Genomic DNA, 44,093 nt, shown 5'->3' with positions numbered 1-44,093 from the left:
GGATTCGTTTGGCCCTGAACTCATTGCTGAATTAAAGCAGGGCAAAACTATTGTCGTAGATGATGTCGATCGCGATCCTCGGACTGCCGGATCGGGGGCTGCTACCTTTGACGCAATTCAAACCAAATCTCTCCTCTGTGTTCCCTTAGTGAAAGAAGGGCGATTTGTGGCATTGTTGGTGTTGCACCATGTCTCTGTTCGCCAATGGACCGAGGAAGATGTGGTGCTGATGGAGCGAATTGCTCAAAAAACCTGGCTAGCCGTGGAGCGATCGCGGGCAGAAGAAGAATTGCGCGAAAGTGAAGCTCATCTGCAACTGGCAGTAAAAATCGGACGAATGGGAACTTGGGACTGGGAGATGCAGACAGGTGCAATGCTTTGGTCAGAAGGACACTTCACCGTCCTGGGTCTACAACCAAACGAATACGAACCGGGCTATGAAGTTTGGGCAAGTCGGGTTCATCCTGATGACCTAGCAGAAGCTGAGGCAACACTTCAGCAAGCCATAGCTGACAAGAAGGATTATCACCATGAATATCGCCTGCGTTGGTTAGATGGCTCCATTCACTGGGTGGAAGCGAGAGGACACTTTACTTATGATGCACAGGAACATCCCAAGCACTCGATCGGAGTTGTCATTGATATCACACAGCGCAAGCAAGCCGAACAGGAACGGGAACAACTACTAGAGCGCGAACGCATTGCCCGTTCACAGGCAGAAGCGGCACAGCACCAATTGGCCACTATTTTTAATACATCTCCGATTGGACTTGCCCTGTTAGATGCACAGCAGCGATTTATTGCCATCAACGAAGCATTAGCAGAAATTAATGGATTAACCCGCGAGCAACACTTAGGACATTCCATTTCAGAACTTTTCGGTCAATCCGATCCAAAATTAGTTGAAGTCTTTCATCAGATATACACCACAGGAAATCCCTTTATTTCACCAAACTTTGCGGTGAATTTTCCCGGACGCGGCGATCGCCGTCCCGGTTACTACAACGTTTACTATCTTCCGACTCTGAACTCAAATAGTCAGGTTGAAGGCGTTCTAGTCTATGTGGTAGATGTGACTGAGCGCGTCAGACTAGAGCTTGCCCAACGTTTTCTGTCTGAGGCAAGTGCAGTGCTGGCATCCTCACTCGATTATCAAACGACTCTAGAGCGAGTCGCGCAGCTTACGGTGCCCCAATTAGCGGACTGGTGTACGGTTCACATGATAGAAGAGGATGGTGCGATCGAGCAGATTGCAGTGGCTCACGTTGACCCTGCCAAACTCGAATGGGCATATCAGATTAGAGACAAGTATCCACTAAACCCGGATGACCCTCGCGCTGCTGCATACACATTGCGAACTGGACAATCTGACTTGCTGCCGGAGATTCCCGATGAGTTGCTGGTACTCTCAGCGCGTGACGCAGAACATTTAGAGATTCTGCGGCAGGTTGGATTGAGATCTGTAATGACGGTGCCACTACGAACTCAGGCACGAATTCTAGGGGTCATCTCCTTTATCGGTGCCGAATCTGAACGACAGTACACCCTGGCAGATTTGCAACAGGCAGAGGAACTGGCTCGTCGTGCTTCCTTGGCGATCGACAATGCTCGCTTGTACCGGGTGGCTCAACGCGATCGCGCCAAAGCAGAAGCCGCTAACCGGATTAAAGACGAATTCTTGGCGGTGTTGTCTCACGAGTTGCGATCGCCCCTCAATCCGATTCTGGGCTGGACAAAATTGCTGCGAACTGGGCGATTAGATGGTACAAAAACGCAGCAAGCGCTGGAAACGATCGAACGCAACGCCAAGCTGCAAGCGCAACTCATTGAGGACTTGTTGGATGTCTCGCGCATTCTGCAAGGAAAAATGACGTTAAACGTCGCTCCTGTGAATCTAGCGGCAACGATTGAAGCTGCCCTAGAAACGGTACGACTAGCAGCCGAAGCCAAACACATTCAAATCCAGACCACATTTAATCCGATTTCAAGAACGGTTTCAGGTGATACAAATCGCCTCCAACAAATCGTCTGGAACCTGCTTTCCAATGCGGTAAAGTTCACCCCAAGCGGAGGACGCATCGAGGTGCAACTAGCGCAAGTTGGCACCTATGCTCAGATTCAAGTCAAAGATTCTGGAAAAGGCATCAGTCCAGACTTCTTACCCTACGTGTTTGACTACTTCCGTCAAGAAGATGGCACAACAACCCGACAATTTGGCGGATTGGGATTGGGACTGGCGATCGTCCGTCATTTTACCGAACTGCATGGAGGAACCGTTCAAGCAGACAGCTTAGGACAGAACTTAGGGGCTACATTTACCATCCGGCTGCCGTTAAACATTGTCGAGCCAGAACCCTCTTCTGATGACACACATTCAGAAAGTGCGACAGATTTAACAGGGGTTTATGTGTTGGTGGTGGATGACGATGCAGATATGCGGGAGTTGGCAGCATTCACCCTGATGCAATCTGGCGCACAAGTTAGGACAGCCGCTTCGGGGGCACAGGCGTTGACTCTCCTGAATCAATCTGTCCCCGATTTGCTGTTATGTGACATAGGGATGCCAGAGATGGATGGTTATTCCCTGATTCGGCAAATTAGAAAGTGGTCACCCCAACAGGGAGGCACGATTCCAGCGATCGCACTTACTGCCTATGCCGGAGAGATGAATCAGCAGCAAGCCTTAGCTGCCGGATTTCAGATCCATGTATCCAAGCCTGTTGAACCTGAGGAATTGGTAAAAGCGATCGCGCGTTTGCTGAGATCGGCCAGTTAAATACAGGTGACAACTCCTACACCAACTGAGTACAGTATGGTGTAGGCTTCTGGGCGACTCCTGCTATTGCATAGGACATTGACTGAGCTTTAAAAGCGGGTTGCCCCACCGCTCTATTTTTAATAACAATTGCTGCATTATGATCGCGGTCAAGACTGCACCCGCAATGAGGACAGTCATGCCAGCGAATATGCAGCTTTTTTGGTACTTTCTCACCGCAATTAGAGCAATCTTGTGAAGTATTATGGGGGGTTACTGGGACAACCAACAAACCAGCATTTGAGGCTTTGTTTGTTAATATCGACAGAAAGCTTGACCACCCAGCGTCCAACACAGATTTAGCTAATCTTGTACGAGCTAGACCTTTAATATTTAAATCCTCGTGCGCGATTACGTCATATTTTGATAGCAGCCAATTAGCTGTCTTGAAGTGAAAATCTTTGCGCTTATCAGCTACTTTTTTGTGACACTTTCCTAACTCCTTAACTGCCTTCTGCCTCCGGCTACTGCCTTTCTTGCGACGTGACACTCGCTTTTGAATTACCCGTAAGCGTTTTTGTTCTTTACGGTAATATTGGGGAATAGCGACTGTTTCGCCCTCAGAGGTTGTCAAAAACTCCTTCAGTCCTACATCAATACCTGTTATCGAACGAGGATTAAAGTCTGGCTTAATCTCTGGAACTGTCTTGTTTTCTAGGGAGAGCGTAAGGTAGTAACCATCAGCTTTCTTGGTGACAGATGCGGTTTTGATTTTGAACCCATCAGGGATAGGGCGATGCAAGACAATTTTAACTTTCCCAAACATCGGCAAGTTAATCAAGTTGCCACGTAAGAATCCCTCTTTCACCTGTGGATACGTAAAGGTGCGATAGCGATTGCGAGCCTTGAAACGAGGTTTTCCGCTACGTTTCCCGCTGCTGTCACCTTTCAAGAAACGGTCAAATGTTATCTTAACTCGCTTAACTACATCTTGCAGGACTTGCGAATATATCTCGCCATACCAAGGATGCGTTTTCTTGAGTTGAGGTAACGTTTTCTTTTGCGAATAATAATCAGGATTGTCTCGCAGTTCAGGTAGGTGGCAGACGAGAGGGCAGGCGTTAACAGGAGAACGGTTTTGTTCGTACCAATTAAATCTGTCAGCCCACAGAAAATTGTACTGAGCTCCTAGCATGGATAGCCATCTGTCTAGCTCAATGACCTGTTGTTTTGTTGGACGTAGTTTGTACTGGTAAGCCGTTCTCATGATTGCACTCCTTGAATGTCAAGTTAGCATTATTGTGTTCGCATCGACAACACAGCATGAAGAACAAGAACCTGCACATCCGATTGTCTGAGAAACGACTCCATAAACTGAGAACGATCGCGGAGGCAAGAGAAAAAACCATCACCCAGATGGTAGAGGCATGGATTGATCGAGTGTCCCTGACATTTACTGACTGACTCGCTTTCCCTACGTCAGTCGCGCATTCATCCCACACTGATTTATTGGGGGTACTCCGCTACGCCTCGATAAATCCCCCTCTAAATTCAGTGTGGGATGAATGCTGTTTAAGCTAACCATGTTCTCCATCTCTTGAACCAGTGTTTCTGGGGCTACAGGTTTGGCGATGTGCCGTTGAAAACCTGCAGCAAGTGCCTGCTGCTGATTCATCTCTCCAGCATAGGCAGTTAGTGCGATCGCTGGAATCTTATTTTCTTGTTCTGATTCCAACAGGCGCACCTGATGCATCAGCATATAGCCGTCCATCTCCGGCATCCCGATGTCACTAAGTAGAATGTCTGGCTTCGATTGCGTCAGTGCTTGTAAGGCTTCGCTAGCGGATGCTGCTGCCGTCACTTCTGCACCTGCTTGTTCCAAGACAAAAGCGAGGAAATTACGCGAGTCTGCTTCATCATCCACAACCAAAACCCGGATGTTTGTAAGAGGTAAAGTCTCAGGAACAGTCGCGAACGAGTTAGTCGTAGCGGTTTCATCGTTCGGCGCGACACTTTCCCTTCTCAACGGCAGTCTGACTGTAAAAGTCGCCCCTTGTCCCTCTCCTAGACTGTCTACTGTAACAGTTCCTCCGTGCAACTCGACGAGGTGACGCACGATCGCCAACCCTAACCCTAATCCCCCAAACTTACGGGTTGTAGTGCTATCCGCTTGTCGGAAATACTCAAACACATGGGGCAAAAAGTCTGGAGAAATTCCCTTGCCGGTGTCACTCACCTGAATTTGTGCCTCAGACCCGATTTGCTCTAATGTGATTTCTATCTGTCCCCCAGTTGGGGTGAACTTAACCGCGTTGGATAGCAGATTCCACACCACTTGTTGTAAGCGGGTTGAATCACCGGAAACTTGGCAAATACCCGGTTTAAATCGCATTTGAATTTCAATTGACTTTGCCTCTGCTGCCAGACGGACTGTTTCCATTGCCGCTTTAATGATGGATGGCAAATTAACGGGACAGACATTGAGGCTCAGCTTTCCTTGAAGAATTCGAGAGACATCGAGCAAGTCTTCAATCAGTTGCGCTTGCAATTTAGCGTTGCGCTCGATCGTTGCTAGCGCACGAGCTGTGGCTGTTTCATCCAGCTTGCGACTGCGAAGGAGCTTTGTCCAGCCCAGAATCGGATTAAGGGGCGATCGCAACTCATGGGACAACACGGCTAAAAACTCATCCTTAATCCGGTTCGCTGACTCTGCTTGTGTGCGGGCACGCTGTTCGGCTTCATACAGCCGAGTGTTTTCAACAGCCACCGATGCCATTTGTGCCAGTTGCACCAGAATCGCTTCGTCTTCTTCTGTAAACTCACCTTCGTACTTATCGGATAGCTGGATTAACCCAATGTTGCGTCCGTCTCGTCCCACGAGAGGAGCAACCAACCAACCGCGCATGGGGGGATGCCTGTCTGCTGCATCGCCAAACCCTTTCCACCTGGGGTCAGCTTCCAGTTCTGCCTGGGTCATTCGCATGGATCGGTTCAAATGACAAGCACAGGCATAGATTCCAGATCCATCCGTCTGGTCGTTATAATCTTGCCACTGGGCATACTTGTCGGACAAGTAAACAGCATTAATTGCCTGTGTCCAGTTTTGATCGATTGTCAGGCTTGTCACCGACTGGTGAGTGCCAATGATTTGATATGCCTGCTGGGTAATGACTTGCAGCACTTCTTCAACAGAAAGGGTTGCGTTGATTGCTAAGGCTGCCTGCGTCAATCCATGCAGTTGGCGGCTATACTGCTGCTCTTTGATCAGCGTTTGTATTCGCATCTCTTCGGCCTGCTGCCGCTCCAGTTCAGTGGCAACCCGTATGGCAAAAATTGTCAGCAGGGATTCTGCAAGCTGAACATTTTCCAACGGCTTGCCGTCCATCACGCCCAGCAACCCTAACGGTTTGCCTGCCAAGTCAAAGAACGGAATTGCCACATAACTTTCCACCTTCAAGGGTTCTAGAAGGGGAGCTTTGGGAAATAACGCTTGCACACCACGGGGGTAGCAACACATTTTTTGTTGTCGAATAACTTCTCGGCAAGGTGTGTCCTGCAACAGATATTCAAAGTTGTCGATAATTTGACCTTGGGCACAAGCCGCGATTGTTGTAATCGCTTCTTTGTCGTCTCCAGTGACCAAACCAATATAGGTATAATCGCTTCCCAGTGCCTTCGTGAAGTGTTGTACCAGAGCCGAAAAAAATGCCTCACCCGTCACGGCAGAAACGCCCTGTGTCACCTCTAGCAGAGCCGCATCCAGTAGAGCAATTTTACGCGCTGCTAGCCGTAGCTCTAATTCATCCACAACCATTGCCGCCAAATCTGCTAAAGTTGCTGTTTGCTCATCGGTTAAGGCATCGCGCGGTTTCATATCTAACAAACAAAGGGTACCCAGGTTAAAGCCATCCTGAGTGAGCAACGGCGCACCCGCATAGAAACGCAGACCGGGTTCATTTTGTACGAATGGATTACAGGTGAGGCGCTTGTCTTGCCTGGTGTCGGGAATGACTAGAACATCGTTAGATAACAGCGCCAAGCTGCAAATGGTAGCATCCCGTTGCACTTCCCGTAGATCAAAGCCGTAGCAGGACTTGAACCAGGCTCTCGATTCGTCTACCAGAGAGACTAGGGCGATTGGCATATCAAACATACGAGCCGCTAGTGACGTAATGCGATCGAATGCCGCTTCAGTTGGAGTATCCAGAATCTTGTATCGCCGCAGTGCCTCTAATCGTTCCGCCTCATTTGCTGGCAAAAGAGCGGTTAGGGCAATGGGTTTAGAAGAAGTTTCAGTCATGGGTTTTGAGTCAACGGGCGAGTGGAGAATGGGAAATGCAAGGGGAATGAGGTTGCGTTATTCAGAGGTGCCTGACCAAGGCAGCGTTAGCAGCGCTTAACGAAGTTATCGCCTGAATCAGGTCTTCTGGCTCTACAGGTTTAGAAATATGCTGTTGAAAGCCGGAGGCGAAAGCAATGGCGACCGGACAGGCATCAATCAAGGTTTGTAACGTCTGGTTGCTTAAGCACGATCGCCTGTTGAAGCACGAGAGTTCGAGGAGGAATTAGACAAATTCAGGAATATATAACATTTGCTATATCTGATTGTCTGCCACTAGGGGGATATATTTATCTACCTTGCAGGAGAAGTGGGCCCACAATGCCGGAGGTGTTGCTAAGCTGATGTGCATCTAAGGAGTTAGATGCACATCAGCTTAGCAACGCCCATTGAACCAAAGGGGTTGATACGGGCGATATCCATTTTATTTTAACGTCCTGAGCAGCGAACAATCTCGCCAAAGCACCTGCCTTAAGGGAGATCTTCCTTAGGAAGCAACTCAGCTTGAATTGAGAAAATCCTCTTAGTACCTATGCTGGAGAGATTCCACTTAATCCCTAATTTCTAGGACAATTCGGTACTTTTCGGTATTTTCCGCTCCAACCCTCTTACCAATTCCCGCAGCACGTCAGTTTTATGTAGCAGATCGATCGGCAGCAAGCCCATGCTGCCGGATTTGGGATACATATCTCGAAGCCTGTCGAACCTGAAAAATTGGTGAAAGCGATCGCACATTTGCTAAGACACTGAAGGACTTGAGTTTTGGGTACGTTGGATCTTGATTCCCTAACAATAACTGGCATAATAGGTAAATAGGCAGAACTAACCGCAATGAATGTAGAACGTACAAACTCCTTGAATCATCGAAAAGAGTTTACTGTAAATTTTCCTCAAAAGCTATGTACAGACTGTCAGGCGATCGAAGCTCGATTTGGGGCGATCGTAGACCATATGACTGAGGCATTCATTTGCATTAATTTAGAGTGGTACTGCACCTATGTCAACCGTAAAGCAGAGCAGCTTTTAAATAGGAAGTGGCAAGACATAATTGGCAAAACGATATGGACAGTATTTGCGGTCGAGCCTACCTCTGAGCTATATAAGTATTGTCATCGAGCGAGCGTAAAGCAAACTGCAATCGAGTTTGAAGAACACTATCCCTCACTCAACAAGTGGTTGAGAATTCGCGCAATCAAGAGTGAAGATAGCTTACTCTTTTACTTCCAAGAAACCGCCGAAACATCTCAAGCCGATCGACAATTGAAAGCCGAAATCATAAAGTGCCAGCAGGTGGAAGCCACCCTTCAGAAAGAACAGGAGTTTTTGAAGGCAATCCTAAACAACGTTCAAGCTGGCATTGTCGCTTGCGATGCAGATGGCATATTGACGGTATTTAACCAAGCAGCTAAAGATTTTCATGGATTACCTCAGCAGCCAGTTCCACCGGAGCAATGGGCTCAGTATTATAACTTGTATTTGCCCGACGGCAAAACAGGTATGAATACAGAGGATATTCCCCTGTTCCAGGCCTTGCAAGGACACAACGTTCGTGATGTGGAAATGATGATTGTTCCGCAGCAGGGAACGCCGCGAATGCTGTTAGCAACTGGACAGGCGATTATTGCCGCCAACGGCGAAAAACAAGGTGCTGTTGTCGTGATGCACGACATTACACAACGCAAGCAGGCAGAAACTGCTCTGCGTGAGGGTGAAGCGCAATTATCCAGCATCTTCCAAACTATTCCTGATGGCATCACTATTTTAGATTCTACCGGACAGATTATTACCGCAAATAGGGCAGCAGAGAGGATTTTAAGATTAACTAGCAGCGACATTGTGGAGCGAGGCTATAAAGATCCATCCTGGTTCATTACAACCGTGGAGGGTCATCCTTTCCCAGAAGATGAACTGCCGTTTGCGAGGGTTATGCAAACAGGTCAGGCTATTTATGGCATTGAACATGCCATTAACCATGCCGATGGCACCCGCACGATTCTTTCGATCAATGCTTCCCCTTTGTTTGACGCAGAAGAAAAAATTATCAATATCATTGCTGCTTTCAGCGACATTACTGAACGCAAGCAAACCGAAGACGAACGAGTACAGCTTGTTAAAGAACAGGCAGCCCGTGCTTTAGCAGAGGTTTCTCAGGAAAAATCAGCATTTTTAGCGGAAGTGAGTGCTATCCTTTCCTCTTCGCTAGAGTATGAACAAACTCTCCAAAGCGTTGCAAAGCTGGCAGTTCCTTATTTTGCAGATTGGTGTAGTGTCGATCTGCTGAATGAAGATCGCACAATCAGTCGTGTTGCAGTTGCTCATTCAGATCCCGAAAAAGTGAAGTTGGGCTGGGAGTTGGCTCAACGCTTTCCCAGACATCTCGATGATGGGTATGGCATTACTAAAGTCATGCAAACACGACAGGTTGAAATTGGGATTGAGATTACAGATGAACAGTTAGTTGCCACAGTGCCGAATGCTGAATACCTGGAAATCTTACGTGGAGTTGGGTTAAAGTCCTGCATCATTGCACCGCTACAGGCACGCGGGCGCGTGTTGGGTAGCATTACCTTTGTGTTTACTGAATCCGATCGCCGCTATCGCCTGGAAGACATTGGCCTGGCTGAAGATTTGGCTCAGCGAGCAGCGATCGCCATTGATAACGCTCGTCTCTATAATGAAACACAACAAGCGCAATTAGCTGCCGAACTCGCGGCTAACCGGACGGCTCGACTGCTGGCGGTGATGACGGCTTTGTCTGAATCGCTAACCGCGGCTCAAGTGGCTCATGTGATTATTGAACAGGGAATGTCGGCACTGGGAGCGAGTTCTGGTTTGGTTGCCGTATTAAACCAGGATAAAAGCGAACTGGAGATTATTCAAGCTATCGGGTATGAACACGTAGGAAAATTTCAGCGCAGTTTTTCACTTCATGCACCCTATCCTCTGGCAGAAGCTGTGCGAAGTGGGCAACCTGTTTGGGTAGAAACTATTGAAAACCGAATTGCCCGTTATCCTCATTTAGCCGAAGCGTATGCCAAGGCGGGTTTAGAAGCCTGGATTTCAGTGCCATTGTTGATTGAAGGACAAGCCGTTGGTGGACTGTCGCTCAGTTTTTCAACTCTTCCCCAGCTTTGTGAGAGCGATCGCGCTTTTGTTTTGGCACTGGCACAGCAGTCGGCGCAGTCGATCGACCGAGCACGGCTCTACGAGTCTGAATCGCAAGCACGGACACAAGCAGAAGCAGCTAACCGAATTAAAGATGAGTTCTTAGCTGTCTTGTCGCACGAATTGCGAACTCCGTTGAATCCGATTCTGGGTTGGACTCGACTGCTGCGAAGGGGAACCCTGGATTCTGGCAAGACGGCGGTAGCTCTCGAAACGATTGAACGCAATACCCAGTTGCAAGTTCAACTGATTGAGGATTTACTGGATATTTCTCGCATTCTACAAGGCAAGCTGAGTTTGAACTCTACTCCTATTAATTTGAAAACAACTCTTAAAGCTGCGCTCGAAACAGTTAGTTTAGCCGCCGAAGCGAAAAACATTCAAATTCAAACTCACCTCGAACCCCATGTCGGCGATGTGTTAGGAGATGCTACCCGATTGCAACAGGTTGTCTGGAATTTGCTCACCAATGCCATTAAGTTCACTCCAACTGGAGGTCGAGTTGAAGTTGAGCTAAAAAGGATTGATTCCTATGCTCAAATTCAAGTCAGGGATACAGGGAAAGGGATTAAGCCCGAATTTATTCCCTATGTATTTGACACATTTCGACAAGCCGATAGCAGTATTACGAGAACATTTGGTGGGTTAGGGCTGGGATTAGCGATCGTGCGTCACGTCGTTGAGCTACACGGTGGAATTGTCAAAGCCGAAAGTTTTGGAGAAGGACAGGGAGCAACATTTACTGTCACACTTCCCTTATTAGCCAGAAGCAATGATGAAAACAGTGACCACAACGATAATCTATCACTCAAAGCTCACACTTCACCCTTGGCTAGATTATGTATCCTGGCCGTCGATGACGAAGTAGACAATTTAGAGTTAGTTCAATGTATTTTGGAGCAAGCGGGAGCCACAGTGATCTCTGTATCTTCAGCAAAAGATGCGCTACAAAAGCTCAATGAATCTAAGCCAGATGTTTTGATTGCTGATATTGGAATGCCACAAATTGATGGCTATATGTTGATTCGTCAAGTCAGACAACTATCTACACAGGAGGGAGGAGAGATTCCCGCGATCGCCCTCACAGCGTATGCAGGTGAGGCAAATCAACAGCAAGCACTAGCAGCCGGATTTCACAGGCATCTTCCCAAGCCTGTTGAGCCTGAAACGTTAGTGGAGACAATTGAGAAATTGCTTCATCCAATAGAGTAATCTTAATTCCGGTTGTACTCGTGATGATTGTTGAGTGTTGGCTGTTAACTGTCAGTCGAAAAACTGAATGAGATAAATTCCGGTTGCAGCGGAATAGTCAAATCCAGTCAACAGTCAACAATCACGGATGGTGCAACCGGAATTGATAGAATTCATCTGCGTTAATCTGTGTTAATCTGCCCTCATCTGCGCTGAAAAAAAGATAATTTCTCCGGCCGCAGATGACAAGGGATTGACGCTGATTAACGCAGAGGTCGAGAAGAGAGATAGGAATAATTCCGATGCTAACAGATTTGATATGATAGTTGAGTGTTGATTGTTGACTCGATTTTACGCCCGACGATGAAGCGCGGATTTAATATAAGGCAGAGTATTAGACAGAGTGGAAATTAAGATTTAGCTACCTCGGTACAAGGATTTCAAGTTGATTATTGGAGAGGTCTTTTGAGTATAGTCTGGGAAGAAAATGTCACGAATTGAGGGCTAGCCTAATGCTGCTTGGCTTAGATGTATGAATAGGCTCTGCTAAGGCATTGCTCCCCAAACCCCATAATATATCGTTGACACCAGCCCTGGGCCCACAACGCGGGAAATTTTAACTTTGACCTACAGTTGGGAAATTCCGATCGCAATCGCAACTAATGTCGATCGCCCCCAGCATCTCCAAATCATCTCAAATTCAGTTCACCACTCCACCAGCCCACCAGTCCCTTCCGGGACACGGCTGTCATGCCGTGTCCTCACCCGCAGCACTACTTGAGACGCCAAGGGGAACAACCCCCTGATAACTTACCTGCGACAGCCTTGGGCGATCGCCCTTAACACCGCTAGCCGCACTTCTGGATGAGATTTCTCAAGCCCGTTAGCCCGAAAAATCCAGTGTCCGCCGCCCGCGTGCTCGATCGCAATCTTTTGTCCGTCAGGCAAAACTATTTGCCACCAATTCAACACTGTGGCTTTAATAAGGTGGCACTGAATTTCGTTCAGTTGAACCTCCATTAATTTCAGTTGACGCATGATTGGATTTTGGGCAGATGACTTCATGATTTTTCTCATTAAATGAATTCGACTGTTTCTCGGCTTTGATTTCACTTTGCCGATTTTTGAACTTAACTTCACCTTCCGAAGTTTTCGCCTTAACTTCCCCTTCCGAAGTTTTCGCCTTAACTTCCCTTTTACCACCTTTAGGGCCAACTTTGACTCCAAAACCTTTAGACTTAACTTTTCCTGGGGCAGAAGTTGAAGTCTGTTCCGTTGCGGGCTTCTTAAACTCCGCGTCTAATTGGTCTAAAATCTCCTCTTGTTCCGGGGTATGTTCCGCTGGCTGCTCTAAATTGCTGGGATTGTATTCGCCAACCAACCTTGCCAAAAATTCCGAAATTGACAGTCCGGCTGCGGCTGCTTTTTTGGTTAAAAGGGCGTAGGTGTCGGTTTTAATGCGAATTTGTTTGAGCCGGAGGTTGGGATTGTTGTCAACTGTTTCGGCAATAGTTACTGCGGTAATCCTTTCTTTGGGGATGACATCGACAACTTCTTGCCACTTTTCCTGTAAACGACAGTCGCCATATTGGTCGGTAATTGCGTGTTTGAACAAAGGAACAACTTGAGCGACGCAGCTAGGCAAAATCTCAAATCCGGCTTTAATTAAGCGCAGGCAAATGCCAGCAGCTTTGATAATTTGCGTGCAGTAAAAATACTGCCTGCCTAATGCTTGTTCGCAGTAAGTTTTAAAAGTTTTGAACTTGTCTTTGTACAATCGCAGTTTTCGGATCGCGTCCAGCATGATTCCTTGACGCACGTAGTCTAGGAATCCCCTTTTAATTTCGCCTGTCAGGTAGTCTAAATCGTGAAAGGGAGATTGATTCTGGATTTCTTCTTCAAAGTCTAGCAGCGGGCCTGCAAAGTGAAAGTTGGAGGCGACATCGCCTAGGTAGAAGTTGTCAATTGATGTGGACATGATCTGGAATGGTTCGAGAAAGGGCACGATAGCACGGAAGTTGTGCGATCGCAAAGGAGAAGTTTTGGTCTGGATCTTTGATATAATTTTGAGCTGGGTTGTCCTGTGAGGTCGATCGACCTTTTACATGGCATCACCTCCTCGGCGTTGAGAAAAAAGGGGCTTGAGGTATGCGCCCAACCCGAAAAAACGCTTGGGTATGCAAGCACAATTGATAGACACGAAAAATCCGGCGGTTCTTCAAACCTGCATTTTGACGAAAGGAGGCTCGCCCTGTTGCCTTTGTTTTGCCTATCTACTAGCAGTTTAGTGCCAGGTTGTGAATGTGTCAAGCACTATTTTGCTAGCAATTAACTGCTATAATTGATGGAAGCTAAAGATCAAGAAACCATAACCTTGAAAAACCTTAGAGAAAGTGCAAATTTGACCCAACCCGAACTTAGTCGTCGAATGGGGGTAGGAATTCGCATTATTGGCGATTGGGAACGAGGAGAATCCATTCCTCGCTTCGATAGGGCCATTGCTCTGGCGCGCGAGCTAGGCGTACCACTAAAAACACTTGCTAGATGTATGGGACTAGATGTAACCAAAATTCCCGACGACCTACCAACTTTCGCGCCAGAGCGATCGGACAACTAACAAGTACAGCGAAGTCATGGTCTTGATATTTGATACAATTTTGAGCTGGGCCGTCTCTGTGAGGTTGATCGACCTTTTACATGGCATCACCTCCTCGGCGTTGAGAAAAAAGGGGCTTGAGGTATGCGCCCAACCCGAAAAAACGCTTGGGTATGCGAGCACAATTGATAGACACGAAAAATCAGGCGGTTCTTCAAACCTGCATTTTGACCAAAGGAGGCTCGCCCAACCGCTTTACTATCTCCTTCTTCGTAGTTTAGTCAGACTTATTGTTTTGGTTCAGGGTAAACTACGAAATATTCTGCACCATGAATCAAGAAGTACGGGATTTATACGAAATGAGCCTTGCAGAAATTAGAGAATACAGGGGCTTGAGTCGCCGAGAGCTTAGCCAGCAACTGACGGGGAAAGTCTCTGAAGATACTTTGTATTCAATAGAAAAAAGAAAACAAAAACCCAGAGTTGATACTGCAATAGCCATCTGTACAGCGCTAAATATTAGCTTGAAACAGTTCTGTCACTCGATCGGGCTAGATGTTTCAGGACTTGTTGATGATTACGTTCCGCCGAGGAACAGCTAACAAACAGAGCTAAATCATGGTCTTGATATTTGATACAATTTTAAACTGGGCTGTGAGGTCGATCGACCTTTTACATGGCATTACCTCCTCGGCGTTGAGAAAAAAGGGGCTTGAGGTATGCGCCCAAGCCGAAAAAACGCTTGGCTATGCAGGCATAATGGGTAGACACTACAAATAAGGCGGTTCTTCAAACCTGCATTTTGACGAAAGGAGGCTCGTTGAGCTGCCTTTATTGTTCCTACCAACATGAAGTTTACGTCTTATCCGAGTTTTTGTCAAGACGTTTGCATCATGAATATTTCGTCCTATGATAGAAGAAGATTTACAAGAAAAGGAGAAGTCTCGATTGAGACTACTCAGAGAACAAGCTGGACTAACACGCCCTCAAGTCAAAGAAAAAATCGGAATTTCCGAGCGAAGACAAGCTGACTGGGAATTAGGCAAGGCTCTACCTAACGCTGAAAACATACTTGCTATGGCTAACCTGTACCAGGTTTCTCTAAAAACTATGTTTGAGGTTTTAGGATTAGACGTAACCAAAATTCCCGATGACTTACCAAGTCGAGCGCCCTCACCGAACGACAACTAACAAGCACAGCTAAATCATGGTGTTGACATTTGATACAATTTTGAGTCAGGCTGTGAGGTCGATCGACCTTTTACATGGCATCACCTCCTCGGCGTTGAGGAAAAGAGGCTTGAGGTATGCGCCCTTCCCCGGAACATACGCTTGGGTATGCAGGCACAATTGATAGACACGAAAAATCAGGCGGTTCTTCAAACCTGCATTTTGACGAAACGAGACTCGCGCTCGCCGCCCTTTGTCATGTCACCTTTGTCTCATTATGAGATGTCAATTTAATTTTGTCAAGTATGACATCTCAATATGAGATTTTACGATCCAATGTCATCAAGAAAAGAACGAAGACAGGAGGGCAATTCACCATTGGAAGCCCTAAGAATCCACAAAACCGACTTATCACAAGATGAGTTCGCTTTTAAATGTGGGATTCCCCGCGCCACCTATCACAGATGGATATCTGGAGCAACAGAGCCCAAATTTTCTCTCGAACAGTTGAAAGCAATTTGCCGCGAACTACAAATAGAAAAAATAGATGAACTTCCAGAGAGCTTTGGCCCGAAGAAGCAATCAAACCAAACCAACAGTTAAAAAATTACTGCTGATACAATTTTGAGTCAGGCTGCAAGGTCGATCGACCTTAACCCGACCAGGATCGAACCTACCCTTGGAAGGGGGGGAGAGGTAGATTGTAATAATGATTAATCTTTAATTGGGCAGGAACTTCAATGCTAGTAAAGCTCTTTTGATGCCTGTTGAAATGTGGCGCGATCGTTGAGATGTGGAAAAGGCTTGTCAGGAGGAACAGATACGCCAAGGAAGTGACACAAGGGTTCCCAACCCTCCTTCACTTGGTAAACTAACAGGCGCTCTGGTGGAACCAAACGTTTGACTTCTTCAATGTGTTGATTGAAAATTCCGATCGCGTAGGGTTTATCCTCAAATTTCCCTTGAAAATCCTTCACCCAAACATCTTTATCTGCCATGCGGAAGATGCGAACTAGATTCCGCAGCTTTGGAGAAAATGGGAGCGATAAAGCCATCTTTAGCTTCTTCCAGCCTTTTGGCCCTGCTTGGTAGATTGTTTTCAAGGTACTCTCATACCAACTATCTGCATCTCGAATACTCAACAGAACTTTAGCATCAGGATAGTGCTGCATAAGTTGACTATAGTAACGATAACCTGGGTAATCTACTATTGCTTGGTAGCCATCAAACAAAGCATCCCAATTGACAGGTTTTCCCTGACTGGCATCCTCCCAGAACTTTACATCAGAAGGGTGTGTTAGAAGTTCTACCATGTGGTAGCATTTACTAAAACCGAGTTCTTCTAAAGCAGCTTTGATAGATAGCGTTCCCGTTCGTCCAAAACCTGCACCAATCACCTTAATTGCCATAAATTCCTCAATATTCTGCTTCCATTAAAAGTCGAAGCCCACTGCCTCAATTGTAGATCAGGCGATCGCGCAACAGTTCTGGTACTAGGGTATAGATTTTCCCCCCTAGGTGTAGCGACCTGCAATACTAAACGCTCTGTCCCTGCAATGCTGCGATTTTTGAGGATGGATTAATTGCAACTGAAATTACTGTTCAGCCAGGATTAACTGCAACACAAACCCAGGGCTAACTGCAAATGAGCCTGCAATCATCCATTTCGACCGGAATTAACTGCAACTGATCGATGTCTAGAGGGTGACAAGGATCTTTCATCGCTCAATCCGTGACTTTCCCTCTCAAAGCTTTAATCTGCCCTCGCTTGGTTTTGCTGTCGAGACGCTTGCGCTGGGAACTGCGAGTTGCTTTGCTGGGTTTGCGCCTTTTCGGTATGACGATCGCACTTTTAATCAGTTCTTGCAGCCGTCTCAAAGCCTCCTCCCGGTTTTGTTCTTGGCTGCGGTGTTCCTGCGCCTTGATGACAATCACACCTTCGGAGGTGATGCGCTGGTCGTTGATTTGCAACAAACGCTCCTTGTAGCGATCGGGCAATGAGGAAGCTGGGATATCAAAGCGCAAGTGAATAGCACTCGCCACCTTATTTACATTTTGCCCCCCCGCGCCTTGAGAGCGAATCGCACTAATCTCGATTTCGCGATCGTCTATGAACACAGTGTTAGAAATTTGTAGCATGATTCAACAGTGAGATTAATGATATAGGTCGATCTCGCACAGTCTGCGGAGGCGGACGAAAGTTTGACTCTATGCAGCGATTTCAAGATCCGAATGATGCACTTAGTTTAGTATAGAAGTTATTTACAATTCTTAGCTAGCAGGATGAATTCGATTAGTTTTTTTCGATCCCATAACTCTACGTCGTTAGATTTAGCAAGATTGTAAGCGTTTTCTGTAAATCGGTTGTTGGTGATTACTCGGCCTTTATTTCCTTTGTAATGTCTGACGGCTCCTGCTACTTCTTGAACTGCTTTAATCCCAACTAGATTTTTGCTTCTTTTCGCTTGAACCACGATTGTGGAGCCATCTTTGTATAAAATTAAATCCGCCCCATAATCTTGACTCTCTTGAGTTAAAGTCACAGTATAAGCAAAGTTTATAAAATGAACCTCTAGAAATTTTTCAAACTCTTTTCCCGTCATTTCATCCACTTCCAGAATACCACTGTCTAATAAACGCTTGTTTTCCTCTTCTTCTTTCAGTGTATCCAATACCGATGTCGCAATCACACCAAAAACGGCAGCGGCTCTTCCAATAAAAGATTTCATATAATTACATTTTTTTTAATGAGTAGTTATGATGTTAGCAGATTTGCTCAGTATAGTTATCTACTAAGATCGCAAGTAAGATCACAAGCACATTGTGATCTTACTTACTGATTCTTTTAGATTCCCGATATTGGACTGGGGCTTTTTGTCTGCAGTCAAGTTCAAGTATGGTTCAAAGAGTCAGGCGAAAGTCAAGGGATGTTATAGTTGAGAACTGTAACACAACTTTAATCACACCCAAACCGTAGGTTTAGCAAAAATTACGGCGGATACAGTGACAATGGGCAAGGCTGTAGCCTAAGATCGGTTTAAATTGTCAGTATCATCTCAAGGCAAGGGTGCAAAATGGCAGATATCAACGGCACGATGATGCAATATTTCCACTGGTACATTCCCGATCGAGGAACCCTGTGGGATGAGGTGAAAAACCAAGCAAAAGAATTGGCTGATGCGGGTTTTACGGCACTGTGGCTGCCGCCAGCTTACAAAGGAAGTGGCGGGCAAAGCGACGTTGGATATGGGGTTTACGACTTATTTGATTTGGGAGAATTCGACCAAAAAGGTTCAATTCGCACCAAATATGGTACTAAGCAGCAATATTTGGATGCGATCGCAGCCTTGCACAAATCTCAGATTCAAGTCTATGCCGATGTAGTTATCAACCACAAAATGGGTGCAGATGCAGCAGAGATATTTAAGGCAACTCCTTATCCTCAAAACAATCGGCTAAATCCCAAAGGTGGATTGCAAGAAATCAAAAGCTACACTCATTTTAACTTTCCCGGACGCCAAGGTAAATATTCCCAATTTGAATGGCACTGGTGGCATCTTGACGCAGTAGACTACAACGAATACAATAAAGACGATCGCAGCACAGTCTATTTGGTAGAAGGTAGAAGTTTTGATGACTATGTTGCCCTAGAAAATGGCAATTTTGCATATTTAATGGGGTGCGATCTGGATTTTCAGGAGCAAGGGGTACGAGATGAAATTACACGCTGGGGTAAGTGGTATCTCGACACAACAGGTGCCGACGGTTTCCGTTTAGATGCAATCAAACACATATCGTCTTGGTTTTTTCCGGAATGGTTGGATGAATTGGAGCGATATGTCGGCAAAGATTTGTTTGTTGTCGGTGAGTATTGGGCACCAAATATCGATATCCTGCACTGGTATGTCGGTTCAGTTAAGGGCAAAATGTCAGTTTTTGATGTGCCGCTGCATTACAACTTTCATTACGCCAGCCAACAGGGCGGTAACTACGATATGCGGCGCATCTTAGACGGTACAATGATGCAGCAGCAACCGACTCATGCAGTAACGTTTGTCGAAAACCACGATTCCCAACCGCTGCAAGCACTTGAATCTGTGGTAGAACCCTGGTTTAAACCTCTTGCTTATGCGATTATTCTATTGCGAAAAGAAGGTTATCCCTGCGTTTTCTACCCGGATTATTACGGTGCAGAATATGAAGATTGGGGGCGTGATGGCAATCGGTACAAGATTGTTATGCCTTCTCATCGATCGCTAATTGACAAGTTTCTCCATGCTCGCAAACACTTCGCCTACGGCCCTCAATATGACTATTTCGATCATTGGAATACCATTGGCTGGACGAGATTGGGCAATCGGAAACATCCACAGGCAATGGCAGTAATTATGAGTGACGGCCCGGAGGGTTCCAAGTGGATGGAAGTTGGTAAACCTCATGCTAAGTTTGTGGATTTAACAGGGCATATTAAGGAACCTGTTTCTACTAACGAGTGGGGTTGGGGCGAGTTTCGCTGTCAAGGCGGTTCAGTATCTGTGTGGGTTCAGGAATAAGATCGGTTGGTAGTAATCTCATGTTCTATCTGTAAGGTACCCCGAAACGCACCCTACAAAAATTAATAAGGTGCGCCGAAACGCACCCTACAAAAATTAATTAATCACCACTACCAGTTTGCAGCGATTCTTTAGCAGTCTGCGTCCACTCAGAGTGGAAGAATTCGCCGCGCGGTTTGTCGGTGCGCTCGTAGGTGTGAGCCCCGAAATAATCACGCTGAGCTTGCGTGAGGTTTTGCGGCAATCTTTCGCGGCGGTAGCTGTCGAAATAGTCCAGCGAGGCGCTAAATGCTGGCACTGCAATCCCCAGTTGGCAAGCAGTAGCTAACACGTCTCGCCAAGCCGATTGGCGATCGAGAATGCTCTGTTTGAACTCCGGCGCTAACAGCAAATTCGGCAGCGTGGGGTCGTCCTTGAAAGCTGTTTTAATCTTGTCCAAAAAGCCAGCCCGAATAATACAGCCACCCTTCCAAATTCGGGAAATTTCGCTCAAACTCAAGTCGTAATTGTACGACTTCGAGGCCGCGCTCAACAACGCCATGCCTTGCGCGTAGGAGCAAATCTTCGAGCAGTAAAGCGCATCCCGAACTTTGTTCACAAACTCTTTAGTATCGCCTTCGTACTTGCCGCTAGGCCCCGTCAGTTCTTGGGAAGCTTTGATGCGCTCGTCTTTGTAAGAAGACATGATTCTGGCATTCACAGCAGCGATAATTGTGGGAATGCTCACGCCCAATTCCAAAGCACTCATAACAGTCCAGCGGCCCGTGCCTTTTTGGCCGGCTGCGTCCATAATTACCTCAACTAAGGGTTGCTTAGTTTCGGGGTCGTTGTACTTGAAAATATTAGCCGTAATTTCAATCAAAAACGAGTTGAGTTCGTCTGTGGTATTCCATTCGGCAAAAACTTCCTGCAACTGCTTGCCGTTCAATCCACCAACGTTTTTGAGCAAATCGTAGGCTTCAGCAATAAGCTGCATATCCCCGTACTCAATGCCGTTGTGAACCATCTTCACGTAGTGGCCGGCGCCACCGGGGCCGATGAATGTGACGCAGGGGCCGTCATCTACTTGAGCCGCAATTTTGGTGAGAATTGGCTCTAGTAGGCCGTAAGCAGCGTGCGTGCCACCGGGCATCAAGCTAGCACCGTTGAGCGCGCCTTCTTCGCCGCCGCTGATGCCCATGCCGACAAATCCCAGCCCCATCGATTCTAAATCTTTGGTGCGGCGTTCGGTGTCGTCATAGAGCGAGTTGCCGCCGTCAATAATCATGTCGCCCGGTGACAGCATGGGTTTGAGCTGGTCGATGACTGCATCTACGGGTTTCCCAGCTTGCACCATCACTAAGATTCGGCGCGGGGTTTCTAGGACATCGACGAATTCTGTCAGAGTCTTGGCGGCTACAATGTTCTTGCCGGGGGCGCGTTGTGCCATGAAGTCGTCGGTTTTAGCTGCTGTGCGGTTGTACACAGCCACGGAGAAGCCTCTGCTTTCGACGTTGAGCGCTAGGTTTTCGCCCATCACTGCTAGACCGATTAAACCAAAATTTTGCTTTGTCATGCTAATAACCCGCTGGTTGTTCCCGCTTGAGGATAGGTTTGCGAGAGAGGAAAGCGAGGCGGGGTGTAGCGCTTTCCGGTGGACTAAAAGTATTGGACAATAGACCTAGGAGGTTTAGGTTTATTTTTATATTCTCAGAATTGCTGTTTGGTAAATCAGTAGGGTTTTTTTAAGATTTAAGGGATATTAATGGCGCGGGCAGGTGATGATAAGGCAGGTATTATGTCGATCGCGGTAACGGTAGATACAAACAAGCGGACATTTTGAGGAAAATTGAGGAGACTGTTGTAACTATGGAAGATTTGCAGTATCTCGCGGCCTGGGTGAAGGAGCAACACGCTCGCGAGTATATTTTGACTTGGCTGCTGAGTCAACAGGGGCTGTGGTGGTCTGATGGGGATATTTATCAGGCCGTTTTGCAAAAGTCGGGAAAGCTTTTGAAAGCTTATGTTCAAAAAAGGCAAGCGGGAGAGTTATTTGAGGGAATTTCTGAGAAGTTGGTGGGAGATGATAATTGGGATGATTTGGTGCTGAGTTTAGGGCGAATTGTGGCTGTTTATCAAGAGGAATTGCTGAAGCTGCAAGAGCGCGATCGCCGGGGGGATGGGCTAAAAAAAAATTTGATTAGCCAACCGTTGAGTGGAGATGCTTTGTCGCTTTTGGAAGTGCAGCAAGCTTTGCCCGATCCTTATGCGGATACGTTGACGGGGAGATAATTGGCGATCGACTTTTCGGAGGCACAAGAATCTCAGAAACCCGGTTTCTTCCTATATCTCTCGTACTCAACCAAAATTTGTCGCCGAAACCCGGTTTCTCGCCACGCAGTGAATCCCAAAAACCGGGTTTCTTCCTATATCTCTCGTAATCAACCAAAAATTGTCGCCGAAACCCCGTTTCTCGCCAGCCAACTAAAGAAAATGGATCGAGATTCAAGGGTTGAGAATAGGTGTAATATCTAGAAGAAATCCGGGAAGGACATCTTCACCCGAAAGTGTAGGCGGTTGGTCAAAAGAGAAATTAATAACTTCTGCTACCTCTTCAGACAACCGATAAATTTCTACTAAAGGCGTTTGGGGGTCAATTAGCCAACCTAAGCGACAGCCGTTAGTTCGATAATACCGCATTTTAGCCCGCAATGTTTCTAGGGAATCACTTTGCGAGCGCAATTCTATTACAAAGTCCGGGCACAGGGGAGGAAATTTGCGCTTATCTTCTGCGGATAATGCTTCCCAACGTTCTAGGAGTACCCAAGCAGCATCAGGGGAACGCTTCGCACCGTTGGGTAATTGAAAGACAGTGGAAGAGTCAAAGACTTTTCCCAATCGAGTCTGACGATTCCACAAACCGAGTCCCAGGTTTAGATCGGAATTTCTGATGCCGCTTTCGCCGCCTGTTGGAGGCATAATAATTAGTTCTCCTTCGGGGGTTTGTTCTAATCGCCACTCTTCATTAGCGATGGACAATTGATAAAATTGTTCGTCGGTTAAAGCGACGGCGGCAGGTAGGTTGAGAGTTATAGTTTCCATCGTTGATATTATCGCCAACTAGGTTGGTTTTATTATAACTCGCACTTTCTGACAATTTTCTCAAAAAGATTGCATTCAACAGTAAAACAGGTATCTCTGCTTTACCTCGAAGGCTAGATCCCCCTAAATCCCCCTTAACAAGGGGGACTTTGAATCGAACTTTTGTCCCCTCGTTCAGAAGCGGGAATTTGTATTTGACTTTTGTCCCCCCCTTAGTAGGGGCGGTGCCCCCGTGCCCGCCCTTGGCTAGGGGGGATCGAGACTTTGCCACAAAACAAATGAGATTAATCTATCATAAATCTATCTCGCACAATCATCCCAGGAACCGGGTTTCTTCCGATATTTCTCGTACTCAACTGAAAATTGTCGCAGAAACTCGGTTTCTCGCCACGCAGCGAGAGAAATTAGATCGCAAATCCGCGATAATTTATCACAATCACCCGCGCCAAATTCCCCACGCTAACCCACAATTCCGCCGGGGGTTGAAAACCCCCGTCTCATAGCAAAAGTCCTCTCAAAGAGGACTGAAAGACACATTTTTGAACAAGCATTGCAATATCTCCCCAGTCGGTTTCAACTCACATCTTGCACCAATATCAATTACTTGTTTAGGAACAGGCAAGATGCCTGTTCCACAAGAGATCAATTTTATTGTGGAACAGGCATCTTGCCTGTTATTGAGAATGGTGCAAGATCTCAGTTTTAACCGACTTTCGCTATGAGACAGGGGTTTTAACCCCTGGCGGACTGTTGATTTCACTCTAAATATAGCTGCTAGCTTGACGGGTGAACATTGAGCAGTAAATTCCGTTTGATGCTATCAATTCGTCGTGAGTTCCTATTTCTGCTATTTTACCGTTTTCCATGACGGCGATGCGATCGGCTATTTTTGCTAAGCCTAATCTGTGACTGATGACTATGGTTGTTTTCCCGGCGGCTATTTGGCGGAAGATGCTGTAAATTTCGTGTTCTGTCTTGGGGTCTAGGGCGGCGGTTGGTTCGTCAAAAATGAGCACTTCGGCTGTAGAAAGCCGCATTAAGGCGCGGGCGATCGCAATTCTTTGCCACTGTCCCCCCGATAAGTCGATGCCGTCTTCTAATTGTTTCCCCAACGGAGTCTCTAAACCTTGCTCTAAACTGTTGACTTTAGCTGCAATTCCTGCTTCAGAAATAGCTTCGTTAATTGCGGTGTCATCCGACAGTGAAAGCAAGTCGCCGAAACCGACGTTTTCGCGGACTGTGGAGGGGAAACGGGCGTAATCTTGCATAACAACGGCGATGCGCGATCGCACGTATGCTAGAGAGTACGATCGCAAATCTTTGCCATTCCAGGCGATCGTACCACTTGTCGGGTCGTACAGGCGACCGAGGAGTTTGCCAAGAGTTGTTTTACCCGCGCCATTCTCACCAACAAGCACTAGCATTTCCCCCGGATTAATCGTTAAGTTGATATCTTCAACCGTGCTTTTATTGCTACCGGGATAGCAAAAAGATAAATGCTTAATCTCAATGCCAATTTTATCTTTTGTGGGGCGGGAATCTTGCCCGCCTTCTGGTAAACTAGGCAGGCGAGATGCTACATCCACAAGCGGAGACTGCAATTCTGGTTTGAGTTCCAAAAGTTGAAAAATCGGACTAACGCTGAGAGAGATATCGTACAAATTAGTAGAAGTGCTAATCAGTATGTGCAAACTTTGCTTTACTTGGACAATCAAACCCGAATAGAGTGCTAAATCGCCCAAAGTATAGCGACCACCCAAAGCTCCCATTACTACATAAATAAATGGCAAAGCCACTCCAATTCTACTAAACATCGACCAGAAAAGTACAACAATTGCTCCTTTTTTTCGGATTTGCTGCATCTCGCTAAAAAATTGCAAAAACTGACCCTGCCAGCGTTTGAGCCAAAGTTCTTGCAACCCAAACAAACGCAATTCTTTAGCATATTCTTCGCCCGTCAAGACTCTACTGGATAAGTTCATTTCGCGGCTGATTTTAGCTTGCTTTCTTTGAACTCTCCAGATGATTCGGCTATATTTTCTTTGGGTATAAATTGAGGGAGATGATGAGATTAACATCAGCACTGGCACCCACCAAGCTATCGCAGCAGCAAGACCTATCGATGGAATAAATATAAAAATTCCCGTGATGGTCATGCTGATGGTAAAGGCTAGTTGCTGTATTTTGGATACTCCGGTTTTGGCTAGTTCTACTATATTTAATAGTTCGGGGTTTTCAAAGAGGGCAATATCGTCGAAATTGGCGACTTTTTCGAGGACTTTTCCTTCGACAAAGCCTTGAACGCGATCGCGCAAAGATGTCGCGACAAAAGAGTTCATTGTGTCTAGGGCATCGCCGACTAACTTGAGACTTAAGACTCCGCCTATACTCCACAGCAATATTGGCCGGGAAAGCATCAAAGCAAAGGGCTGTGCTGTTTGGGTTTGCGATAGCAACCGAGATACTTCATCAATGATTAATTTATCTAAAAATAGCACGGCAGATGGGGCAGCACCGCTGATAATGTTGAGTATTATTAAATTGCGGAGTTCTATTGGTGCGGCTTTGATTATCAGGCCGAGGCTGCGCCACAAAGCTTGGAATGTGGTAATTTGGATGGGTTGCATAATTCAATCGCAATAATTTTATTTATTTATCTCCTCCTGCTGTATTATAACAGTAGTTGTCAAGTAATATAGTTCGATAACAATTAGGCCGCCAGGGATTTAAATCCCTGCCTCATAGCTAAAGTCCTCTAAAGAGGACTGTTGGTTAATATTTAGAATTTGAGTCGGTTAGCTTCGTTATAGCTAAAGTCCTCTAAAGAGGACTGTTGGTTAATATTTAGAATTTGAGTCGGTTAGCTTCGTTTAAACAGGAGTGCCGGTCAATATGTACAGGATTTATATCAAGTCTGCTAGGCTGTTTCTTCAGTCCACTTCAGTGGACTTGAGCTGTGAGACGGGGGTTTTAACCCCCGGCGGGTTAGTGCGAAAGCGACAAATATCAAACTATCCAAATGTCAAACGCTGCACCGTACCATCATCTGTAAATCGCTGTTCGCCAACGCCAACAACTTCCACAATAACTTCGCGTTCAGAAATCGAAAATTGACCCTCGCGCGCGGCAATTTCAACGATGATTTTTTCCTCTTCCAAATACACTTTGTAATTAGTCGTTGCCCAGACACCTTTTTCATGTTCAAAACTGTGTCCGTCGTCCTCATAAAGCGTCCATTCACCGTTTCCGGGCCAAATTCGCATTTTTAATGACTCAAGCGGTTCTTCGCTGACAAATTGCCTCACAGGTTCCATCGCAATTATGCCCCCGCCCCGCACGTAAAGCGGCATTCTCTCCAAAGGTGCATAAGCTAAAATGTGCGTCGGGCCCTGATAGCATTCGCCCGTCCACCAATCGTACCAAGTCCCCTCCGGCAAATACACGGCGCGGTGTTCAACTCCCGGCCGGTAAACAGGTGCAGCCATCAGCGACGGGCCGAGTAATACTTGATCGTAAAGGTGGTAAGTTGCCCGATCGCGCGGAAATTGATATAGTAACGGTCGCAAAATCGGTGTTCCCGTCGTCGCTGCTTCCCAAAACAACGTGTAAATATAAGGCAACAACTGATAGCGCAAATTCATGTATTCGCGGCAAATCTTCTCAGTGCGATCGCCAAAAACCCACGGTTCGTGTTGGGCCGTATTTATCGCCGAATGACCGCGCATCAAGGGATACAGCATTCCCACCTGCATCCACCGCGCGAACAATTCAGCGGTTGCATTCTCCGCAAAACCCCCGATGTCGCAACCGACAAACGCCACGCCGGAAAGCCCCATATTGCAAAGCATTGGTAGCGACATTTCTAAGTATTCCCACTGCGATAGATTGTCGCCCATCCATACCGACGAGTAACGCTGAACGCCCGCAAAACCCGATCGCGTCAGCACAAAAGATCGCTCGCCCGATCGCACTTTTTGCAACCCTTCCGAACAAGCTTTCGCCATCATCAACCCATACAAATTGTGCGTTTCCGCGTGGGTGGCGCCCTCGGATTCCGGGCCTTGCGGTGCATCCAGCGGAAACCAGACGTGTTGGTGGCCGTCGCCAAAAGGCCGTTCTGCGATCGAAGGTTCGTTCATGTCGTTCCAAATCCCCGCAACCCCCATATCTGTAAGGTTTTTGTGCAATTCGCCCCACCACTGGCGCACCTCTGGCCGCAGGAAGTCTGGAAACACCGCTTTTTCGGGCCAAACGTAACCGTGGAATAGCCTTCCCTCTGCGGTGCGGACGAAATAGTCATTTTCCACACCCCGATCGAATACTTCATAATCTCCTTCCGGTTCGTACTTGACACCGGGATCGACAATCGTGACAACCTTAAAACCCGCTGCTTTCAAGTCTGCGAGCAGTTTCGCGGGATCGGGGAAACGCTTCGGGCTCCAGGTAAAAATGCGGTAGCCGTTCATATAGTCGATGTCGAGGTGGATGACATCGCAGGGAATGGCGCGATCGCGAAATTGCTTCGCCAACTCGCGCACAACGTCTTCGGAGTCGTAGCTCCAGCGGCATTGGTGGTATCCCAGCGCCCATTTTGGCGGAAGCGGCATCCGGCCTGTTAACTGCGTGTAGGTGGCGAGAATTTGGGCGGGTTCCGGGCCGTAAATAATGTAGTAATCGAGTTCCGGGCCTCTGGTTTCCATCCGCAAAACTCCCGGTTGTTCGGCGCCGATGTCGAATCGACTCCAAAATGTAGTGTTGAAAAAGAGGCCGTAAGCGCGATCGGGATTCAGGGCGATGTAAAATGGGATCGCCTGGTACATTTCATCGCTGAGGGAATTGTAGTCAAGCGCGTCTATTGTCCAGTTTGTCTTGACTTCCGAGAGTTTGTCGAGAAAGCCGGTGCGTTCGCCAAAACCGTAGAAGTGTTCGTCTGCTTCGATGCGTTTCCAGCCTGCGGTTGCGCCGGTGCGCCATCCCATACTGGGATCGCAGTCGCTAGCAAAGGGTTTTCCCGATTTGTCAAAGCATTCGACGGAAGCGCGATCGCGATTGACTGAAATCGTTATTTGTGCTGTTTCAATTTCTATTTTTTCGTCTGTTTCTCGCACTTCAAATGGTGTAATTTCCCACTCTTCGTCAGGGACAGTTATTGATTGCGATCGGCTTTTGAATTCACCTGTCGGGGACATTCGCACTCGGATTAAATTCGGTGCGAGGATGCTGATGTTTAGGGAAGTTTTGCCGCAATTAAAGTGAATTGTGCGATCGCTCTTACTTATAGATTGTACTGAGCCGATCGTTGACCAAGGCTGTTCAGTTTTTTGGAGTTTTCCGAAGTATTGTGGCATACACTCTGACTAGAAATATTATCGATTTTGCTTTCAGGAGTTAAGGGTTGTCATCTGGCAAAAGGCTGAACTACAACGATCGATCTCATGCAGCAAAATCCGAATATCTCCGCTCCGTCCGGTCCACCGCCCGATTAACCCGATCGCCTGGGAGTATTGTAAAGGTGAGAACTAAAGAATCTAAAATAAATGTAAGCTAAGTTTATTAAACCTTTAACTTATGCCTCTTACCGAAATTTTACTCCTCCTCAAAAAGTTATCTCACTCCGATAAACTGTTGCTACTAAATTTCGTGGTAGCCTAATTATTGAATGGATCGGGTTTAATCCCATTGGATGTTCAGAACAAAATAGCTAGTCAAGGTTTATATGATTCTTTTGAAGCTGCTGCTGGTTTAGCGAAAGCACGGTTGCAGAGGAAAAAGCGAAGACACATGGTTAATATAGCGATCCTAAATCATTTGTGAATTTCTGACTCCCTCCCCGAACTCGCGGGGAGGGCTGGGGTGGGGTAAAAAATTTACGACTCCTGCAAGGATTGCTATATCGTGCTTTGGTGGTCGAGATGGTTGCTTTTTCATCGATCGCCTACTACCTTTATTTTGGGTAAACTAAAACTTCATAGAAAACCTGCCTTCGTCTGCGGGAGTTGTTTTCCTCCTCACAGTTCGGGGCGTCTCAGGAACAGCGGTGAATTTGCTGATTGTTGCCTACATCACAAATTAGCCCAAGTACAGTCTCGGTATTTTTAAAGATGAGGGTAGCCATGAAACGTAAAAAACAAGACCAACTCAGCCGCCGCAATTTTCTACTCGGTTCGGCAATTGTAGGTAGCGGTATTGTTGTCGCAAACCTGCGATCGAAATCTGGGTTAGCACAATCTTCTGCACCGGCAATTATCACCTCGGATCGGATGCGCCCCAGCATTCCATACGGTGTTGCTAGCGGTGATATTACCGGCAACAGTGCGGTGATTTGGAGTCGGTGCGATCGCTCCTCCCGGATGATAGTCGAATATGACACCGCCGACTCCTTCGGCAACGTGCAGCGCATCATCGGACCTGCAGCGTTGGAAACTAGCGATTACACGGCGCGTATTAACCTGATTGACCTACCAGCCGACCGGCAAATATTCTACCGAGTCAGCTTCCAGAATTTAGCCGATCCAAACATCTACAGCGTCCCCGTTACGGGGAGTTTCCGCACACCTCCAAACAGCAAGCGCGACATCTTTTTTGCCTGGTCGGGAGACACCGCCGGACAAGGTTGGGGTATCAATTCTGAATGGGGTGGCATGAAAATCTATGAAACTATTAGGCAGCTTAAGCCAGACTTCTTCATTCATTCTGGCGATTACATCTATGCAGATAATCCGATTAAATCTGAGGTAAAACTTGACGACGGTAGCATCTGGAAAAACATCACAACAGAAGAAAAGTCAAAAGTAGCTGAAACCTTAACAGAGTTTCGCGGAAATTACATCTACAACCTGCTAGACAATAACATCCGACGCTTCAACGCCGAAGTGCCTCAGCTAGTTCAGTGGGATGACCACGAAACTACCAACAACTGGTATCCCGGCGAGATGCTAATCAGCGATGACCGCTACAAAGTCAAAAGCAGTTCTTTACTGGCAGCGCGAGGCAAGCAAGCATTTATGGAGTATACGCCGATCCGCTTCGATGCCAACGACCCAGAACGGATTTACCGTTCGTTCAATTACGGTTCTTCCCTGGAAATTTTTATGCTGGATATGCGTAGCTACCGAGGAATAAACACTACCAATCGTCAGACAGCAGCCAGTGAAGAAACGGCGTTTTTGGGTAATGCCCAAGTTAGCTGGTTAAAGAACAAATTGCAGAATTCAAAGGCAAGGTGGAAAGTAATTGCTAGCGATATGCCAGTCGGATTGGTGATTGAAGATGGCAAAAACAGCGGCAACTTTGAGAACCTCGCCAATGGAGATGGCCCTGCATTAGGACGCGAACTCGAACTTGCTCAATTGTTGCGCTTTATCCAGCAAAACAATATCCAAAATGTCGTTTGGCTGACCGCTGACGTGCATTATGCTGCCGCGCACTACTACGATCCCGGTCAAGCTCAATTCACTGATTTTAAACCGTTTTGGGAGTTTGTTGCCGGGCCGCTTCACGCTGGAACTTACGGCCCAAACAAGCTTGACAATACTTTTGGCCCTTTAGTTAAGTTCCAAAGCTTGCCGCCGGGAGAAGTAGAAAATCTACCTCCTACAAAAGGTTTTCAGTTCTTTGGTACGGTTAAAATTAATGGCGACAGTCAGGTGATGACTGTGGCGCTGCACAACCTTGAAGGCAAAATTCTCTACAGCGTGGACTTGCCGCCGGAGGTTTAAAACAGCTTCAAGGGCGCTGGACAAGTCGATCGGCAAAATTACAAAATGTACGAGTAATATCAAGTTCTATCATCTGCGATCGATCGGGGAGTAGTAACGCACTCAAAGCGATATCTACTTACCCATCGAAAATAACATTTTCAATGCTAGTCCAACGATCCTGTTGGGCGGCCATCGAATCTAAGCGAAGCGCAAAGACTCTGCACCTTAGCTGCAACAGGATTGTTATGCTGCGCCGTCACTTTCCGAAGTAATTGGTATACCGATTTGAGTGAACCACGTTAACTTGTCGAAGTATCCACGCTGAAATTGAATTTTACTATCTACAACGTGGAAGAACCCGCACCCACGCAGAGTATAACTCTTGCCAGTCGGAGTAAAACCAGCAAATTCGCCGACAAATGTACCCGTGCCACTCCACTCCAAAATCGCCCACTCGCCGTCTTCAAACAGATTCTCCATATGGGTGCAGTTGTCTGGAAACGCCTGAAAGAATGAGATAAAACTCTCAAGCATCACTTCGCGCCCGTGAAGGGGATCGCCCAGTGCTACCTGGATGTTCGTCGCATCTTCGTGGTAGAGGGCGGCGAGGATATATGGATCTCGTGCATTGTATGCTGCTACCCACTCTGTCAGAACCTGTTTCGGTGTTTTCATGAGAAATTGATGTTCAACAACGATGCTGCATTCACTAGATAAAAACTTACGCATCAATACCTTCACCACCGTAGTTTTTTACGGCGATTAAAAATCTTTATGCAGTATTTTCGGAAAAAAAACTCGGTTATGAAGGTACCCATGCGTCCGGGACTGTAGATATTACTTGTACAAAACAGCCTCTTTCAAAGTTGCCATCTTAGCTAGCGCTGCTTCGACATCCTCTTGGGACGCGCCGTGGGCAATGATGGCATCGGTCAAATGCTTCACAATTGCATCAAAGTGTTCAGGCTGTAAATTCAAACCTGCGTGTGCTTTCTCCATTGAACGACCTGAGTATTGCTGGGAGCCGCCGAGGGCATAAGAGATAAAAGCAGTTTGATGGTGGCGCTGCTTTTCCATATCTGTATGATCGAAGAAATGGCTCACTATCTCGTCAGCCAAAACATCGCGGTAAAAATCATCCACCATCTCTTTAATGGCTGGTTATCCAACCATTTTTTCGTACAATGTTGTTGGCCTACCGTTTCAGCGAGTTGTTGTTTTTTTACTTAGCTCTTTAATGATAGCTGGCACCTTTGCTGTTCTCCACCCGTGAAATATTAATTTAATCTGAAATAATTACTTAGTAACTGTTGCAACTGGTGGTATTTTTTAGACCCCAGTGTATCATTGTAAACTTTATTAAGGTTCTATCGCCAGTTAGATATAGCCGATCGCCCTCCCAGCATTTTGACCTAATGCACGAATTGCTTGTTTTAGCAAGATGTTTGCGAAAAAGTCCCAACACGCATCTGTTTTCCAGCTAGCAAACTCAAGAAATTAGTGATAAAACAGAGGCCGGATGCGATCGCAATTTCCGCGATCGCTCCTGCAATTCCACAAGTTAAAATAAATGGGCGATCGGCTGCTGAGCGGCATCATGTATAATGGAATTGCAAATATAATCGAATCACCACAACGATCGCCTGTATACTGATATTCTGCCGTTGCTAGTCGGTTGCGACACTTCCGGGCGATCGCCCGCAGTTCAGAAAAACCTTTGATTTAATTACGCGGACTTAAATCAAGATTATTATGCCATCCGCCAGGAACGAAGCAATCCCAAATCTGAGCGATTGCTGCATTTCTATCTGCTGTTTCCTTAAACTTTGATGATTTTTGAGTGCCTTGAAATACTATAGCCAACATCCTAACGCTTTCTCGATCGACTACCTCAACGACTTGCGAGGAGCAATTCTAGCCTCCCCTTATCTAGCAATCAACAACCTCAACCGCGATTTCATTGGCACAAAAGGGTTTTCCGTGGTGTTTCAACGTTCGGAAATCGCCGAAGTAGAACGGCGGTTCCCTTTGTTCAAACCCTATCTAGACCAAGCATTACAGCCTGAATGCAATGCTTTTTACCTCAACCCTTTGTTGCTAGGTGAAGGTTCCCGCGTCGATCCGCATATCGATCGATCATTGCGATCATACTGCAAAACAGTTGAACCTCCCGCAGCCGTCAGCGTTTTATACGTACAAGTGCCGCCGAACTTGCAAGGGGGAGAGTTGATACTGCGGCGCAACAAACAGCAAGTCGGGCAGATTAAGCCGCAAGCCAACTCGCTGATCTATTTTCAAGGAGATTTGACTCACTCTGTCAACGCTGTTAAAAGTACCGGAACTCGTTTGAGTTTGGTTTGCGAACAGTACAGTTTGAGCGAAACCGAACTGCAAGATATTCCAGGATTCACAGTGGAATCTAGGGCGGTGAAAGCAAAAATTAAGTAAGGTTTATTCGCTCCTGAGTTGGGTCGCTTTCACTTGGGTTTACTGTAAACTTAAGGCTCAATCTAAATGGGGACTTTTGAGCATTTCCATCAACTTCCGCTTCCGACTGTGTACTTGCATCAGTTGAGAACGATAAGCAGACCACTGAAGATTTTGCCCAGTGTGTAAATAGGCAGCGCGGGCTTTTTCCAACCACTTAATCGCAAGATTGTACTCGCTTGATTTCCCTTGATCCATAATCGATGCAGCACGCCGACAAGCATTGGCGATTACCCAATCGGGGCTGTGGCTGATAGCAGCCCCCATTACTCGGTGAATCAGTGCTGAGTGGTAATAACCCAAGTCATCAGCAAGGGCGATCGCATCTTCAATCATGCCCTCATCCAGAAAAATATCAACCTTCGCGTCAGTAAAATTCCAACTTTCATTACTTTTCAGAGTTGCTAACAAATCTGCTTTCAAAGTTGACCAACTATCTCTTGCTAACTTTTTCACTAAACTATAATCGTTAAAAGACGGTTTGATTTTAAATATCTGGATTCGAGCATTTAACGCAACTTCGTCTTCCCCCAACTCAACAGCCAACTCACTCATCGATGTTGCCAGTTGGTAATGGCAATGACCTGACAAATTTAACCCAGCTTGACAAATTTTCAGAGCTTGTTCTAAGGCTCCCTGTTGCTTTAAAGTTTGAACGAGAGCCAAAGCATCTTCCGCTGATTGCATCTCAGTAGCAGCAGCTTCCACTGCTTCTTCTACTCTCCCCAAACGAGTTAACATAGTCAAGTATTGTTGAGGACAACCTTCTGCTTGGGCTAAGTATAAGTATTCTCGATCGCGTTCCTGGCGATCGAGGATTTGCAAGCGAATCAATGTTAAGTCCTTAGCACAGTCTGGTGCGTCACCAGCCCAAACTCCTTGCCCAGTGATGTTTCCTTCAAGTACCTGTTGGAGTAGGGGGTCGTCCCAACCTTGGCGTAAAGCTTCCAAACTCATGCTGAAATCACAATCCCATTCATCTTGCCAAGCTTCTAACATCACCTGGAGATCAATCTCTTCTTCAGCAGTTAGTTGAGCCGTCAAAATGGCTTCTGTCCAAGCTTCATTCAAAGCGTTAGCTACCTCATAATTTTCAGCGCCAAACTCTTCTACATCATTCCAATCTTCAACGCAGGCTGTGGTGATGGCTTCTAAAATTACTAAGGCGTTGTTGCCATCCCCCTGTGCGCTGAATTCCTGGGCTCGCTGAATTACATCTAAAAGTTCTTCTGTAATTGGGTCTTCCTCCCATCCATCCTCCAAATACCTCACAGCCTCTCGCAAAATTCGTCGTACTTGGTGTCGAAAGGGAGCAGGATCGATGGAGGTGTGGCGCGGTGCTTTGGTAGGTTGGTTTGAAGGTGCAGGAATAGCACTTAAGTTAATGTATCGTTCGATCGCATCAATGAGTGATGGTTCTTTTTGTACTAAATGCTGTATTAATTGCTGGGTTTGTACATCGTTGAGGCGATCGAGCAATTGTTCCAGTGTCGGGCCCTGCTCAATTATTTCTGGTTGCCCCAGACACAATAACAATGTCGCAACAATGTGTTTACACCACCCACCGTTATCGTAAGGACAAGTGCAGAATAATGTAGATGCTAATCCAGCATCATCAAAGGGCAGGGTAACACGGTAGGGTTCTACTTCGGAACCCTCCACTACTGCTTGCACCATATTGCCACGCCGGACTGCCCTAGTAACATTGCCAGCTAAATAGTAAGCTTCACCTCGCTTGAGAGATTGGGCAGAGGTGTGATGCTTGATCGTTGTTTCACTGAGTTTGGGAATGGGCATGAGACTATGCCTCAGCAATTAAAGGATTAGACTCGATTTTACCTGAGAAATACACTTGCTCTACAATTTAATTGCGCTCCGATTTGAGGTTTCCATAAATTTTAATAAACTGTAAAAAAACCCGGTTTCTCCACACCCGTGCCTAAGTGCTGTCTCTGTCTAACTACCAAAATTGGAATAATAGCCAAACTTTTGATGAGTAACAGCCCATACAGCTAGTTTAGCGGGACAACCTCAGCTTAAGATTCCTACAAACAGCGAACAACCCCAAAGATGAAAATAGAACGATGCAAAGCATTTTCGCTCGACGCAGGATGTCATGGAGTCGAAGTTGCAGTTTTGGTAAAATGCCAGAGTCGATCGACTCACCAATAAAACGGCCAGATTAATTTAAACTGATTAAAAATTAGGCTGCGAAAATCCGATGATCCACAAGAAGAACCGCAAAAAGTTACCCTTATTAGCAGCGTTCTTAGTCTCGCCATTTATTTCTTGGTTCCTGAGTGCGATCGCGCTATTTCTCAGTCTCTGGGTCATCGTACCAGCACCCACGATGTTCCTGTACCCTTTGGCGGTGGGAGCACCAGAAATCAGTCCTTGGTTGGTCGGTATCAATGCGATCGCCCTTCTGCTGAACCTGCTCAGACGGCATCAAGGCAAAGTCTACATTATTTTACTCATTTGTAACCTGTTCGCCCTCATCCTGGGCCTGCTACCCCTGATTCAGTTCCCAGCAGCCAATGCAGCCATAGCTACCCAAATGCAAGCTGTTCTAGGGGAAAACTATTTAGCAGCCGTTCCTCAAGCCCATCGCGCGCAGCTACGCCCTCAACCGTTTATCCTCGCAGATGCGTTCCGAGGAATTCCCCTCAGAGACGTTAGGATCGATCGGGCTATTGGATTTGCCAACCCTGACGGAGTTTCACTGCAACTAAACCTTTACCGGCCGATGCAAATTGGCAAATATCCGGCGATTATCACCCTCTACGGGGGAGCTTGGCAGAGAGGCAATGCCGATTCCAATGAAGAATTCAGCCGCTATATGGCCGCCCAAGGCTATTGTGTGGTTGCAATTGCTTACCGCCACGCTCCCAAGTATCGATTTCCTGCTCAGCTTGAGGACGTACAAGCTGCTCTTTCCTATATCAAAACTCATGCTGGTGATTGGGAAATCGATCTCGATCGAATTGCTCTGATGGGAAGGTCTGCAGGTGCCCATTTAGCAATGCTAACTGCTTATAATTCTAGTGTGCTCCCAGTTCGAGCAGTGGTGAACTATTACGGGCCAAATGACCTGCTCCGGGGATACAATGACCCACCTTTTCCTGATGCCATAAATGTTCGAGCCGTCTTGCGTGCCTTTTTGGGAGGAACGCCAGACGAACTCAACGAGCTTTACCGTCGGGCTTCCCCCATCAATTATATTAAACCGAATCTTCCCCCTTCTCTACTGGTTTATGCAGGTCGCGACCATATCGTTCAGCCCAAGTTTGGTCGATCGCTCTACGAACGATTGCGAGCCACGGGCGATCGGGCTATTTTGCTCGAAATTCCTTGGGCTGAACACGCCTTTGATGCAGTTTTTAATGGCCCGAGCAATCAATTAGCTTTGTACTATACAGAACGCTTTTTGGCTCATGCTCTGAAGTCTTCGGATTACCAACGAGTTAAATAAAAGTTTAAATTTTACTCATTTATGCTCGACAAACGGCGTCTCAAACTGTCTGAACAATTCCTCTAAGTCTCTTAATTTTAAATTCATAGAAATCCCCATTACTGTGCTGGGAAAATTTTGTGGGGCTGCTGAATAAAAGCTGACCCCGCCAGCGGTGCGGCTACCACGGGGGATTGCCCCTACAAATTTCATACCCTAATTCAGCAACGCCACAGCCAGAGCCCTTTCTTGGCACACTATATATAGTATCCCTGCGTAACTCCTGTAAATGTACGATCGCCCCCCTGTTTCAGCGCCCCGCGTCCTGTTACACTGAAATCCTGCGGTTGTGTGCGATCGGTGCGATCGACCCTTCGGAAAAAAAACTAAATTTCTGTAGCCTAGAATACATTTATTTGGTTAATGATTGTTTAAACTCTCCAAGTGTAGATTGTGTACTCTCCATAATTCTCCAAAACCCCTAAACGAGTGCGTTGTTTGCTGGACTGCGATTTATCGATCGTCGAACCGTTAAAAACCATAAGTAGTTTTGACCTGAATTCATCGGAATTGATTCGCACAAAATTTTTGAGCTGACCAGGGTGAAGATTAGTTACTAAATCTGTGCAGCGCAGACATCTATCATGTTGACTCAAGTTAGTACAGGCTCTTGTCATCTATTTTATTGCTGCTAATAACCGAAATCCAACCGCATCTCACACTGGATTGTCACGCCAGATGGGCGAAGTGATAGGGCCTCGCTCATCCAATCTTTTAGAGCCTGCCAAAAAAGGCATTCTGCCCAAAGTTAGCTTTGACTAAAAACGTTGGGTAAATCCAACATATTTGTCAATCGTTAAACTTTTGCTAACATCTATTTTTTCACAACTACTCGTCCTGCAACCCCAATAAAAATAACCATGAGTGGAAACGAATCGCGCGTTCAAGCAATTTCTCAAATCGTCAACCGCAAACTGATGCCGGGCCGGCCTCCCAAGCGGCTAGAAGATATGTGGGCAACAGACGTTTATAGTCTGAGCAAGATGCAAGAAAGTCTGCCCAAAAGTATTTTCAAATCAGTAAAAAACACCATTCAAACCGGGCAAAAACTCGATGCTTCCGTAGCTGATGTAGTTGCAGCAGCAATGAAAGATTGGGCTATTTCCAAAGGAGCCCTTTACTACGCCCACGTATTTTACCCGCTCACCAACAGCACCGCCGAAAAGCACGACGGTTTCATCTCAGTGCAAGGCGACGGCTCCGTCATCTCAGAATTTGCAGGCAAAGTTCTGGTACAAGGCGAACCCGATGGCTCCTCATTCCCCAACGGCGGCATCCGTTCCACCGCCGCCGCTCGCGGATACACAGCCTGGGATGTCACCAGCCCTGCTTATGTCATGGAAACAGACAACGGCATGACCTTGTGCATTCCTACTGTTTTCATCTCCTGGACAGGTGAAGCCTTAGACAAGAAAACGCCGCTTTTGCGTTCCATTGCCGCAATGAACAAAGCAGCAACCCGAGTGTTAAAGCTATTAGGAAACACCGAAATTGCTCCGGTAAATTCCAGTTGCGGTTCCGAACAAGAATACTTCCTGGTAGATGCCAATTTCACCACCAGCCGCCCCGATTTACTGCTAGCAGGTCGCACCCTGTTTGGCAAACCTCCTGCGAAAGGTCAGCAATTTGACGACCACTATTTTGGAGCGATTCCAGAGCGTGTTCAAGTCTTCATGCAGGAAGTAGAAGAAAGAATGTACCGGCTGGGAATTCCTGCCAAAACCCGCCACAACGAAGTAGCTCCCGGTCAGTTTGAAATTGCACCAGTTTTTGAAGCTGCAAACGTCGCCAGCGACCACCAACAATTAACCATGACAATTCTCCGCAACACTGCGAAGAAACACGGTTTTATGTGCTTGCTGCACGAGAAGCCTTTCGCCGGCATTAACGGTTCCGGCAAACACGTCAACTGGTCGGTTGGCAATGCCACCCAAGGGAACTTATTAGACCCCGGCGATACACCGCACTCGAACATACAATTTCTAGTTTTCTGCGGCGCTGTGATTCGCGGAGTTCACAAATACGGCCCGCTGTTGCGCGCGGTAGTTGCTACTGCCAGCAACGACCATCGATTGGGTGCAAATGAGGCTCCACCAGCAATTATCTCTGTCTATTTGGGTTCGCAATTAGAAGATATCTTCGGGCAAATTAGCCGGGGAGAAGTTAAGGACTCTAAAGGTCGGGGAATTATGAACTTAGGTGTAGAAACACTGCCTACTTTCATGAAGGATGCTGGGGACAGAAACCGGACTTCGCCCTTTGCCTTTACTGGAAACCGATTTGAATTCCGTGCAGTAGGTTCCGGTCAGTCTGTTTCCGGGCCGCTGGTGGCGATGAATACGATTCTTGCAGATTCTTTGGACTGGATTGCTAACAAATTAGAAAGCGATTTGGCTAACGGAACTGAACTGAATGCTGCCATCCAAACCATTCTCAAAGAAGTGATGGACGAGCACGGTGCGGTTGTATTTGGCGGCAACGGCTATTCGGAAGAATGGCACAAAATGGCTGTTGAGGAACGGGGTTTAGCTAACTTGCGGACTACGGCAGATGCTTTACCCGTGTTGAAGGAAGGATACATTGAAGACTTGTTTGAAAAGACAGGTGTTCTGACTCCAGTTGAATTGGAAAGTCGTTACGATGTTTATGCAGAGCAGTATTTGCTGGCAATTGAAGTCGAAGCAAAACTGGTAATAAGCATGGCAAAAACCATTATTTACCCCGCAGCGGTGAGGTATTTAGCTGAACTTTCTGGCACGATTGCTAAATTGAAAGAGATTGGGATTGAACTGGAAAAGGAAAGTGCTGAAAAAGTAGCGGTGCTGGTTAAATCCATGATGGATACTGCGAGCAAATTGAGTGCTGCTTTGAGCAAGCACGATTTTGCTTCGACAGAAGACCATATGCAATATGCTTCGCAAACAATTCGTCCTTTAATGGATGAGGTTCGCAAGTATGCGGATGCTCTCGAAGGTGAAGTCGCTGACGATTTGTGGCCTCTGCCTACTTATCAAGAAATGCTGTTTGTTAAGTAATAGCAAACAAATTCGGTTAATTGCAGGTTAGAGTTGTAAGGACACGGCAGTGCCGTGTCCTTACTTGTTTTTGAGCTTAAATGAGTGTTACGCTGAATCTGTCAGAGTCATTAAATGCGAGCGAGAGTAAGAGTTGTGAAGATTGTTGAGATACCCTTCAACAAATTTATCGGCGTAGAAAAAATAATCTTGCTGCGAAAAGCTATTATGCGAATTCCATCTCTCTTGAAACAAATGACTCTGGCGGCTCTAGCTCTGGTTTTTGCGATCGGTTGCAGTCGATCGACTCCGAACCTAAACTCTTCCCCGGAAGCAAGGACCTCTAGCAGCTTTAGAGTGGCAATGCTCACCACAGGCTCAAAAGACAACCAAAGTTGGGATCAAGCTTGCTTTGAAGGATTGAATCTCATCAAAAATAAATTTAATGCTGAGATAGACATTACTGACAGTATGGACGGTGAAAATAGTGAACCTACTATACGCAAATATGCCCAGTCAGGCTATGACCTGGTAATTGCAGCCAGTGGTGCCTATTCCAAAGCTGCCGAAAAGGTCGCTAAAGAATTTCCGCGCACGAAATTTGCGCTGATTACAACGCATCCAGGGAATAACAGAAATTTGGGGGCTGTTGCCTTTCGATCGGGTGAGGTGGGGTACCTCGCAGGCGCTTTGGCTGCCATGAAGACCAAAAGCAATAAAGTTGGCTATATTGTGGGCGAACCTTATCCGGTTTACAAAGAAGAAGAAGCCTTGTTTAGGCGGGGAGTGAAGGCAACGAATCCCTCTGTTCAAGCCTCGACGGCTTTTCTCAACTCTTGGGTTGATACGGAAAAAGCCATCAAAGTGGCAACGGATATGGTTGCTTCTGGAGTAGATGTTTTGGCATTCAACGCGGGTGAGGCAGGGTTAGCCGCGCTAAAAGCCGTTTCGCAAAAGCCAGGAGTCTTGGTGATTGGTAGGACAAAGGATCAGTACGAAGTGGCTCCCGGCAAAGTCCTAACTAGCGTTCTGCAGGACATTCCCAATCTGGTGTTAAATGTGGCAGTGTTAACCCAGCAAGGTCGCTGGGAAGGAAAACTTTACAAGTTTGGGCTCAAGGAAAAAATCTACGACTTTGCCCCTTTCCGTGGTAGTCTCACGTCTCAGGAAGAGGACACTTTCAAGATTATCCGAGAAGCTGTGACGACTGGCAAAATCGATGTTTCTCCTTAGTGCACCGATTAATTGATTTACTAATATTGATTCTAAGTCCGATGCAAAATCAACGCAACGAGCGTGTTCTGCCGATCGCCAGAAGCTCTCGTTCTCATCCTTGGCAACGCTTCTTTTCTATTGCAAATCAGCTCCGGTATGGTTTGATATTTTTGGTTCTTCTGAGCTTGCTGCCCACAGGTGGCTTGCTGATCTACCTCAGCTTTCAGGCGCAGATCCAGCAATCGCGATCGCTCCAACAAGAGCGCAGTCAGACAGCAGCAGGGCAGATTGATAATTATCTAGATGACTTGAAACGAAAACTGAGCTATTTAGCTAGGGTCAAAGGAATCACAAACTTTCAACCTCAAGTGCAGCAGAGTTTTTTGGAAGGGTTGATTCGTCATAATGATGCTTATGAAGCCGTTGCCATTTTGAACCGGAAGGGACAAGTTGTCGCGTCAGTTTCACCCTACGAACCGCTCAAGTTAGAAAATCCAGCCCATTCGCCACTGTTTATTCGTGCCTTCAAACAACAGGAAGATTATGTCAGTCCTGTAGAAATTAATCCTAAAACTCGCCAACCCACCACCATTCTGGCGGTTCCGATTCGGAATGAGCGAGATGAGGTGGATGGGGTGCTATTAGCAGAGATAAATCTCAACTTTCTCTGGTTTGTTGTTTCCCAAATCGAGGTTGGCAAGACGGGTTATCTCTATGTAGTCGATGAGCGTAATTTTCTCATTGCTCAAAAGGGTAGTAAGCCAGAAACATTTCAACTTCAAGATATTTCTAAGCGCCCCTTCTTTCAATTTTTGAAAGCATCCGAAGATACTAAGCGCCTTAACGTTTATCCGGGTCTAAAGCAGGTAGAAGTATTGGGAGCCACTGCCTTAGTTCGGAGCGTAAATTGGAATGTGGTTGTAGAACTGCCAACGGCTGAGGCTTATGCTCCTGTTTACCAAATGCTCTCAGTGATGGGAGGCTCATTGGCGGTGGTGACGATCGTCGCTGTTGGCATTGGGTATCTATTTATTCGGCAAATTGTGGTGCCACTTCAGCGCTTAACCGCGGCAGCTACTGAACTCAGTGCGGGGCAATTAGAGACGCGGGTCAACATCGACCGCCAAAACGAATTGGGGACATTGGCGATCGCATTTAACAATATGGCAACCCAGTTAGAGGAACTGATTAAAGCATTTGAAGTGGAACGCAATTTCGTTTCAGCAATTCTTGAAATTGCAGGTGCCCTGGTAGTTGTGCTCGACCCGCAGGGACAAATCGTTCGCTTTAACCGAGCTTGCGAACAAATGACTCATTACTCGTTTAGTGAAGTGAAAGGCCGCTACATTTGGGACTTGTTCCCGAACTCAGACTTAGCTCGACAAGCCACAACTACTTTTGAGTCTTTACAATCTGGTAATTTTCCCCAGCAGTATGAAGGCAGTTGGGTGAGCAAAGATCAACAAGTCAGACTGATTGCCTGGTCAGATACTGCTTTACTGGATAATGAAGGTGAAATTGAGTACATCATCAAAACAGGGATTGACATTACTCAACGGAAACAGGCAGAAGAGGAACTCAAAGCCTCGGAACAGCGACTATCTTATCTATTCCGCCAAAGTGCACTGGCAGTTGTGGAATGGGATTTAAACTTTAAAGTCACTGCTTGGAATCCAGCTGCAGAGCAGATTTTTGGTTACACGGCTACAGAGGCGATGGGACACCATGCCGCAGAATTAATTGTGCCTGCGTCTGCCCGAAAGGCGGTCGATAAACTGATGAACGAGTTGTTGATTCAGAGCCAAGGAATCTACAGCATCAACGAAAATATTACGAAAGACGGCAAAACTATTATTTGCGAATGGTTCAATACGCCTTTAGTAGGGGATGCTGGAAAGATTGTTGGAGTTGCTTCCTTGACACTGGATATTACTGAGCGCAAGCAAGCCGAAGTTGCTTTAAGGCAAGCAAAAGAGGAAGCTGAGGTTGCACTCAAAACCTTACAGCAAACTCAGGCACAGCTTATTCAGGCAGAGAAAATGTCAGGTTTGGGGCAACTGGTTGCTGGTGTTGCTCACGAAATTAATAATCCAGTCAACTTTATCTATGGCAACCTGAGCCATACTGCCGACTACACGCAAAATTTACTAGAGTTGATTCAGCTTTACCAGCAAACCTATCCAACTAATGCCCAAATTCAGGAAAAAATTGAAGAGTTCGAGTTGGACTTCATTAGTGAAGATTTGCCCAAAATGCTGACTTCAATGAAGGTAGGAGCGGATCGCATTCGTCAAATTGTCCTGTCGCTACGAAACTTCTCGCGGCTCGATGAGGCAGAAAAGAAGCCTGTTGATATCCACGAGGGAATTGACAGCACATTGATGATTTTGCAAAATCGACTGAAGGCAAAACCGGATCATCCTGCTATTGAAATTGTCAAAGAGTACGGCGACTTACCGCGAGTAGAGTGCTATGCCGGACAGTTGAACCAAGTCTTTATGAATATTCTGGCAAATGCGATTGATGCTTTAGAAAACTACGACAATCAGCGTTCTCTAAAAGACATCCAAAAGAATCCCAGTTGTATCACTATTCGGACTAAGCTAGTCACAAAAGAAACTGAGCCAGGTTCTTCTAAAAACGTGGTGATTCAATTTCAAGACAATGGCTCTGGGATGACGGAAACTGTTAGACAACAGGTGTTCAATCCCTTCTTCACCACAAAACCAACTGGTAAAGGAACTGGATTAGGGCTATCCATCAGCTATCAAATTGTAGTTGATAAGCACGGTGGCTCCATCGAGTGCTTATCTCAACCCCATCAAGGAACAGAGTTCCGAATTGAAATTCCTGTATTGCAAAGTGGTGCTGTAGCACTCGCGGGTAAATAACTGCTATCACATTCCTTTATATATAGCGTTTTTTAAGTAGCTGGGAAACTGCTAGAGCGCCTCTGAATGATGTGTGTAAATAAAAGAAAAGTGGTCAGCTCAAATTTCAGAAAAAAAGGAGGTAGACAAGTAGTGAGTGCCCGCAGCGGGCGCTCTGACTCGCGACAGCAGGCGATCGCACACCTAACCAGGCGATGGTAGCGAACGGCTCCTCAAACCCTCAAAACAAGGATTAGGGGCGACCTCGCTTGGAGTTTGATTCTCCCATCCCTTTCTCAAAAGTAAAAGCGATCGCTTGTCAGATAAAATCTGGAGCGCTCGCTTAAAAACAAATATATATGCTGACTCTAACCCTCTTTTGTCACTCTCGTGGTAGTATAAGCAGTGACACACCCCAAAAGCATTGCCAGTCCTATGGTAGACCC

The 44,093-nt window shown here is 46.5% G+C and carries 30 protein-coding genes; 15 read left to right on the top strand and 15 right to left on the bottom strand.

The window, feature by feature from the left end; genetic code table 11:
• The coding region (locus QUA71_RS23220) for an ATP-binding protein (RefSeq protein WP_333288640.1) at positions 1-2,776 on the top strand (2,776 nt) is incomplete at its 5' end.
• Between the two features lie 16 nt (positions 2,777-2,792).
• Here QUA71_RS23220 and QUA71_RS23215 read toward each other — a convergent pair.
• From QUA71_RS23215 to QUA71_RS23205, 3 genes are all read right to left on the bottom strand, one after another.
• On the bottom strand, positions 2,793-4,022 hold the full coding sequence (locus QUA71_RS23215; RefSeq protein WP_333288638.1) for a transposase: 1,230 nt from the start codon (positions 4,020-4,022) through the stop codon (positions 2,793-2,795).
• A gap of 207 nt (positions 4,023-4,229) precedes the next feature.
• Positions 4,230-7,055: a GAF domain-containing protein gene (locus tag QUA71_RS23210; protein WP_333288636.1), complete on the bottom strand. Its 2,826-nt coding sequence runs from the start codon at positions 7,053-7,055 to the stop codon at positions 4,230-4,232.
• 603 nt (positions 7,056-7,658) lie between these two features.
• A complete protein-coding gene (locus tag QUA71_RS23205) occupies positions 7,659-7,781 on the bottom strand; it encodes a hypothetical protein (RefSeq protein ID WP_333288634.1) in 123 nt (40 codons plus the stop codon).
• A gap of 144 nt (positions 7,782-7,925) precedes the next feature.
• Here QUA71_RS23205 and QUA71_RS23200 point away from each other — a divergent pair, with 144 nt between their 5' ends.
• Positions 7,926-11,471 (top strand): PAS domain S-box protein, encoded by a 3,546-nt coding sequence (locus tag QUA71_RS23200; RefSeq protein WP_333288632.1) that lies wholly within the window; start codon positions 7,926-7,928, stop codon positions 11,469-11,471.
• A 789-nt stretch (positions 11,472-12,260) separates the two neighbouring features.
• Here QUA71_RS23200 and QUA71_RS23195 read toward each other — a convergent pair.
• Positions 12,261-12,422, bottom strand: coding sequence for a hypothetical protein (locus QUA71_RS23195; protein ID WP_242728623.1), 162 nt, complete (start codon positions 12,420-12,422; stop codon positions 12,261-12,263).
• A gap of 7 nt (positions 12,423-12,429) precedes the next feature.
• On the bottom strand, positions 12,430-13,428 hold the full coding sequence (locus QUA71_RS23190) for a hypothetical protein (RefSeq protein WP_333288630.1): 999 nt from the start codon (positions 13,426-13,428) through the stop codon (positions 12,430-12,432).
• Positions 13,429-13,794: 366 nt separating this feature from the next.
• Between QUA71_RS23190 and QUA71_RS23185 the strand changes: the two genes are divergently transcribed.
• The 4 genes from QUA71_RS23185 to QUA71_RS23170 all read left to right on the top strand — a co-directional run bounded on the left by QUA71_RS23185 (position 13,795) and on the right by QUA71_RS23170 (position 15,819).
• Entirely contained in the window at positions 13,795-14,067 is a 273-nt protein-coding gene (locus QUA71_RS23185) for a helix-turn-helix transcriptional regulator (RefSeq protein WP_333288628.1), read from the top strand.
• 308 nt (positions 14,068-14,375) lie between these two features.
• Complete coding sequence (locus QUA71_RS23180) at positions 14,376-14,648, top strand: helix-turn-helix transcriptional regulator (RefSeq protein ID WP_333038829.1); 273 nt, start codon at positions 14,376-14,378, stop codon at positions 14,646-14,648.
• 307 nt (positions 14,649-14,955) lie between these two features.
• Positions 14,956-15,237 carry a helix-turn-helix transcriptional regulator gene (locus tag QUA71_RS23175; protein ID WP_333288626.1) on the top strand — a complete coding sequence of 94 codons (282 nt, stop codon included), beginning with the start codon at positions 14,956-14,958 and terminating at the stop codon, positions 15,235-15,237.
• 297 nt (positions 15,238-15,534) lie between these two features.
• Positions 15,535-15,819: a helix-turn-helix domain-containing protein gene (locus QUA71_RS23170; RefSeq protein WP_006632669.1), complete on the top strand. Its 285-nt coding sequence runs from the start codon at positions 15,535-15,537 to the stop codon at positions 15,817-15,819.
• A gap of 140 nt (positions 15,820-15,959) precedes the next feature.
• Here QUA71_RS23170 and QUA71_RS23165 read toward each other — a convergent pair whose 3' ends face one another.
• The 3 genes from QUA71_RS23165 to QUA71_RS23155 form a co-directional block, all read right to left on the bottom strand.
• A complete protein-coding gene (locus tag QUA71_RS23165) occupies positions 15,960-16,625 on the bottom strand; it encodes a sulfotransferase family protein (protein WP_006632668.1) in 666 nt (221 codons plus the stop codon).
• Between the two features lie 316 nt (positions 16,626-16,941).
• A complete protein-coding gene (gene arfB, locus QUA71_RS23160) occupies positions 16,942-17,355 on the bottom strand; it encodes an alternative ribosome rescue aminoacyl-tRNA hydrolase ArfB (RefSeq protein WP_333038823.1) in 414 nt (137 codons plus the stop codon).
• Positions 17,356-17,474: 119 nt separating this feature from the next.
• The gene (locus tag QUA71_RS23155) at positions 17,475-17,945 is read right to left on the bottom strand and encodes a restriction endonuclease (protein WP_333288623.1); all 471 of its coding nucleotides are present in this window, start codon (positions 17,943-17,945) and stop codon (positions 17,475-17,477) included.
• A 345-nt stretch (positions 17,946-18,290) separates the two neighbouring features.
• On the opposite strand from QUA71_RS23155, the gene QUA71_RS23150 reads away from it, so the two are divergent.
• Complete coding sequence (locus tag QUA71_RS23150; RefSeq protein ID WP_333288622.1) at positions 18,291-19,769, top strand: alpha-amylase; 1,479 nt, start codon at positions 18,291-18,293, stop codon at positions 19,767-19,769.
• A gap of 100 nt (positions 19,770-19,869) precedes the next feature.
• On the opposite strand, the gene gnd is transcribed toward QUA71_RS23150, so the two are convergent.
• Entirely contained in the window at positions 19,870-21,324 is a 1,455-nt protein-coding gene (gene gnd / locus QUA71_RS23145; protein ID WP_333288620.1) for a decarboxylating NADP(+)-dependent phosphogluconate dehydrogenase, read from the bottom strand.
• A gap of 293 nt (positions 21,325-21,617) precedes the next feature.
• Between gnd and QUA71_RS23140 the strand changes: the two genes are divergently transcribed.
• Positions 21,618-22,040, top strand: coding sequence for a hypothetical protein (locus QUA71_RS23140; protein WP_333288618.1), 423 nt, complete (start codon positions 21,618-21,620; stop codon positions 22,038-22,040).
• 213 nt (positions 22,041-22,253) lie between these two features.
• Here the strand turns inward: QUA71_RS23140 and QUA71_RS23135 are convergent, their stop codons facing one another.
• Positions 22,254-22,850, bottom strand: a complete 597-nt coding sequence (locus QUA71_RS23135; protein ID WP_333288616.1) for a Uma2 family endonuclease — start codon at positions 22,848-22,850, stop codon at positions 22,254-22,256.
• A gap of 278 nt (positions 22,851-23,128) precedes the next feature.
• Between QUA71_RS23135 and QUA71_RS23130 the strand changes: the two genes are divergently transcribed.
• Positions 23,129-23,353: a hypothetical protein gene (locus QUA71_RS23130; RefSeq protein ID WP_333288614.1), complete on the top strand. Its 225-nt coding sequence runs from the start codon at positions 23,129-23,131 to the stop codon at positions 23,351-23,353.
• A gap of 258 nt (positions 23,354-23,611) precedes the next feature.
• Here the strand turns inward: QUA71_RS23130 and QUA71_RS23125 are convergent, their stop codons facing one another.
• Together QUA71_RS23125 and QUA71_RS23120 are read right to left on the bottom strand one after the other, a co-directional pair.
• Positions 23,612-25,477 (bottom strand): ABC transporter ATP-binding protein, encoded by a 1,866-nt coding sequence (locus QUA71_RS23125; protein ID WP_333288613.1) that lies wholly within the window; start codon positions 25,475-25,477, stop codon positions 23,612-23,614.
• Positions 25,478-25,861: 384 nt separating this feature from the next.
• The gene (locus QUA71_RS23120) at positions 25,862-28,198 is read right to left on the bottom strand and encodes a glycoside hydrolase family 31 protein (protein ID WP_333288611.1); all 2,337 of its coding nucleotides are present in this window, start codon (positions 28,196-28,198) and stop codon (positions 25,862-25,864) included.
• 765 nt (positions 28,199-28,963) lie between these two features.
• Between QUA71_RS23120 and QUA71_RS23115 the strand changes: the two genes are divergently transcribed.
• Positions 28,964-30,568 (top strand): alkaline phosphatase D family protein, encoded by a 1,605-nt coding sequence (locus QUA71_RS23115; RefSeq protein ID WP_333288609.1) that lies wholly within the window; start codon positions 28,964-28,966, stop codon positions 30,566-30,568.
• Positions 30,569-30,793: 225 nt separating this feature from the next.
• On the opposite strand, the gene QUA71_RS23110 is transcribed toward QUA71_RS23115, so the two are convergent.
• Positions 30,794-31,225: an ester cyclase gene (locus QUA71_RS23110; protein WP_333288607.1), complete on the bottom strand. Its 432-nt coding sequence runs from the start codon at positions 31,223-31,225 to the stop codon at positions 30,794-30,796.
• Between the two features lie 162 nt (positions 31,226-31,387).
• The gene (locus QUA71_RS23105) at positions 31,388-31,696 is read right to left on the bottom strand and encodes a group 1 truncated hemoglobin (RefSeq protein WP_333288605.1); all 309 of its coding nucleotides are present in this window, start codon (positions 31,694-31,696) and stop codon (positions 31,388-31,390) included.
• A 699-nt stretch (positions 31,697-32,395) separates the two neighbouring features.
• Here QUA71_RS23105 and QUA71_RS23100 point away from each other — a divergent pair.
• Positions 32,396-32,998, top strand: a complete 603-nt coding sequence (locus QUA71_RS23100) for a 2OG-Fe(II) oxygenase (protein WP_041622513.1) — start codon at positions 32,396-32,398, stop codon at positions 32,996-32,998.
• 57 nt (positions 32,999-33,055) lie between these two features.
• On the opposite strand, the gene QUA71_RS23095 is transcribed toward QUA71_RS23100, so the two are convergent.
• On the bottom strand, positions 33,056-34,834 hold the full coding sequence (locus QUA71_RS23095; protein ID WP_333288603.1) for an SWIM zinc finger family protein: 1,779 nt from the start codon (positions 34,832-34,834) through the stop codon (positions 33,056-33,058).
• 424 nt (positions 34,835-35,258) lie between these two features.
• On the opposite strand from QUA71_RS23095, the gene QUA71_RS23090 reads away from it, so the two are divergent.
• The 4 genes from QUA71_RS23090 (at position 35,259) to QUA71_RS23075 (ending at position 43,668) form a co-directional block, all read left to right on the top strand.
• Positions 35,259-36,509, top strand: a complete 1,251-nt coding sequence (locus QUA71_RS23090) for an alpha/beta hydrolase (protein ID WP_333288600.1) — start codon at positions 35,259-35,261, stop codon at positions 36,507-36,509.
• A gap of 899 nt (positions 36,510-37,408) precedes the next feature.
• A complete protein-coding gene (locus QUA71_RS23085) occupies positions 37,409-39,583 on the top strand; it encodes a glutamine synthetase III (protein ID WP_333288598.1) in 2,175 nt (724 codons plus the stop codon).
• 135 nt (positions 39,584-39,718) lie between these two features.
• The gene (locus tag QUA71_RS23080) at positions 39,719-40,795 is read left to right on the top strand and encodes a BMP family protein (protein WP_333288596.1); all 1,077 of its coding nucleotides are present in this window, start codon (positions 39,719-39,721) and stop codon (positions 40,793-40,795) included.
• Positions 40,796-40,836: 41 nt separating this feature from the next.
• Positions 40,837-43,668, top strand: coding sequence for a PAS domain S-box protein (locus QUA71_RS23075; RefSeq protein ID WP_333288594.1), 2,832 nt, complete (start codon positions 40,837-40,839; stop codon positions 43,666-43,668).
• Positions 43,669-44,093 lie beyond the last annotated feature (425 nt).

Origin of the sequence: Microcoleus sp. MON1_C5 (assembly GCF_036701875.1) — a bacterium.
Taxonomy (GTDB): domain Bacteria; phylum Cyanobacteriota; class Cyanobacteriia; order Cyanobacteriales; family Microcoleaceae; genus Microcoleus.
This window is presented reverse-complemented; position numbering and strand designations above follow the sequence as displayed.

Excerpts from the sequence above, each read along its gene's own strand:
- QUA71_RS23215 (WP_333288638.1), bottom strand. The coding sequence starts at position 4,022 with ATGAGAACGGCTTACCAGTACAAACTACGTCCAACAAAACAACAGGTC.
- QUA71_RS23210 (WP_333288636.1), bottom strand. The coding sequence starts at position 7,055 with ATGACTGAAACTTCTTCTAAACCCATTGCCCTAACCGCTCTTTTGCCA.
- QUA71_RS23205 (WP_333288634.1), bottom strand. The coding sequence starts at position 7,781 with ATGTATCCCAAATCCGGCAGCATGGGCTTGCTGCCGATCGATCTGCTA.
- QUA71_RS23200 (WP_333288632.1), top strand. The coding sequence starts at position 7,926 with ATGAATGTAGAACGTACAAACTCCTTGAATCATCGAAAAGAGTTTACT.
- QUA71_RS23190 (WP_333288630.1), bottom strand. The coding sequence starts at position 13,428 with ATGTCCACATCAATTGACAACTTCTACCTAGGCGATGTCGCCTCCAAC.
- QUA71_RS23185 (WP_333288628.1), top strand. The coding sequence starts at position 13,795 with ATGGAAGCTAAAGATCAAGAAACCATAACCTTGAAAAACCTTAGAGAA.
- QUA71_RS23180 (WP_333038829.1), top strand. The coding sequence starts at position 14,376 with ATGAATCAAGAAGTACGGGATTTATACGAAATGAGCCTTGCAGAAATT.
- QUA71_RS23175 (WP_333288626.1), top strand. The coding sequence starts at position 14,956 with ATGATAGAAGAAGATTTACAAGAAAAGGAGAAGTCTCGATTGAGACTA.
- QUA71_RS23170 (WP_006632669.1), top strand. The coding sequence starts at position 15,535 with ATGAGATTTTACGATCCAATGTCATCAAGAAAAGAACGAAGACAGGAG.
- QUA71_RS23165 (WP_006632668.1), bottom strand. The coding sequence starts at position 16,625 with ATGGCAATTAAGGTGATTGGTGCAGGTTTTGGACGAACGGGAACGCTA.
- arfB (WP_333038823.1), bottom strand. The coding sequence starts at position 17,355 with ATGCTACAAATTTCTAACACTGTGTTCATAGACGATCGCGAAATCGAG.
- QUA71_RS23155 (WP_333288623.1), bottom strand. The coding sequence starts at position 17,945 with ATGAAATCTTTTATTGGAAGAGCCGCTGCCGTTTTTGGTGTGATTGCG.
- QUA71_RS23150 (WP_333288622.1), top strand. The coding sequence starts at position 18,291 with ATGGCAGATATCAACGGCACGATGATGCAATATTTCCACTGGTACATT.
- gnd (WP_333288620.1), bottom strand. The coding sequence starts at position 21,324 with ATGACAAAGCAAAATTTTGGTTTAATCGGTCTAGCAGTGATGGGCGAA.
- QUA71_RS23140 (WP_333288618.1), top strand. The coding sequence starts at position 21,618 with ATGGAAGATTTGCAGTATCTCGCGGCCTGGGTGAAGGAGCAACACGCT.
- QUA71_RS23135 (WP_333288616.1), bottom strand. The coding sequence starts at position 22,850 with ATGGAAACTATAACTCTCAACCTACCTGCCGCCGTCGCTTTAACCGAC.
- QUA71_RS23130 (WP_333288614.1), top strand. The coding sequence starts at position 23,129 with ATGAGATTAATCTATCATAAATCTATCTCGCACAATCATCCCAGGAAC.
- QUA71_RS23125 (WP_333288613.1), bottom strand. The coding sequence starts at position 25,477 with ATGCAACCCATCCAAATTACCACATTCCAAGCTTTGTGGCGCAGCCTC.
- QUA71_RS23120 (WP_333288611.1), bottom strand. The coding sequence starts at position 28,198 with ATGCCACAATACTTCGGAAAACTCCAAAAAACTGAACAGCCTTGGTCA.
- QUA71_RS23115 (WP_333288609.1), top strand. The coding sequence starts at position 28,964 with ATGAAACGTAAAAAACAAGACCAACTCAGCCGCCGCAATTTTCTACTC.
- QUA71_RS23110 (WP_333288607.1), bottom strand. The coding sequence starts at position 31,225 with ATGAAAACACCGAAACAGGTTCTGACAGAGTGGGTAGCAGCATACAAT.
- QUA71_RS23105 (WP_333288605.1), bottom strand. The coding sequence starts at position 31,696 with ATGGTGGATGATTTTTACCGCGATGTTTTGGCTGACGAGATAGTGAGC.
- QUA71_RS23095 (WP_333288603.1), bottom strand. The coding sequence starts at position 34,834 with ATGCCCATTCCCAAACTCAGTGAAACAACGATCAAGCATCACACCTCT.
- QUA71_RS23090 (WP_333288600.1), top strand. The coding sequence starts at position 35,259 with ATGATCCACAAGAAGAACCGCAAAAAGTTACCCTTATTAGCAGCGTTC.
- QUA71_RS23085 (WP_333288598.1), top strand. The coding sequence starts at position 37,409 with ATGAGTGGAAACGAATCGCGCGTTCAAGCAATTTCTCAAATCGTCAAC.
- QUA71_RS23075 (WP_333288594.1), top strand. The coding sequence starts at position 40,837 with ATGCAAAATCAACGCAACGAGCGTGTTCTGCCGATCGCCAGAAGCTCT.